General features: G+C 63.5%; 52 protein-coding genes, 4 rRNA genes and 1 other RNA gene (2 of these 57 running past the window's edge). 27 read left to right on the top strand and 30 right to left on the bottom strand.

What is annotated here, in order from left to right; all coding sequences use genetic code 11:
• The 9 genes from FOC84_RS08800 to FOC84_RS08760 all read right to left on the bottom strand — a co-directional run.
• Positions 1–297, bottom strand: partial view of a GntR family transcriptional regulator gene (locus FOC84_RS08800; RefSeq protein ID WP_173144080.1) — the beginning only. It extends 354 nt beyond the left edge of the window; 297 of the gene's 651 nt are visible here — the first part of the coding sequence; the start codon lies at positions 295–297; the stop codon falls past the left edge of the window.
• Complete coding sequence (locus tag FOC84_RS08795) at positions 297–1,262, bottom strand: branched-chain amino acid ABC transporter permease (RefSeq protein WP_173144079.1); 966 nt, start codon at positions 1,260–1,262, stop codon at positions 297–299. The genes FOC84_RS08800 and FOC84_RS08795 overlap by 1 nt, the downstream gene beginning before the upstream one ends.
• A gap of 1 nt (position 1,263) precedes the next feature.
• Positions 1,264–2,166, bottom strand: a complete 903-nt coding sequence (locus FOC84_RS08790; protein WP_173144078.1) for a branched-chain amino acid ABC transporter permease — start codon at positions 2,164–2,166, stop codon at positions 1,264–1,266.
• A 112-nt stretch (positions 2,167–2,278) separates the two neighbouring features.
• Positions 2,279–3,484 carry an ABC transporter substrate-binding protein gene (locus tag FOC84_RS08785; protein ID WP_173144077.1) on the bottom strand — a complete coding sequence of 402 codons (1,206 nt, stop codon included), beginning with the start codon at positions 3,482–3,484 and terminating at the stop codon, positions 2,279–2,281.
• Between the two features lie 57 nt (positions 3,485–3,541).
• Positions 3,542–4,261 (bottom strand): ABC transporter ATP-binding protein, encoded by a 720-nt coding sequence (locus FOC84_RS08780; protein WP_173144076.1) that lies wholly within the window; start codon positions 4,259–4,261, stop codon positions 3,542–3,544.
• The gene (locus tag FOC84_RS08775) at positions 4,254–5,009 is read right to left on the bottom strand and encodes an ABC transporter ATP-binding protein (protein ID WP_082401334.1); all 756 of its coding nucleotides are present in this window, start codon (positions 5,007–5,009) and stop codon (positions 4,254–4,256) included. Before FOC84_RS08775 ends, FOC84_RS08780 begins: the two co-directional genes overlap by 8 nt.
• A gap of 90 nt (positions 5,010–5,099) precedes the next feature.
• The gene (locus FOC84_RS08770; RefSeq protein WP_173144075.1) at positions 5,100–6,011 is read right to left on the bottom strand and encodes a dihydrodipicolinate synthase family protein; all 912 of its coding nucleotides are present in this window, start codon (positions 6,009–6,011) and stop codon (positions 5,100–5,102) included.
• 191 nt (positions 6,012–6,202) lie between these two features.
• Positions 6,203–7,090, bottom strand: coding sequence for an alpha/beta hydrolase (locus FOC84_RS08765; protein WP_173144074.1), 888 nt, complete (start codon positions 7,088–7,090; stop codon positions 6,203–6,205).
• Between the two features lie 38 nt (positions 7,091–7,128).
• On the bottom strand, positions 7,129–8,016 hold the full coding sequence (locus FOC84_RS08760; RefSeq protein WP_173144073.1) for a LysR family transcriptional regulator: 888 nt from the start codon (positions 8,014–8,016) through the stop codon (positions 7,129–7,131).
• 97 nt (positions 8,017–8,113) lie between these two features.
• Here FOC84_RS08760 and FOC84_RS08755 point away from each other — a divergent pair, with 97 nt between their 5' ends.
• Together FOC84_RS08755 and FOC84_RS08750 are read left to right on the top strand one after the other, a co-directional pair.
• A complete protein-coding gene (locus tag FOC84_RS08755; protein ID WP_173144072.1) occupies positions 8,114–8,518 on the top strand; it encodes a CidA/LrgA family protein in 405 nt (134 codons plus the stop codon).
• The gene (locus tag FOC84_RS08750; protein WP_173144071.1) at positions 8,508–9,200 is read left to right on the top strand and encodes an LrgB family protein; all 693 of its coding nucleotides are present in this window, start codon (positions 8,508–8,510) and stop codon (positions 9,198–9,200) included. The genes FOC84_RS08755 and FOC84_RS08750 overlap by 11 nt, the downstream gene beginning before the upstream one ends.
• An 8-nt stretch (positions 9,201–9,208) precedes the next feature.
• Here FOC84_RS08750 and FOC84_RS08745 read toward each other — a convergent pair whose 3' ends face one another.
• Together FOC84_RS08745 and FOC84_RS08740 are read right to left on the bottom strand one after the other, a co-directional pair.
• Positions 9,209–9,853 carry a LysE family translocator gene (locus FOC84_RS08745; RefSeq protein WP_173144070.1) on the bottom strand — a complete coding sequence of 215 codons (645 nt, stop codon included), beginning with the start codon at positions 9,851–9,853 and terminating at the stop codon, positions 9,209–9,211.
• Entirely contained in the window at positions 9,850–10,764 is a 915-nt protein-coding gene (locus FOC84_RS08740; protein WP_173144069.1) for a DMT family transporter, read from the bottom strand. The genes FOC84_RS08745 and FOC84_RS08740 overlap by 4 nt, the downstream gene beginning before the upstream one ends.
• A gap of 148 nt (positions 10,765–10,912) precedes the next feature.
• Between FOC84_RS08740 and FOC84_RS08735 the strand changes: the two genes are divergently transcribed.
• From FOC84_RS08735 to fusA, 4 genes are all read left to right on the top strand, one after another.
• Entirely contained in the window at positions 10,913–12,370 is a 1,458-nt protein-coding gene (locus FOC84_RS08735; RefSeq protein ID WP_254241937.1) for a PLP-dependent aminotransferase family protein, read from the top strand.
• 41 nt (positions 12,371–12,411) lie between these two features.
• The gene (locus FOC84_RS08730) at positions 12,412–12,756 is read left to right on the top strand and encodes a TIGR01244 family sulfur transferase (RefSeq protein ID WP_173144068.1); all 345 of its coding nucleotides are present in this window, start codon (positions 12,412–12,414) and stop codon (positions 12,754–12,756) included.
• A gap of 99 nt (positions 12,757–12,855) precedes the next feature.
• Positions 12,856–13,320, top strand: a complete 465-nt coding sequence (locus tag FOC84_RS08725; RefSeq protein WP_013391481.1) for a universal stress protein — start codon at positions 12,856–12,858, stop codon at positions 13,318–13,320.
• A 270-nt stretch (positions 13,321–13,590) separates the two neighbouring features.
• Entirely contained in the window at positions 13,591–15,702 is a 2,112-nt protein-coding gene (fusA, locus tag FOC84_RS08720) for an elongation factor G (protein ID WP_173144067.1), read from the top strand.
• 7 nt (positions 15,703–15,709) lie between these two features.
• Here the strand turns inward: fusA and FOC84_RS08715 are convergent, their stop codons facing one another.
• Positions 15,710–16,609 (bottom strand): DMT family transporter, encoded by a 900-nt coding sequence (locus tag FOC84_RS08715; protein ID WP_173144066.1) that lies wholly within the window; start codon positions 16,607–16,609, stop codon positions 15,710–15,712.
• Between the two features lie 301 nt (positions 16,610–16,910).
• Between FOC84_RS08715 and FOC84_RS08710 the strand changes: the two genes are divergently transcribed.
• Complete coding sequence (locus FOC84_RS08710) at positions 16,911–17,381, top strand: Lrp/AsnC family transcriptional regulator (protein WP_088138347.1); 471 nt, start codon at positions 16,911–16,913, stop codon at positions 17,379–17,381.
• A gap of 28 nt (positions 17,382–17,409) precedes the next feature.
• Here the strand turns inward: FOC84_RS08710 and FOC84_RS08705 are convergent, their stop codons facing one another.
• On the bottom strand, positions 17,410–18,219 hold the full coding sequence (locus tag FOC84_RS08705) for an alpha/beta fold hydrolase (RefSeq protein ID WP_173144065.1): 810 nt from the start codon (positions 18,217–18,219) through the stop codon (positions 17,410–17,412).
• A 129-nt stretch (positions 18,220–18,348) separates the two neighbouring features.
• Here FOC84_RS08705 and FOC84_RS08700 point away from each other — a divergent pair, with 129 nt between their 5' ends.
• Positions 18,349–18,846: a YbaK/EbsC family protein gene (locus FOC84_RS08700; protein ID WP_173144064.1), complete on the top strand. Its 498-nt coding sequence runs from the start codon at positions 18,349–18,351 to the stop codon at positions 18,844–18,846.
• Between the two features lie 67 nt (positions 18,847–18,913).
• Here FOC84_RS08700 and FOC84_RS08695 read toward each other — a convergent pair whose 3' ends face one another.
• The 10 genes from FOC84_RS08695 to FOC84_RS08650 all read right to left on the bottom strand — a co-directional run bounded on the left by FOC84_RS08695 (position 18,914) and on the right by FOC84_RS08650 (position 27,915).
• Positions 18,914–19,723, bottom strand: coding sequence for an ABC transporter ATP-binding protein (locus FOC84_RS08695; RefSeq protein ID WP_173144063.1), 810 nt, complete (start codon positions 19,721–19,723; stop codon positions 18,914–18,916).
• Positions 19,720–20,763: a FecCD family ABC transporter permease gene (locus tag FOC84_RS08690; RefSeq protein WP_173144062.1), complete on the bottom strand. Its 1,044-nt coding sequence runs from the start codon at positions 20,761–20,763 to the stop codon at positions 19,720–19,722. The genes FOC84_RS08695 and FOC84_RS08690 overlap by 4 nt, the downstream gene beginning before the upstream one ends.
• A complete protein-coding gene (gene ybgF / locus FOC84_RS08685) occupies positions 20,763–21,452 on the bottom strand; it encodes a tol-pal system protein YbgF (protein WP_173144061.1) in 690 nt (229 codons plus the stop codon). Before ybgF ends, FOC84_RS08690 begins: the two co-directional genes overlap by 1 nt.
• 86 nt (positions 21,453–21,538) lie before the next feature.
• Positions 21,539–22,039, bottom strand: coding sequence for a peptidoglycan-associated lipoprotein Pal (pal, locus tag FOC84_RS08680; RefSeq protein WP_013391490.1), 501 nt, complete (start codon positions 22,037–22,039; stop codon positions 21,539–21,541).
• Positions 22,040–22,070: 31 nt separating this feature from the next.
• Positions 22,071–23,393, bottom strand: coding sequence for a Tol-Pal system beta propeller repeat protein TolB (tolB, locus tag FOC84_RS08675; protein ID WP_173150022.1), 1,323 nt, complete (start codon positions 23,391–23,393; stop codon positions 22,071–22,073).
• Between the two features lie 16 nt (positions 23,394–23,409).
• Positions 23,410–24,531 carry a cell envelope integrity protein TolA gene (tolA, locus tag FOC84_RS08670; RefSeq protein ID WP_173144060.1) on the bottom strand — a complete coding sequence of 374 codons (1,122 nt, stop codon included), beginning with the start codon at positions 24,529–24,531 and terminating at the stop codon, positions 23,410–23,412.
• 39 nt (positions 24,532–24,570) lie between these two features.
• Complete coding sequence (gene tolR, locus FOC84_RS08665) at positions 24,571–25,029, bottom strand: protein TolR (protein WP_059373013.1); 459 nt, start codon at positions 25,027–25,029, stop codon at positions 24,571–24,573.
• Complete coding sequence (tolQ, locus tag FOC84_RS08660; RefSeq protein WP_054458511.1) at positions 25,029–25,709, bottom strand: protein TolQ; 681 nt, start codon at positions 25,707–25,709, stop codon at positions 25,029–25,031. Before tolQ ends, tolR begins: the two co-directional genes overlap by 1 nt.
• Before the next feature lie 2 nt (positions 25,710–25,711).
• Positions 25,712–26,134: a tol-pal system-associated acyl-CoA thioesterase gene (ybgC, locus tag FOC84_RS08655; protein ID WP_173144059.1), complete on the bottom strand. Its 423-nt coding sequence runs from the start codon at positions 26,132–26,134 to the stop codon at positions 25,712–25,714.
• Between the two features lie 53 nt (positions 26,135–26,187).
• Positions 26,188–27,915: a proline--tRNA ligase gene (locus tag FOC84_RS08650; RefSeq protein WP_173144058.1), complete on the bottom strand. Its 1,728-nt coding sequence runs from the start codon at positions 27,913–27,915 to the stop codon at positions 26,188–26,190.
• A gap of 65 nt (positions 27,916–27,980) precedes the next feature.
• On the opposite strand from FOC84_RS08650, the gene FOC84_RS08645 reads away from it, so the two are divergent.
• The 6 genes from FOC84_RS08645 to FOC84_RS08620 all read left to right on the top strand — a co-directional run bounded on the left by FOC84_RS08645 (position 27,981) and on the right by FOC84_RS08620 (position 33,999).
• Positions 27,981–28,553, top strand: a complete 573-nt coding sequence (locus FOC84_RS08645; RefSeq protein ID WP_013391497.1) for an RNA pyrophosphohydrolase — start codon at positions 27,981–27,983, stop codon at positions 28,551–28,553.
• Complete coding sequence (locus tag FOC84_RS08640) at positions 28,534–29,220, top strand: response regulator (protein WP_008157866.1); 687 nt, start codon at positions 28,534–28,536, stop codon at positions 29,218–29,220. The genes FOC84_RS08645 and FOC84_RS08640 overlap by 20 nt, the downstream gene beginning before the upstream one ends.
• A 30-nt stretch (positions 29,221–29,250) precedes the next feature.
• Positions 29,251–30,753: a sensor histidine kinase gene (locus tag FOC84_RS08635; RefSeq protein WP_173150020.1), complete on the top strand. Its 1,503-nt coding sequence runs from the start codon at positions 29,251–29,253 to the stop codon at positions 30,751–30,753.
• A 243-nt stretch (positions 30,754–30,996) separates the two neighbouring features.
• Positions 30,997–31,425, top strand: coding sequence for a tripartite tricarboxylate transporter TctB family protein (locus FOC84_RS08630; protein ID WP_173150018.1), 429 nt, complete (start codon positions 30,997–30,999; stop codon positions 31,423–31,425).
• A gap of 6 nt (positions 31,426–31,431) precedes the next feature.
• Positions 31,432–32,961 carry a tripartite tricarboxylate transporter permease gene (locus tag FOC84_RS08625; protein ID WP_173144057.1) on the top strand — a complete coding sequence of 510 codons (1,530 nt, stop codon included), beginning with the start codon at positions 31,432–31,434 and terminating at the stop codon, positions 32,959–32,961.
• 108 nt (positions 32,962–33,069) lie between these two features.
• Complete coding sequence (locus FOC84_RS08620) at positions 33,070–33,999, top strand: 2-hydroxyacid dehydrogenase (protein ID WP_173144056.1); 930 nt, start codon at positions 33,070–33,072, stop codon at positions 33,997–33,999.
• On the opposite strand, the gene FOC84_RS08615 is transcribed toward FOC84_RS08620, so the two are convergent.
• The gene (locus FOC84_RS08615) at positions 33,993–34,928 is read right to left on the bottom strand and encodes a LysR family transcriptional regulator (RefSeq protein WP_088138358.1); all 936 of its coding nucleotides are present in this window, start codon (positions 34,926–34,928) and stop codon (positions 33,993–33,995) included. The genes FOC84_RS08620 and FOC84_RS08615 overlap by 7 nt on opposite strands.
• Positions 34,929–35,080: 152 nt before the next feature.
• On the opposite strand from FOC84_RS08615, the gene FOC84_RS08610 reads away from it, so the two are divergent.
• Positions 35,081–35,710 (top strand): FMN-dependent NADH-azoreductase, encoded by a 630-nt coding sequence (locus tag FOC84_RS08610; protein WP_173144055.1) that lies wholly within the window; start codon positions 35,081–35,083, stop codon positions 35,708–35,710.
• A 64-nt stretch (positions 35,711–35,774) separates the two neighbouring features.
• Here the strand turns inward: FOC84_RS08610 and FOC84_RS08605 are convergent, their stop codons facing one another.
• The 4 genes from FOC84_RS08605 to FOC84_RS08590 form a co-directional block, all read right to left on the bottom strand.
• Complete coding sequence (locus tag FOC84_RS08605) at positions 35,775–36,680, bottom strand: NAD(P)-dependent oxidoreductase (RefSeq protein WP_173144054.1); 906 nt, start codon at positions 36,678–36,680, stop codon at positions 35,775–35,777.
• 76 nt (positions 36,681–36,756) lie between these two features.
• A complete protein-coding gene (locus tag FOC84_RS08600) occupies positions 36,757–38,361 on the bottom strand; it encodes a gamma-glutamyltransferase family protein (protein WP_173144053.1) in 1,605 nt (534 codons plus the stop codon).
• A gap of 187 nt (positions 38,362–38,548) precedes the next feature.
• The gene (locus FOC84_RS08595; RefSeq protein ID WP_173144052.1) at positions 38,549–40,054 is read right to left on the bottom strand and encodes a tripartite tricarboxylate transporter permease; all 1,506 of its coding nucleotides are present in this window, start codon (positions 40,052–40,054) and stop codon (positions 38,549–38,551) included.
• 13 nt (positions 40,055–40,067) lie between these two features.
• A complete protein-coding gene (locus tag FOC84_RS08590; RefSeq protein WP_173144051.1) occupies positions 40,068–40,532 on the bottom strand; it encodes a tripartite tricarboxylate transporter TctB family protein in 465 nt (154 codons plus the stop codon).
• A gap of 424 nt (positions 40,533–40,956) precedes the next feature.
• Between FOC84_RS08590 and FOC84_RS08585 the strand changes: the two genes are divergently transcribed.
• From FOC84_RS08585 to FOC84_RS08570, 4 genes are all read left to right on the top strand, one after another.
• Complete coding sequence (locus FOC84_RS08585; protein WP_173144050.1) at positions 40,957–41,403, top strand: hypothetical protein; 447 nt, start codon at positions 40,957–40,959, stop codon at positions 41,401–41,403.
• Positions 41,403–41,714 carry a cell division protein ZapA gene (locus tag FOC84_RS08580; protein WP_173144049.1) on the top strand — a complete coding sequence of 104 codons (312 nt, stop codon included), beginning with the start codon at positions 41,403–41,405 and terminating at the stop codon, positions 41,712–41,714. Before FOC84_RS08585 ends, FOC84_RS08580 begins: the two co-directional genes overlap by 1 nt.
• Positions 41,715–41,746: 32 nt before the next feature.
• Positions 41,747–41,931, top strand: a non-coding RNA gene (gene ssrS, locus FOC84_RS08575) — 6S RNA.
• An 81-nt stretch (positions 41,932–42,012) separates the two neighbouring features.
• Positions 42,013–42,771 (top strand): SIMPL domain-containing protein, encoded by a 759-nt coding sequence (locus FOC84_RS08570; protein ID WP_173144048.1) that lies wholly within the window; start codon positions 42,013–42,015, stop codon positions 42,769–42,771.
• Here FOC84_RS08570 and lgt read toward each other — a convergent pair.
• Complete coding sequence (gene lgt / locus FOC84_RS08565; protein WP_173144047.1) at positions 42,746–43,534, bottom strand: prolipoprotein diacylglyceryl transferase; 789 nt, start codon at positions 43,532–43,534, stop codon at positions 42,746–42,748. The genes FOC84_RS08570 and lgt overlap by 26 nt on opposite strands.
• 125 nt (positions 43,535–43,659) lie before the next feature.
• Here lgt and ilvD point away from each other — a divergent pair, with 125 nt between their 5' ends.
• The 3 genes from ilvD (at position 43,660) to msrA (ending at position 46,298) form a co-directional block, all read left to right on the top strand.
• Complete coding sequence (ilvD, locus tag FOC84_RS08560; RefSeq protein ID WP_173144046.1) at positions 43,660–45,345, top strand: dihydroxy-acid dehydratase; 1,686 nt, start codon at positions 43,660–43,662, stop codon at positions 45,343–45,345.
• Positions 45,329–45,664, top strand: a complete 336-nt coding sequence (locus FOC84_RS08555; RefSeq protein ID WP_054458538.1) for a c-type cytochrome — start codon at positions 45,329–45,331, stop codon at positions 45,662–45,664. The genes ilvD and FOC84_RS08555 overlap by 17 nt, the downstream gene beginning before the upstream one ends.
• A gap of 79 nt (positions 45,665–45,743) precedes the next feature.
• Entirely contained in the window at positions 45,744–46,298 is a 555-nt protein-coding gene (msrA, locus tag FOC84_RS08550) for a peptide-methionine (S)-S-oxide reductase MsrA (RefSeq protein ID WP_173144045.1), read from the top strand.
• A gap of 83 nt (positions 46,299–46,381) precedes the next feature.
• On the opposite strand, the gene hppD is transcribed toward msrA, so the two are convergent.
• Positions 46,382–47,494, bottom strand: a complete 1,113-nt coding sequence (hppD, locus tag FOC84_RS08545) for a 4-hydroxyphenylpyruvate dioxygenase (RefSeq protein ID WP_059373040.1) — start codon at positions 47,492–47,494, stop codon at positions 46,382–46,384.
• A 155-nt stretch (positions 47,495–47,649) separates the two neighbouring features.
• Between hppD and FOC84_RS08540 the strand changes: the two genes are divergently transcribed.
• The 5 genes from FOC84_RS08540 to FOC84_RS08520 form a co-directional block, all read left to right on the top strand.
• Complete coding sequence (locus FOC84_RS08540; RefSeq protein WP_054458545.1) at positions 47,650–48,126, top strand: Lrp/AsnC family transcriptional regulator; 477 nt, start codon at positions 47,650–47,652, stop codon at positions 48,124–48,126.
• Positions 48,127–49,094: 968 nt separating this feature from the next.
• Positions 49,095–50,625: ribosomal RNA gene (locus FOC84_RS08535) — 16S ribosomal RNA — on the top strand.
• Positions 50,626–50,968: 343 nt separating this feature from the next.
• Positions 50,969–53,852, top strand: a 23S ribosomal RNA gene (locus tag FOC84_RS08530).
• Positions 53,853–54,050: 198 nt separating this feature from the next.
• Positions 54,051–54,163, top strand: a 5S ribosomal RNA gene (gene rrf, locus FOC84_RS08525).
• A 697-nt stretch (positions 54,164–54,860) separates the two neighbouring features.
• A 16S ribosomal RNA gene (locus FOC84_RS08520) occupies positions 54,861–55,772 on the top strand; it runs 619 nt beyond the window's last position.
• The 16S, 23S and 5S rRNA genes sit together here, the layout of an rRNA operon.

Below are 55,772 nucleotides of genomic sequence, written 5' to 3'. Positions count from 1 at the left end.
CGCGGCGCTGGCGGCGATCAGCTGCTCCAGCGCCCGGCGGGTCTGGATCAAGTCCATGTGGTCCGCCAGCTGGATCATGGACACGCGCAGGCCGCGCCGCGGCTCCTGGCGTATCAGCCCGGCGGCCACCATGCGCAGCAGCGCCTCGCGCAGCGGCGTGCGCCCCAGGCCGGTCTTTTCCACCAGATCCGCTTCCACGACCGCGCTGCCCGGCTGCAATTGCAGCGTGGCGATCATGCTTTCGATCTGGTCGTAGGCGACGTCGGCGGCGCGCCGTTTGAATTCTGCTGCTGCCATCAACTATTGTTTTCCTTCGTTTTGCGCCACTGCGCGTAGGCCAGCCATTCGCCGACGAATCCGCGCCGGAAGAACGACACGCACAACACGAAAATCAGTCCGATGACGATGGTGACGATGTCGCCCAGGGTGGCAAGATAATTCTGCAAGCTGACGACCAGCGTCGCGCCCACCACGGGCCCCCATACCGTGCCGATGCCGCCCAGGAGCGTCATCAGCAGCACTTCCGTCGAGGTGGCGAGCGAAACGTCGTTCAATGCAACCAGCTGGAGCACCAGCGCCTTCAGCGAACCCGCCAGGCCGGCGACCGAGGCCGACAGCACGAAGGCCAGCAGCTTGCACCGGTCTGTATCGTAACCTAGCGATATGGCCCGCGGCGCGTTGTCCCGGATGGTCTTGAGCACCTGCCCGAAGGGCGAATGGATCACCCGGTAGACGAACAGAAAGCCCAGCACAAAGACCGCCAGCGCGAAGTAATACATATTGCTGTCCACGCTCAGGTCCACCAGGCCCAGGAACTTGCCGCGCGGGATGCCCTGCATGCCGTCCTCGCCGCGGGTCCAGCCCACCTGCACCGCCATGAAGTACGCCACCTGCGACAGCGCCAGCGTGATCATCGCGAAATAGATGCCGGTGCGCCGGATCGCCAGCCAGCCGATGGCCCAGCCGATGGCCGCGGCCATGGCCACGCCGCAGGCCATGGCAACCTCGGGCGGCAGGCCGCGCGCGCCGAACAGGATCATCATTTCACCGGCTGCGTAGCCGGCCCAGCCGAAGAACGCCGCATGGCCGAAGGACACCAGTCCGGTAAAGCCGGTCAGCAGGTTGAAGGCCAGCGCGAACAGCGCAAAGCACAGCACCTTCATCACAAACACGGGATAGACGATCTGCGGGAAGAACGGCACCAGCAGGGCCGGCACCAGCAGCAGCGCCAGGATGCGGATCGAGGAGGGTATGCGCTGCACCTTATTTCTCCTTGCCGAACAGGCCGGCGGGGCGAGTCAGCAGAACGATCGCCATGACGATGAAGACGACTACCGTCGAGGCTTCGGGATAGAACACTTTGGTCAGGCCTTCCAGCAGGCCCAGGGCCAGCCCCGTGACGATGGCGCCCATGATGGAGCCCAGCCCGCCGATCACGACCACGGCGAACACGATGTTCAACAGGTTGGCGCCCATCAGTGGGTTGATCTGCATGACGGGCGCGGCCAGCACGCCGGCCACGCCGGCCAGCGCCACGCCGAAGCCATAGGTCAGGGTGATCATCACCGGCACATTGACGCCGAAGGCCTGCAGCAGCTTGGGGTTTTCCGTGCCGGCGCGCAGCATGGCGCCCAGGCGGGTCCGCTCGAACAGATACCAGGTCGCCAGGCACAGCGTCAGGGACGCCACCACCACGAAGGCGCGGTAGGCCGGCAGGAACATGAAGCCCAGGTCGAAACCGCCCTGCAGGACTTCGGGCGGCTCGTAACCCACGCCCGAGATGCCGTAGAAGTAGCGAAAGCCGCCTTCCATCATCAGCGCGATGCCGAAGGTCAGCAGCAGGCCGTACAGGTGGTCCAGGTGATACAGGCGCTTGAGCAGCGTCTTCTCGATCACGACGCCCACCAGTCCCACCAGCAGCGGCGCCAGGATCAGCGCGGCCCAGAAGTTGATCTGCACGCCCGGCCCCAGCAGCTGCGGCAGCTGCGTGAAGCCGATCCAGGCCAGGAACGCCGCCATCATGAACTGGGCGCCGTGCGTGAAATTGACGATGTTGAGCAGGCCGAAGATGATGGCCAGGCCCATGCTCAGGATGGCGTAGAAGCAGCCGTTGATCAGCCCCACCAGTAGTTGGGCGAGCAAGGCGGATAGCGAGATATCGAACATGGTAGGTGTCGGGCGGACAGGTGTCGCGTCGATTTCCGGGAAGCGCGCGGCGGCGGTGCGCCGCGGCCAGGGCAGCCGGCGCCGCACGCAAGGCGTGCGGCGCGTGGCGGCTTTACGTCTTGTTCAACGCGCACGCGGCCTGGGGCTTGGGAAAGACCTCCTCGCCCTTGAGTACCGACTTGACGTTGTAGTAGTCCCAGGGCGCCTTGGATTCGGCGGGCGACTTCACCTGCAACAGCAGCATGTCGTGCACCAGCGCGCCGTCGGCGCGCAGCTTGCCGTTGCGGATCACGGCGTCGTTGATGGTCATTTCGCGCAGCTTGGCCATCACGGCGGGCGCGTCGTCGGTGCCGGCGGCTTCGATCGCCTTCAGGTAGGACAGCGTGGCCGAGTACACGCCCGCCTGCGAGGCGGTCGGCATCTTCTTGGCCTTCTCAAAGAACTTCTTGGCCCAGGCGCGCGAGGCGTCGTCATAGTCCCAGTAGAAGGCTTCGGTCAGGTACATGCCCTGCGCCTTGGCCAGGCCCATGCTGTGCACGTCCGAGATGTAGGTGAGCAGCGGCGCCACGATCTGCTTCTTGTTGATGCCGAATTCGTTGGCCTGCTTGACCGCGTTGACCGTGTCGTTGCCGGCATTGGCCAGCGCGATCACGTCGGCTTTCGATGCTTGCGCCTTCAACAGGAACGAGGAAAAGTCGTTGCCGGGGAAGGGGTGGCGCGACACGCCCACCACGCTGCCGCCGTTTTCCTGAATGACCTCGGTGCCGTCCTTTTCCAGCGAGTGGCCAAAGGTATAGTCGGCGGTGATGAAGTACCAGGTCTTCTTGCCTTCCTTGACCAGCGCGCGCGCGGTGCCGGCGGCCAGCGCATAGGTGTTGGTGGTCCACTGGGCGTTCAGCGGCGAGCATTTCTCGCCCAGGATGGCCGTGGACAGGCCGGCCGACGGCATGGTCACGCGGTTCTTCTGCTTGGCGATTTCCATCACCGCCAGCGCGGTGGAGGCGGTCGGGAAGTCGGTGATCATGTCGACCTTGCCCTGGTCGAACCATTCACGCGCCAGGTTGGCGGCGACGTCGGGCTTGTTCTGGTGGTCGGCGGAAACCACTTCCACCGGCTTGCCCAGCACCTTGTTGCCCATTTCCTCGGCGGCCATGCGCGCCGCGATCACGGAGCCGTTGCCGGCCAGGTCGGAATAGACGCCGGACAGATCGGTCAGGACGCCGATCTTGACCACGTCGTCGCTGACCTTGGTCTGGGCCTGGGCGGCGCCGATCATGCCGACGGCGAACAGCGCTGCTGCGATTCGATTCAATTTCATCTGACTACGCTCCGTGTAGGAAGGGGACTGCGGTCGGAAGGAATGTGGTTGGAAAACTCAAATGCCGAGCAGGGCGTTCAGCTTGTTCTGCGATTGCCGGACCTCGGCGCGGTCTATCACCGCCACCACCTGGCCGTGCTCGATGACGTAATGGCGGTCGGCCAGGTGCTGGGCGAAGCGGAAGTTCTGCTCGACCAGCACGGTGGTGTAGCCGCGCTCTTTCAATTGCCGGATCACGCGGCCCAGGGACTGCACGATGACAGGGGCCAGGCCTTCGGTGATTTCGTCGAGCAACAACAGGCGGGCGCCAGTGCGCAGGATGCGCGCCATCGCCAGCATCTGCTGTTCGCCGCCCGACAGACGCGTGCCGGGGCTGTGCGCGCGTTCTTTCAGGTTGGGGAACATGTTGTAGATCTCTTCCACCGACATGCCGTCCGGCCCCACCGAGGGCAGCAGCATGAGGTTTTCCTCGGCGCTCAAGGACGCATAGATGCCGCGTTCCTCGGGGCAATAGCCGATGCCGCGCCGTGCGATCTTGTGAGGCGGCAGGCCCACGGTCTCCTGGCCCTGGATCTTGATGGAGCCGCTGCGTCGGCCGACCAGGCCCAGGATGGACTTCAGCGTCGAGCTGCGGCCCGCGCCGTTCCTGCCCAGCAATGTCACGCATTCGCCCGGCTTCACGTCCAGGTCTATGCCGTGCAGGATGTGCGATTCGCCGTACCAGGCGTGCAGGTTGCGGATCTCCAGCATGCTAGAGCCCGGGGCGGCTTCATTCATCTTCGGCTCCCATGTAGGCTTCGCGCACCGCGGGGTTTTCCGACACGGTTGCGTAGGGGCCTTCGGCCAGGATCTCGCCCCGTTGCAGCACGGTGATGGTGTCGGAAATGTCCGCCACCACTTTCATGTTGTGTTCGACCATCAGGATGGTGCGGCCGGCGGATACCTGCTTGATCAGGTGCTTGACCCGATCGACGTCTTCGTGGCCCATGCCCTGCGTGGGTTCGTCCAGCAACAGCAGTTCGGGTTCCAGCGCCAGCGTGGTCGCGATCTCCAGCGTGCGCTTGCGGCCATAGGGCAGGTCGCCCGCGGCGACATCCAGGTGCGTGCGCAGGCCGACCTGGTCCAGCAGTTCCTCGACGCGGTGGTGCAGGCTTTCCAGTGTGCGTTCCGAACGCCAGAAGCAATAGTCCACGCCCAGCTTGCGCTGCAAGGCGACGCGCACGTTCTCGCGCACGGACAGCTGCGGGAACACGGCGGAGATCTGGAACGAGCGCACGATGCCGCGGCGCGCGGTCTGCGCGGGGCGTTCCTGCGTGATGTCCACGCCGTCGTACAGAATCTCGCCGCGCGTCGGAATGTGGAACTTGGTCAGCAGATTGAAGAAGGTGGTCTTGCCCGCGCCGTTGGGGCCGATGAGCGCGTGGATGGCGCCGCGGCGCACGCTCATGTCGACGTTGTTGACCGCCACGAAGCCGCGGAATTCCTTGCTCAGGCCCCGGGTCTGAAGAATGATGTCGCTTTGCATGATGTCCGTTAGGCTTGCGGGAGGACAGGCCCTGGCGCGTCGCGGCCCCGCCACGCGCCAGGAGGTTCGTGCTGCTTCCGGAGCCCGGCCTTACTTCGACTGGTACTGCGCGGGGCGCTTGGCCAGCGAGGCCTGGATGATGGCGGCGCAGCGTTCGCGCTCGGCGCCCACCAGCGGCAGGCGCGGACGGCGCACGTGCTCATTGCCCACGCCAACCAGGGTCTCGGCCAGCTTGATGTTCTGCACCAGCTTGGTCGACACATCCAGGTGCAGGAGCGGCGTGAACCATTGGTACAGCGCCAGCGCTTCCTGCCACTTGCCGGCCTTCATCAGGTCATACAGGGCCACGGTTTCGCGCGGGAAGGCGGTGACCAGCCCGGCCAGCAGGCCGTCCGCGCCCAGCGCCAGCGCTTCGAACGACAGGTCGTCCACGCCGATGAACAGTTGATAGCGCGTGCCCAGCGCGTTGCGCAGGTCGGTCAGGCGGCGCACGTCGTCGCTGCTTTCCTTGATGGCGACCAGCCACTTGCAGTCGGCCAGTTCGGCCATGTGCTCGGTCTTGAGATCCACGCGGTAGGCGACGGGGTTGTTGTAGATCATGCAGGGTTTCTGCGCCGCCTCGGCCATGGTGCGGATGCTCTGCATGGCTTCGCGCGCGTCCGCCACGTAGATCAGCGAGGGCATCAGCATGAACCCGTCCACGCCCAGTTCCACCGCGGCCTTGATGAAGCGCAGCGCTTCGCGGGTGCTGGTTTCGGACACGTTGGCCAGGACCGGAATGCGTCCCGCGCTGACTTCCACGGCGCAACGCGTCACTTCCAGCTTTTCTTCCAGGGTCAGGGTGCTGGCTTCGCCCAGCGAGCCGCAGGTGACCAGGCCGTGTACGCCGTTGTCGATCAGGAAGCCGAAGTGCTTGCGCATCGCCTCGAAGTCGAGGGTCTCGTCGGCATGGAACTTACTCGTTACGGCAGGGAAGACGCCCTGCCAATGCACGTTACTCAACTGGCTTCTCCTCAAGATGCCGTCGCTTCAATGGCGGAGCGGCGAGCAGGAGCAAAGTCTAATATCTGATAAATATATTTAGAAGATATTTTGATTTGGGAGTTTCCCGGATCGGGATTTCCCGATGAGCAGACAGGAGGAGGGACGGTCGGCGAGCGCGGGCTCGGAGACCGTTGGGCGGACTCTGGTTGTCAGCCGGCCTTGCGCGGATAGGCGCGGCTCGCGTCCTGCATGAAGGCCTTCACCGCGGTCTCGTACTGCGCGCCGCTGCGAAAGGCGCCGGAGTGCGAGGCGCCTTCGATCTTGACCAGGCGCTTGAGTTCGGGCGCGACGTTGCTGGCGGCGGCGTAGAGCTCGTCGCTCATGGTGTGCGGCACCACGCGGTCGGCGGTGCCGTGCATGAAGAGCATGGGCGTGCGCATGCGCGCCAGTTTTTCCACCGAGGCGAATGGCTGTGTGACGAGCAGGCTGGCGCCCGGCACCTTGCCCCAGCGCAGCGTGGCCAGCATCGCGCCGATGCTGGTGAAACTGGACTCCACGATCAGGCCGGCGAACTGCGGCTGTTCCGGGCGCGCGGCCAGGTCGATCGCGATCGCGCCGCCCAGGCTGTGGCCGTAGATGAAGCGGCGCGACGGATCGGGCTGGATGCGGGCCAGTTCCGCAAGCCCGGCCATCGCGTCTTCCAGCGCGCTGTCCTCGGACGGCAGGCGCGGGGTCGAGGCGCCGAAGCCGCGGTAGTCGATGGCCAGCACGGAATAGCCCATGCGCGTCCAGCCGTCGATGCGGAAGGCGCTGCCATTCAGGTTCCAGCGCGCGCCATGCAGGTACAGCACGGTGGGCGCGCCGGCTTTGGGGCTTTGCCAGTACCAGGCGCGCACCTTGTCGCCGCCGGCCAGTGTCAGGTCGTAGACCTGGGTCCCGGCGGCCGGTTCGCGCCACCAGGTCTGCGGTTCGGATTGGGGAGAGAAGATGGTCTGCCGCTGCCAGGAATCGAGCTGGGTGCAGCCGACGACGCTGGCGCCGGCCAAGAGGGCAACGGCGAACAGGCGGCGGGGGGATAGGCGGGCGAGGGCTGGCATGGAATATCTGACCCGGGCGGAGCGGCTGGGTTCCGGCATCAGCATACTTCGGGATGGACTTCCCGGGTCAAGGCCAGCCAGGCCTGGGCGGCGTGCGACAGGTAGCCGCCGCGGCGCCAGACCAGCACCATTTCCCAGTCCGTGCCGGCATCGAGCAATGGCACGCGCGCCACGCCAGCGTGCAGCTCTTCGCGGGCCTTCAGGCGCGGCAGGAAGGCCACGCCCAGGCCGGCGGCCACCAGCGCCACGATGAAATCGATCTGGCCGCTGCGCGCCGCAATGGCAGGGGCAAAGCCGGCCCGCTGGCAGGCGTCCTGGATGATGCGGTTCAGGGCAAAGCCCGTCTCGAACAGGATGAAGGGCGAGTCCCGCAGGTCGCTCAGCCCAACCGTTGCGGCGCCCGCCTTGGGGTGGTCGGCGGGCATCAGCGCCACCAGCGGCTCGCGCGCCACCGGCTGCCAGTCGAAGATGTCGGGCACCGGTCTGAGCGAGCCCGCCAGCTCGATCTCGCCGGCCATCACCATTTCTTCCAGGCGGCGGCTGCCGTGTTCCACCAGGCTGATCTCCACCTGCGGATAGCGGCTGCGAAAGCGCGCGAACATCGGCGCGAACAAGGTGCTGCTGCCCAGCGGCGGCAGGCCCAGCCGCAGCACGCCGCGCTTGAGCCCTTTCAGTTCGTCGAGTTCGGCGTACAGATCGTCGCGCTGCGCCAGCATGGCCACGGCGCGGCGGTAGACGATCTCGCCGGCGGCGGTCAGCCGCGGCGGCTGGGCGTGGCGGTCCAGCAAGGGCATGCCCAGCTCGTCTTCCAGCTGGCGCACCGCCTTGCTCACGGTGGGCTGGGTGGCGTAGACGGCCTTGGCCGCCTGGGAGAAACCGCCCTGGCGGACCACTTCGACCAAGGCGCGCAGTGGGCGCAGTTCCATGGTTATGCCTATTTGGAATGGGTTGAATTCAAGGAATTCATTTTATCTATGGGGCGCGCGGGCGTAAAACATCTACTTGCCGCAGGAACCTCGTCCCATGTCTCGCCCACGCCTCGCCATTCTTCTACGCAGCAAGCTGCGCCGCAGCCGCGTGCTGCAAATCTGCCTGCTGGTCCTGTTCTCCCTGCTGGGCCAGGCGCTGGCCCAATGGCTGGGCCTGCCCGTGCCGGGCGGCGTCGTTGGCATGGCGCTGGTGCTGCTACTGCTGGCCACGCGCCGCCTGCGCGTGCGCAACGTGCATCGCGGCGCCAGTTGGCTGCTGGGCGAGATGCTGTTGTTCTTTGTCCCCGCCGTCATGTCGCTGCTGGATCACCGCGAATTCCTCGGTGTGCTGGGCTTGAAACTGCTGGCCGTCATCCTCCTGGGCACGGCCCTGGTGATGATGGGCACGGCCCTGACCATCGATCTTTGCTACCGCTGGATGAATCGCCATGCCGGCTGATTTCAACCTGTGGTTCTGGCCCGCGGCGACCGTGCTGGCCTATGTCTGCGCGCGGCTGTTCTACCGGCGCTACGCCTACTGGTGCACCTCGACCCTGGTGGTGGCGCCCGCGCTGCTGCTGGCGTTGGCGCTTGCGCTGCACACGGGTTACCGCGACTACATGGCGGGTTCGCACTGGCTGATGGCGATGCTGGGGCCGGTCATCGTGGCCTTCGCGCTGCCCTTGTACGAACAGCGCGCGCTGATCCGCCGTTACTGGCCGGTGCTGGTGGCGGGCGTGGCGGTAGGCAGCCTGATCGCGGGCGCCAGCGCCTGGATGCTGGGCAGCCTGCTGGGCCTGTCGCCGGATCTGCGCCTGAGCCTGCTGCCGCGCTCGGTGGCCACGCCGTTCGCGGTGGCCGTGTCGTCGCACGTGGGCGGCGTGCCGGACCTGACGGCGGTGTTCGTGATCGTCACGGGCGTGTTCGGCGCGGCCATCGGCCAGCTGATGCGGCGCTGGCTGCCGCTGCGCTCGGCGCTGGCGCGCGGCGCGCTGTTCGGCATGGGGGCGCACGGCGCCGGAACGGCCAAGGCCCGCGAACTGGCAGCCGATGAGGGCGCCGTCGCGGGCCTGGTGATGGTGATGGCGGGCTTGTTCAACGTGCTGGTCACACCCGCCGTGGTCGTCGGATTGCTGGCCTGACGGCCGCGTCAGTGCAGCATTTCCAGCGCCACTGGATACAGCGACGCCACCAGCAGTAGCGCCATGCCCACATTGAAGGCGCGGATCGCCCAGGGCTTGTGCAGCACGCGGCGCAGCGCGGTGCCGAAGGTCACCCAGATGCCGATGCTGGGCAGGTTGACGATGCCGCAGACGATGGTGGCGATGACCAGGTTGGCGAAGAAGCCGTTCTGTGGCGTGTAGGTCGCGATCACGCCCACCGCCATGACCCAGGCCTTGGGGTTGACCCACTGGAAGGCGGCGGCCTGCAGAAAGGTAAAGGGCTTGCCGCGCGCTTCGCCGTCGTCGATTTCGCCCGAATTCGCGATCTTCCAGGCCAGATACAGCAGATAGGCCGCGCCAGCGTACTTCAGCACGGTGTATAGCTGCGGAACCTGCTGGAATACCGAACCCAGTCCGACGCCCACCAGGAAGATCATGAAGGTGAAGCCCAGGTTCACGCCCAGCAGATGCGGCACGCTGCGGCGGAAGCCGAAGTTCAGGCCGGACGAGGCCAGCATCACATTGTTCGGGCCGGGCGTAATCGAACTGACCAGCGCGAACATGGCCAGCGGGCCCAGCAAGGACAGCGACATCAGCGGCACGTCGGCCAAGTTGGAAGGAAGCAGATTCATTTTTGGGTCCTGACGATGGCGCGGCGTCCGCCGGCGATAACGGCGATCACGGCAGCGGCGAAGAGGTAGGTCGCCGGCTCCACGGATTCGCCAAACAGCATTGCGGCCGCCACCACCGTCAGGAACGGTTGCAGCAACTGCACCTGGCCGACCCGGGCGATGCCGCCCACGGCCAGGCCGCGATACCAGGCAAAAAAGCCCAGGAACATCGATCCGAGCGCCAGATAGGCGCAGGCGTAGATCACCGAGGCGGTGGGCCAACTGGCCTGCTGCGCCGCCATCCAGCCGACGGGCGCCGCCACCACGGGCGCGCTGATCACCAGGGCCCAGCAGATGGTGCGCCCGCCACCCAGCGTGCGCGAGGCGCGTGCGCCTTCGGCATAGCCCATGCCGCCCAGCACCACCGCCAGCAGCAGCCAGAGATAGCCGGGCTGCAGCGCGCCGTTGCCCTGGCCCAGGGCATAGGCCGTGACCAGGGCGGCGCCCAGCACGGCCCAGGTCCAGAACGCGGGAGAAGGGCGTTCGCCGCTGCGCAGCGCGGCAAAGGCCGCGGTCGACAGCGGCAGCAGCCCATTGAACACCGCGCCTTGCGCGGCGGGCACGGTCTGCATGGCGAGCGACGAGGCCAGCGGCCAGCCCACCACGATGCCCAGCGCGGCCAGGATCACGCCGGGCCACTCCTCGCGGTTCGGCCTGCGGGCGCGCGTCAGCCAGAGCACGGCGATGGCCGGTACGGCCGCCAGCAGCGCGCGGCCCAATCCCACCAGTAGCGGCGCCAGTTCGCCGACCGCCAGGCGGGTCATGGGCAGCGTCAGGGAAAAGACCAGCACCCCCAGAAAACCATAGCCGTAGCCCTCCCAGAGCGTAGCGGGCGTGCTCTGGGCGGTCGGATAGAAAGCGGGACGGGTCATCACGGCACCAAGGTTCGGGAACGCCGCGGGCATCGCGCCCGCCCGCTATTGCGGGTTTTCGGCATTGCTGTCACTCTACGCATAGTCATCGGTACAGTACCGGTACACTTTTGCATATCACTTTACTTACTGGCCTGGTGAAATCCCCATGACAGTTGCAGCCGCCGCTTCTTCCTCCATGCCCTGGCAACCCGTGCGCCAGGCCGACGCCACCCTGGTGGCGCAACTGGCCGATGGGCTGGCGCGCCGCATTGATGAACAGGGCCTGCGGCCCGGCACCCGCCTGCCGTCGATTCGCAAGATGGCGGAACAGTCGGGCGTCAGCCGTTTCACCGTGGTCGAGGCCTATGACCGGCTGGTGGCGCGCGGCCTGGTGCAGTCGCGCCGCGGCGCGGGGTTCTTCGTGCGGGCGCGCAGCGGCCAATTGGCCGCGGTTGCCAGCGCGGCGCCCGCGTCCCTGGCGCCACCCGCCCGGATCGACGTCGCCTGGCTGCTGCGCAGCATGTTCCGCGATACCAATCCTTCGGGCATGCCGGGCGGGGCGGGGCTGCTGCCGGCGGACTGGCTGGATCCCGAAATGGTGGCCGGTGCGGTGCGCGCCGTAGGGCGCTCGGTGCGCGGCCATCTGGTCAGCTATGGGCATCCCCAGGGGTTCGCGCCGCTGCGCCAGCAGATCGCCGCCTTTCTACAGAACGAGGGCGTACCGGCGCATCCGGAACACAACCTGCTCATGACCAACGGCGTCACGCACGGGCTGGACCTGATCGCGCGGCACCTGGTCAAGCCGGGCGACACCGTCCTGGTCGAAGACCCGGCCTGGTTCGTCATTTTCGGCCGGCTGGCCGCCTTCGGCGCGCGCCTGATCGGCGTGCCGCGCGGCCCGGACGGCCCCGACACGGCGCTGCTGGAGCAACTGGCGGCCCAGCACAAACCCAAGCTCTTCATCATCAACGGTTCGGTGCACAATCCCACCGGCCACACCCTGTCGGCCGGCGCCGCCTACGACATCCTGCGCATCGCCGAACGCCATGATTTCCTGGTGGTCGAGGACGACACCTACGGCGAACTGCATCCGGGCGGCGCCATGAAACTGGCCGCGCTGGACCGCCTGAAGCGGGTGATCCTGGTGGGCGGCTATTCCAAGATGCTGGCGGCCAGCCTGCGGGTGGGCTATCTGGCCGCGAATCCCGAGATCCTGCAGAAACTCGCCGACCTGAAAATGCTGGCCGGCCTGACCTCGCCCGAACTGGGCGAGCGGGTCATCCACCGCGTGCTGATGGAAGGGCAGTACCGCCGCCACATCGAGCGCGTGCGCTTGCGGGTGGACGATGCCCGCCAGCGCTGCCTGAAAGGCCTGTTGAAACTGGGATTGACCGTGCACCACGAGCCGCACGCCGGCATGTTCGTGTGGGCCGATTACGGCCGCGATACCGAGGCGCTGGCGCGGGTGGCGGCCGACCACGGCATGCTGTTGGCGCCGGGCACGCTGTTTTCGCCGTCCCAGGCGCCTTCGACCATGCTGCGCTTTTCGGTCACCATCGTCGATCACCGCGGCGTCTGGACCGATCTGGAAAAAATCTTCGCGCAAAACGCTGCCAGCAATTAATAATAGAGAGCTATCCCGTTGAAGCCATTGAAGGAAACGCCATGTCCGCACCCATCAAGCCCCTGACCCAGAATTTCGCCGTCGCGCCCCAGCTCGGCCCGGACGACATGGCGGACGTCGCCGCCGCCGGCTACAAGAGCGTCATCATCAACCGTCCCGATTTCGAGGGCGGCCCGGACCAGCCCACCGCCGCGGACGTGTCCAAGGCCGCGCTGGCCGCCGGCCTGCAAATCGAGTACCAGCCCGTGGTCGGCAGCGCCATGACCGCCGCCGACGTGGTGCGCTTCGCCGAACTGCTGCGCACCCTGCCGGGCCCGGTCCTGGCCTACTGCCGCACCGGCACGCGTTGCACCAACCTGTACGCCGCCGCCCAGCAGCTGGGCTGAGCGCGCGCTTGACGCGCGTCAAGGCGCGCCGGGTTCGTTGATGTGAACCTGGCGCGTTTCCGGTAGCATGGGGGTACCTCACAAACAGGAGCAGGCAAGATGTTCAAGAAGATCCTGATTCCCACCGACGGTTCTCCGCTCTCGGCCCAAGCCGCCAATGCCGGTATTTGCTTCGCGCGCTCCGTGGGCGCTGAAGTCGTCGCGCTCTACGTGACCCAGCCTTTCGCGGCCACGATCGGCTTCGACGGCATGGCCGCCGCTTACGCCATTACCGACGAAGACTACGAAAAGGCCTCGGCCGAGCAGGCCGACAAATACCTCAAGCAGATCACCGACCGCGCCGACACCGCCGGCGTGAAGTCCGAGTCGCGCGCCGTGTCGAACTTCAACGTGGCCGACGGCATCGTGCAAGCCGCCGCCGACGCCGGCTGCGACCTGATCTTCATCGGCAGCCACGGCCGCAGCGGCCTGTCGCGCCTGCTGCTGGGCAGCGTCACCGCCAAGGTCCTGTCGCTGGCCAGCACCGCCGTGCTGGTGTACCGCGTCAAGGAAGAAAAGAAGTAGCCTGCACTGATATGCCGCCGCGGGCAGCCCCAAAGGCTCGCCCCGGGCTGGTGCATGGCAAACGAGCCCCTCCCGTCGGAGGGGCTTTTTTTATCCTTGGCCCGTGCAGGGACTAGGCTTGTTTCTTGCCGCGCGGCGCGTAATATTTGTGAATCAGTGCGGGCGCGATTTCGCCATTCTCAAGCACCCTACGCGGCATGGCGCCCGCCGCGGCAAGGCCCGGTCGGGCTTGCCGTCTTCGCCCGGTAGTTCACTGCAAGGGAAGAGGCCATGACTCGCAAGACGCGTATCGAGCTATACCGCAATATCGGCATCAGCGCCCATATCGACGCGGGCAAAACGACGACCACCGAGCGCATCCTCTTCTATACCGGCATCACCCACAAGATCGGCGAGGTGCACGATGGCGCCGCCGTGATGGACTGGATGGAGCAGGAGCAGGAGCGCGGCATCACCATCACGTCGGCCGCCACCACCGCCTTCTGGAAGGGCATGGCGGGCAATTATCCCGAACACCGCATCAACATCATCGACACGCCGGGCCACGTCGACTTCACCATCGAGGTCGAGCGTTCCATGCGCGTGCTGGATGGCGCGGTCATGGTCTACGACGCCGTGGGCGGTGTGCAGCCGCAGTCCGAAACCGTCTGGCGCCAGGCCAACAAGTACAAGGTGCCGCGCCTGGCCTTCGTCAACAAGATGGACCGCGTTGGCGCGGACTTCCTGCGCGTGCAGCGCCAGATCGCCGAACGCCTGAAGGGCGACGCCGTGCCCATCCAGCTGCCGGTGGGCGCCGAGGACCATTTCGAAGGCGTGATCGACCTGGTCAAGATGAAGGCCATCATCTGGGACGAGGCCAGCCAGGGCGTGCGCTTCGAGTACCGCGACATTCCCGCCGCGATGCAGGCCCAGGCCCAGGAATGGCATGACAAGATGGTGGAGAAGGCCGCCGAAGCCAACGAGACCCTGCTGGAAAAATACCTGTCCGGCGAACCGCTGACCGAGGACGAAATCAAGCAGGGCCTGCGCATGCGCACGGTCGCCAACGAAATCGTGCCCATGCTCTGTGGCAGCGCATTCAAGAACAAGGGCGTGCAGGCCATGCTGGACGCGGTCATCGACTATATGCCCTCGCCGGTGGACGTGCCCGCGATCAAGGGCCACGACCAGCGCGACCGCGATATCGAACGCCATCCCACCGATAACGAACCGTTCTCGGCCTTGGCCTTCAAAATCATGACGGATCCGTTTGTCGGCCAACTGGTGTTCTTCCGCGTCTATTCCGGCGTGGTGAAGTCGGGCGACTCCGTCTTCAACCCCATCAAGGAAAAGAAGGAAAGGCTGGGCCGCATCCTGCAGATGCACGCCAACGAACGGCGCGAGATCACCGAGGTTTACGCGGGCGACATCGCGGCGGCGGTGGGCATCAAGGACGTCACCACCGGCGACACGCTGACCGATCCGGCCCACATCATCATCCTGGAACGCATGGTGTTTCCGGAGCCCGTCATTTCCCAGGCCGTGGAGCCCAAGACCAAGGCCGACCAGGAAAAAATGGGCATCGCGCTGGGTCGCCTGGCGCAGGAGGATCCGTCCTTCCGCGTGCGCACGGACGAGGAATCCGGGCAGACCATCATTTCCGGCATGGGCGAGCTGCACCTGGAAATCCTGGTCGACCGCATGAAGCGTGAGTTCGGCGTCGAAGCCACCGTGGGCAAGCCCCAGGTCGCGTATCGCGAGACTATCCGCAAGACCTGCAACGAGGTCGAAGGCAAGTTCGTCAAGCAATCGGGCGGGCGCGGCCAGTACGGCCATGTGGTGCTCAAGCTGGAGCCGCAGGAGCCCGGCAAGGGCTATGAATTCGTCGACGCCATCAAGGGTGGCGTGGTGCCGCGCGAATTCATTCCGGCCGTCGACAAGGGCATACGCGAAGCGCTGAACGCCGGCATACTGGCAGGCTATCCCGTGGTGGACGTGAAGGCGACGCTGTTCTTCGGCTCGTACCACGACGTGGACTCGAACGAGAACGCCTTCAAGATGGCGGGCTCGATGGCCTTCAAGGAAGGCATGCGGCGCGCGGATCCGGTGCTGCTGGAGCCCATGATGCACGTGGAGGTGGAAACGCCCGAGGACTTCACCGGCAACGTGATGGGCGATTTGTCCTCGCGGCGCGGCATGGTGCAGGGCATGGAGGACATGGCCGGGGGCAGCGGCAAGCTGGTAAAGGCCGAGGTGCCGCTGGCAGAGATGTTCGGCTATTCCACTTCGCTGCGTTCGCTGACGCAGGGGCGCGCGACCTACAGCATGGAATTCAAGCACTATGCCGAGGCGCCGCGCCAGGTGGCGCAGGAAGTGATGGCGGCCCAGGGCTCGGGCCGCTGAGCCCGTCTCAGGCGGGGGCGGCGGCCGTGGCCGCCGCCGCGCGCATGCGCGACGAGGCCAGCTTCACGCCCAGCAGGATCATCACGAAGCCGTAGGCATGGAACAGCTGCGGGGCCTCGCCCAGCAGCGGCCAGGCCAGCAGCGCGGCATAGACCGGCACCAGGAACATCGACAGTCCCGCCGTGGCCGGGCCGGCCTGGCTGATCAGGCGGCCGTATACGTAGTACGCGCCCAGGCTGGGCACTACCGCCAGGAACAGCAGCACCGCGGCCAGGCGCGGATCGCCCCAGGGCGGCGTGGCGCCGGCCGCGGCCTCGATGGCGGCAAACGGCGCCAGCGCCAGCACGCCACCCAGCATCAGGGTCGCCAGCCGGGCGCTGTCCGGCACTGCGGGCAGGCTCAAGCGCTTTTGCAGCACGGTGTAGAAGGCCCAGCCGGTGGCGGCCAGCAACACCCAGAGGTCGCCCTGGCCAAAATCCAGGCGGGCCAGCGTCTGCGCGTCGCCGCGCGCCAGCACCACCAGCACGCCGCCCAGCGCCAACACCAGGCCCGCGCCGCGCAGGGCGGACAGCGGCTTGCGCCAGATGATGGCTTCCAGCAGCGCCACCAGGATGGGGCTGCATGAAAAGATCAACGCGATATTGGTCGCGCTGGTGTTCTGGGCGCCGATGTATTGCGGCGCCACGGCCACGCCCATGCCCAGCACCGCCAGCGGCGCCAGCGAGGGCAGGGCGCGCCATAGCGTCCTGCGATGCGCGCGCAGGGCGGGCGCGGCCAGCGGCAGCAGGATCAACAGGGCGATCAGCCAGCGGCCGAAGGCCAGGAAAACAGGGGGGAGGGTGGCGTCATGGGCCCAGCGGGCCGCCACCATGTTGGAGGCGAAGAGCGCCGGAGCGGCGAAAAGCATGGCTGTGCCGGAAAGGCCCAGGCCGGTTCTTGCGGGTGCTGCTGCTGCGAGAGACATGGTTTCCTGCCGCGCGGATCGGCGCGCGGCGTGCTGCGTTGATACTGCCGGCGTCCGTGCCGGGTTGTGCCGCAGCGGGGACGCCGAAATCGGACGGCCGGGATAGGTGACCGTCTTGCTGGAAAGTCTACGGGCAGGAAAGCAAAATAGGTTTCCTGATTCACGCCATATGCGCGGAATCTGGAAAATATCTGTCTAGTAGAATTCGATTTTTCAGAGATATTCTCTTCGTTCTGCGCCAGCCATGTCCACGCCTCCAAAAATCGACGAAACCGACCGCAAGATCCTGCGCGCGTTGCGCGCGGACGGACGCCTCACCAACCTGAAGCTGGCCGAGCAGGTAGGCCTGTCGCCCACGCCATGCTGGAACCGGGTCAAGGCGCTGGAAGAGGCGGGCGTGATCGAGGGCTATGCGGCCCTTTTGAACCAGAAGGCGCTGGGCCTGCCGGACACCGTCATGATCGAGGTGACGCTGGAGCATCACGACGACGATACGCTGGCGCGCTTCGGCGAAGAGATCACGCGGTTGCCGGAAGTGGTCGAGGCCTTTCTCGTGACGGGCGAATACGACTATCTGATCAAGGTGGCGGTGGCGGGCACCGAAGGCTACGAGGAATTCCTGCGCAAGCGGCTGTACAAGCTGCGCGGCGTGCGGCACAGCCGTTCCACCTTCGTGTTGCGGCGTTTGAAGCACACGCCTTCGGTCGAGCCCTGAGGCGTGCCGCGGCCGGGCAGCGCCGGTGTCAGCCGTTGATGAATGCCTCGATGGCGCCGTTGAAGGCGCGCGGATTGCCCAGGTTCATGCCGTGCGACGATCCGGTGATGGTCACGCGTTGCGCTTGCGGCAGCCATTGCGACAGGGCGTCCAGCACGGCCGGATAGGGCGCGGGGCTGAGGGCGCCGCCGATCAGCAGGGTCGGCAGTTTCAGCGTGCCGATCTGCGCGGGCGTCAGCGCCTCGGGCTTTTCCTCGGCCTGCCCGAATAGCGTGCCGACGTTGTCGCGCACCATCTCCTTGAACCACGGCACCATGCGTTGCCAGGTGTCGGGGCCGGTCACGGTATCGACGAACAACGCCAGGCCGTCTTCGATCTCACCGTCGCGGATGAGCGCCAGCGCACGCTGGCGAAAGCCGCCGCGCAGGTCGTCGTCGCCAGGCAGCGGCAGGCCCGGATCGGCCAGAGTCAGGCTGCGCAGCGCGCTGGGCTGCTGCAGCGCCGCTTCCAGCGCCACGCGGCCGCCGCGGGAATGGCCCACCAGATGGGCCGGCTCGCCCGCCACGGTATCGATGAATTCCAGCACGTCGCTGGCATGCTGCTCGATCGAAAAGCCGTCGCCTTCGCCGTCCCAGGTCTCCGGCCAGTAGCGGCGCAGGCAGACCGCCAGCACGCGGAACGACTTGCCCAGCGGCGCCATCTGCGACTTCCAGTAGCGGCAGTCGGACAGAGAGCCATGCACCAGCACCAGGGGCGTGCCGCTGCCGTACTCGGTGTAGGACAGGGCGTAGCCGCCGACCAAGGCGGTTTGCAGGGGCAGGACGGGTTCGGAACGCATGGGTGTCGTATGGGAAAGCCAGGAGCGCATTCTAGCCCGCTGGCGCGGCGCTCCGGCGCTGATAAACTCGTTTTCCGATGCGCTGGCGCGCTGCCCGCGCCGATTTCCCATTTCAATGGAGCCGCCCTGATGTCCCCAGAGTCTCTTGCCGCCTTGCCCGAATCCGCCCAGCGCGTCGCGCGCCTGCTGCTGGAATTGGGGCATGACAAGCCCGTGGTCGTCCTGCCGCAAACCGGCAAGACCTCGGCGGAAGCGGCGGCGGGGCTAGGCTGCGAGGTCGCGCAGATCGCCAAGTCCATCATCTTCCGGCGCGCTTCGGATAACGCCCCGGTGCTGGTCATCGCCAGCGGCGCGAACCGCGTGGACGAGGCCAAGGTGGCCTCGCAGGTGGGCGGGCTGGCCAAGGCGGACGCGAAGTTCGTGCGCGACATGACCGGCTATGCGATCGGCGGCGTGTGCCCCATCGGCCATGCGGTCAAGCCGGTGATGCTGCTGGACGCGGATCTCTTCAACTACGACAGCCTGTGGGCTGCAGCCGGGCATCCGCATGCGGTGTTCAACCTGACCCCGCGGCAGCTGGCGGACATGACCGGCGCGCCGGTCGTGGACGTGGCGTTGCGCGCCTGAATCCCGGGGCAGGGTCGGCTTCGGCGTGCGGGGCGCGCCTGGTCCGTTAGCCAACGGCCTGCCGCAATCAGTGCGGATGCGCTTCCAGCCCGTCGATCAGCACCTGCCGCAAGCCGCGCGAGCAAGTCTCCACGCGGCCTTCTACCCCGTACACGGCGGCCAGCGAGGCCGGCGTGATCACGTCTCCCGGCAGGCCTGCGGCATGCAGCCGGCCATCATGGATCATGACCGCCCGGTCGGCATGCTGTAGCGCCACGTTCAGGTCGTGCAGCACGATGATGCTGATCAGGCCGTGTTCCCTGGTTTCCTGCCGCAGCAGCCGCATGACGTGGAACTGATAGTTCAGGTCCAGCGCCGACAGGGGCTCATCCAGTAGCAGCACGCGCGGATGCCGGATCAGCGCCTGCGCCAGTCCGACCAGCTGCTTCTGTCCGCCGGATAGCGAGTCCAGGTATTGCAACGCCAGGTGGGCAATGCCCAGCCGTTCCAGCAACCGGTCTATGGCCTGCATGTCCACCGGCGTGCCCAGACCGTCGCCGGCCTTGGCCGCCACCAGCACGGATTCGAATACGCGCAAGTGCACGGCCGCGGGCAGGCCCTGGGGCAGGTAGACCACGTGGCGGGCGCGTTCGCCGAAGCTCTGGCGGATCAAGTCCTGACCGTCCAGCTGGACGCCGCCGGCGCGCACGCGGACCAGGCCGGCCAAGGCTTTGAGGAGCGTGGACTTGCCGCTGCCGTTGGGGCCGAGCAGGGCGGTCAGCTGGCCGGCGGGCAGTTCGGGTATCGACAGCCCGTGCAGCACGTCCGTACGCCCGTAGCCGGCCGTCAGGCCGCGCACGGCAAGCGCGAGTGCGGGTGCGGGGTGGGACTCGATCATGGCATCTGCCGGCGCAGCACGACCGACGCAAAGAAGGGGATGCCGACCAGCGCGGTCACGATGCCCACCGGCACGATCACGCCCGGCATGAGGTTCTTCGAGGCGATCGACGCCAGCGACAGGATTACCGCGCCAACCAGCGCGCTGCCCGGCAGGAAGAATCGATGGTCCTCGCCAAACAGCCGCCGCGCAATGTGCGGCGCGACCAGGCCGATAAAGCCTATGGTGCCGACAAAGGCCACCGCCAGCGCCGACAGCAGACTGACCCGGGCCAGCGCCGCGACGCGCACGCGGCGCACATCCACGCCGAAGCTCGCGGCGCGGTCCTCGCCCAGCCGCAGCGCGGTCAGTTTCCAGGATTGGCGCATGGCCAGCGGCAGCGCCACGGCAAAGGCCGCCGCCAGCACGCCGACCGTGGTCCAGCTGGAGCGCGACAGGCTGCCCATGGTCCAGAACACCAGGTTCTGCAGCGCCTCGGCGCTGGCCATGAACTGCACCAGCGACACCAGCGCATTGAAGGTGAACAGCATGGCGATGCCGAACAGCACCACGCCCGAGGTATTCATGCCGCCCCAGCGCGTCACGGCGTCCAGCATCAGCGCCGCCAGCAGCGCGAACAGGAAGGCGTTGCCCGCCACCAGCCAGCCGGCGGGGACGCCGGGCACGCCTAGCTGCAGCACGATGGCCAGCGAGGCGCCAAAGGCCGCGGCGGACGACACCCCCAGCGTGAACGGGCTGGCCAAGGGGTTGTTCAGGATGGTCTGCATTTCCGCGCCCGCCATCCCCAGCGCCATGCCGACCAGCGCGGCCATCAGCGCGGAGGGCAGGCGGATGTCCCACACGATCACGCGGGTGGTCGGATCGGCCGAGGCAGGATGGGTGAGCGTGCGCCACAGCTCGCCCCAGGGTAGGCCCGAGGGACCCACCGTGAAGTCGGCCAGCAGCGCAATGAAAAGCGCCGCCAGCAGCAGGGCGATAAGCCCTGCCCGGCGGCGCAGGATGTGCCGGTAAGCGGCAACCGCGCTTGCGGCAGGCGGCATTACTGCAGCAGCTGCAGGCGGCTCTTGGCCGTGCTGGCTGCCGGCGTGGTCGGGTAGTCGCGGACGATGCGCTGCAGCGTGGTCTTGGCGCCGGCGCGGTTGTTCATTTCGATCTGGCTGCCGGCGATGACCAGCAAGGCATCCGGCGCGCGCGCGTTGTCCGGGGCCTTCTGCACCATGGCGTTCAGCTGCTCGATGGCGCCCTTGAAATCCTTCAGCGCGTAGCGGCTGCTGCCCAGGTAGAACTGGGCGCTGGGCGCGAGCTGGCTGGCGGGATACAGGGCAGTGAACGCAGCCAGCGATTCGGACGCTTCCTTGTATTGGCCCTTGCGGAACAGATCGATCGCGCCGTCATAGGCGGCCTGTTCCTGGGGATCGCCGGCGGAGGCTCCCGGAGGATTGGCGCTGCCCGCCGCGCCGCCCGGCTTGGCCGAGGGCTGCTGGCGCGACACCAGTTCGAGCTGGTCGCGCAGTTGGGCCACTTCCTGCTGCAAGGCCTGGATCTGGTCGGCCAACTGCAGCTTGGCGCGCTGGCTTTGTTCGTTCTGCTGCTGCACCTGTTGGCGCAAATCCAGGATGGCCCGGCGGGCTTCATCGTCGGAAAAAGCGTGGGCGGGCGCCGCAAGGGTCGCAAGCACCAAGCCGGTGGCCGCAATCAGAGGACGCAGGGACAGAACGTTATCGCGCATGAAAATTCCCGGGTATAAAAGCAAACGTCGGGACGGCCGGTTGACCGTCCCGACGCGTGGTAGGGCTCTAGACTATACGAAAAAGCTTAGCGGCGATAAACGATATCGGCGCGGCGGTTTTCCGCAAAGTCGGCTTCCGACGTGCCCGTCGACTTCGGCTTTTCTTTACCGAAGCTGATGGTTTCGATCTGGTTGTCGCTGACGCCCAGCAGGGTCATCATGCGGCGCACAGCGTCGGCACGGCGCTGGCCCAGGGCCAGGTTGTATTCAGCGCCGCCGCGTTCGTCGGTGTTGCCTTCGATCTTGATGGTCTGCTGCTGATGCGAGGCCAGGTACTTGGCGTGGGTTTCGACCAAGCTGCGGTACTGGTCCGACACCGTGTAGCTGTCGAAGTCAAAGTACACCGAGCGCTGTTGCGCCAGGATGCTTTGGGGGTTGAAGGGATCAAGGATCTGGCCAGAGGCCGAGGATCCTTGGCCAGCGCCTCCACCCTGACCCGCTTTATCGTCGAGAGGGACGGAGCTGCAAGCTGCCAGGGCGGCAGCCAGAGCGGCGATGGTTAGGCTTTTGGCAATGCGCGACTTCATGATAGTTCCTTTGCAAAGAGAGTCACACGTGTTATCGGGTAAATGGGCCCCAAGTCGGTTCACGTATTTCCCCATTCAGTACCGAAAGCGTCTGCCGTACGCGGCCATCGCTCGAGACACCAGCAAGCACGCTACGGCCATTTTGGATGGCGGCGTAAAGGACTTGCATTCCATTCGGCGCAAAACTCGGGGACTGATCGTCACGACCATCAGTCAACAAGGTCTCGGAGCCTGAGGACAGGTTCAACGATGCGATTCGAAACGCGCCGTCGCGTCTTGCAACGTACAGTAGCGTCGATCCATCGGGGGAAATTCGGGGTGATATGTTGTAACCACCATTAAACGTGAGGCGGCGTGCTTCGCCACCACTCGAGCCGGTCTGGTAGATCTGCGGCCCGCCGCTGCGGTCACTCGTAAAGATAATGGAAGCACCGTCTGGCGTAAAGCTCGGTTCGGTGTCAATCCCGGGAGAACGCGTAACTCGGGTCGGATTCGAGCCGTCGGTCGCGCCAACGATGTAAATTTGCGACAAACCGTCACGGGTCAGAGCCACCGCCAGCTTGCTGCCATCGGGCGACCAACCGGGTGCGCTGTTGTTGCCCTTGAAGTTGGCGACAGGCGAACGGGCGCTGGTCGCCAGATTGTGCACGTAGACGACAGGTTTGCCGGATTCGAAGCTCACATAGGCGAGCTTGGAGCCATCGGGCGACCAGGACGGCGAAATGATGGGCTCGCGCGAACGCAAGGCGACCTGCGGGTTCTGCCCGTCGGCGTCCGCCACCTGCAGTTCGTAGGTGGCGCCCTTCTTCAGCACGTACGCGATACGGGTCGAGAAGACGCCCTTAACGCCGGTGATCTTCTCGTAAATGCGGTCGGCGATCTGGTGCGCCACGCGGCGCAGTTCCTGCTCCGTGCCCGAGAACGCCACACCGTCCAGCTGGCCCTTCTTGACCGTGTCGGCCAGGCGGTAGCGGACGTCGTAGCGGCCGTCGGCGCCGCGCGTGATGCTGCCGTAGGCGATGAAGTCGGCGCCCTTGCCGCGCCAGTCGTCATGGGCGATGGGAGAGTCCACGTTCAGGCCGGAACCGGCGGCGTTGATCAGGCGGAACTGGCCCGTGCGGGTCAGGTCGGCGCGGATGACTTCGGCCAGGGCGCGGCCATGGGTGTCGTCGACGGCGAAATCGGCGATGGCCACGGGGTATTGGGTGGCGCCGGTACCGGAAATATCGACGCGCAGCTGCGCATGGGCGGGCTTGATGGCCATCAGGCAGGCCAGGGTCAGCATCAGCAGCCCGAGTCCATACGATCGCCAGAGAGCGAGGGGGGGTACTCGTCGGCTATAAGCGGGAGTCATATTCATCAATCTCCTGTCAATCATACATTCTGTACACAACGTCAATAATGGGTTCGTAGCGGCCCGTCGAGGGCTTCGGGAAGGGGTTGCAACGGCGGATGCCCGTCTCGACCGCGCGGTCGAAGCCGACATTGCCCGAAGAACTGGTCAAGGTGACGCCATTGACCTTCCCGTCGGAACCTAACTGTACCCGGTATTGTGCCGTGGGATTTTCCGATCCGTTGCGGGCCGGGGGCGGATAAGCCACCCCGGGTTGCACGCAGGCGCGGACCTTGGCGCCATAGCCGCTGTCGCGTCCGCCGCCCGCCTGGTTGCGGTCGGCCGTGCCGCCGGGAATGCCGGCGGCGCCCAGGGCGTCGTTGCGGAAGGCATCCTTCAGCGCCTTGTCGGCGGCGGCCTTCTTGGCGGCTTCTTCCTTGGCCTTCTTCTCGGCCGCGGCTTTTTTCTCGGCGGCCGCCTTCTCGGCGGCCGCCTTTTCAGCCTTTTCCTCCGCAGCCTTGTCGGCAGCGGCCTTTTCGGCAGCAGCCTTTTCCGCCGCGGCCTTCTTGGCGGCGTCGTCCTTGGCCTTCTTCTCGGCGGCAGCCTTGTCGGCGGCGGCTTTCTCGGCGGCCTTTTCGGCGGCAGCCTTTTCAGCGGCCTGGCGTTCCTGCTCCAGGCGCTTCTTTTCCTTCAGCTCGGCCTGCTTGCGCTCTTCGTCGAGGCGCGCCTTTTCCTTGGCGGCTTCGGCGGCCTGGCGCGCCTTTTCCTCTTGCTCGCGCTTCTTCTTGGCTTCCTGCAGCGCGATCTCGGGGTCGACTTCCTCGGTCTTGGGCTGGGCTTGGGGCTCGGGCTCGGGCTTGGGGGGCGGCGGCGGGGGAGGCTCGGGCGCCTTTTCAGGCTCCGGCTTCGGTTCCGGCTTGGGCTGCGGCTTAGGGGGTTCGGGTTGCGGCGTGGGCGGCGGGGAGTCGGGCGAGTTGCCGTCTGCCCAGAGTTGCACCTGCACGGGGCCGGGGCTCTCGGAGCGCCAGTTCACGCCAAAGATCAAGACGATCAGCAGCAGCACGTGCACGGCCACGGCCAGGATCATCGCCTTCCGGTTGTCGTGGTTGGGCGGGGTGGCCGGGGGGCCGCTGCGGTGTCGGATTATGGGTGGCGTCATGAGCGTTGCATGCCGGCGGCGCCGGCGGAAGGCGTCGCGTTAGCGTTTTTTCGCGGGTGCGGGCTGGGAAGCGCCGGCGGACTGGTCCACCAGCAGGCCCAGGCGGGTGATGCCGCTGGTGCGAAGTTCATCCATGACCTTCACGACCGTTTCGTAGGGCACCTTGCCGTCGGCGGCGATGACCACCGGGGTTTCCGCGGTAATGCGCGAACGCACCTGCGCCACCAGCTCGGGGCGCGCGATGTCCTGCATGGTGGCGCCGGGTTCGCGCATGCGCAGGGCGATCTTGCCGTCTTCCGAAATCTGGACTTCCAGCGGCTTGACCGGCACGTCCGAGGCCGCGCCGACCGAGGGCAGCTGGATCAGGCCGGGCGTGATGAGGGGAGCGGTCACCATGAAGATGACCAGCAGCACCAGCATCACGTCGATGTACGGCACCACGTTGATGTCGGCCTTCATGCGGCGGCCGGACCTGCCGCGTGAGCTTACCGAGGGCATTAGCGCACCTGCCGTTGCAGAATGTTCAGGAATTCATCGACGAAGCTGTCGAAACGGATCGAGATGCGATCGATGTCGTTCGTGAAGCGGTTGTAGGCGACCACGGCCGGAATTGCCGCGAACAGGCCGATGGCGGTGGCGATCAGCGCTTCCGCGATACCGGGAGCCACCGAGGCCAGCGTGGCCTGCTGCATGTTCGACAGGCCGATGAAGGCGTGCATGATCCCCCAGACCGTACCCAGCAGGCCGATGTAAGGGGACACGGAACCGGCCGAGGCCAGGAAGTTCAGGTGCGATTCCAGCGAATCCATCTCGCGCTGATAGGCGGCGCGCATGGCGCGGCGGGGGCCGTCCAGCAGGGCGGTGGCATCGCCGGAGGCGTTGCCGCGTCGGGCCTTCAGGAATTCGGTCATGCCGGCATCGAAGATGCGGGCCAGCGCGCCTTGCTCATCGCGGCGCGAGGCCACGGCCTGCTGCAGCATGGACAGGTCGCCGCCCGACCAGAAATCGTCTTCGAAGCGGCGGGTCTGGGCATGGGCCCGCTTGATCGCCAGCCGTTTGGCGAAGATGTAGGTCCAGGACATGATCGAAATGCCCAACAGCATCAGCATGATCAGCTGGACCGGCACGCTGGCGTGCGAAATCAGCGAAAGCAACGACATGTCGTTGGTGACTTGCATGGTTATTCCTGAATGAATTCCAGTTTGGCGCGAACGTCAGCCGGCAACTCCGCCGGCCGCATGTGAATGGCATCGACGCAGCAGACTTGGATGTTGCCTTCGGCAAGCAGTTCCCCGTCGCGTTCCGCGCGTTGCGCGAAGTGTATCGAAGCGCGGCCCAGTCGTGTGACTCGGCTGCGTATGGTAAGCAAATCGTCCAGCCTGGCCGGCTTGCGGTAAGACATGTCCAGGGAGCGGACAACGAATAGACGTTGCTCGCTGAGCGCCAGATTGGACTGGTTGACCCCCAGGTCGCGCAGCCACTCGGTGCGTGCGCGCTCCAGGAATTTCAAGTAGTTGGCGTAGAAAACCACTCCGCCTGCATCCGTGTCTTCGTAGTAGACACGGACCTGCAGGACGGATTCGGCGGACTTCGGATCGGTCACGATGGATAGGAAAGGGCAGTCGGGACGCGAAAAGTCCGTAGTTACTATAAGGTTTACAGCGTGTCGAGTTTCGTCAGCACGGCTTCAAGCGCGGACTCTACCGGAATCTTGGCCGCTTCGGTTTCCCGACGGGCCTGCAATTCCACCACACCATCGTTCAAGCCACGTTCTCCAACTGTTACACGCAAGGGCGCGCCGATCAGCTCCCATTCAGCAAACATCACGCCCGGACGGGCATCGCGGTCATCCAGGATGACGTCCACGCCGCGCGCCAGCAGGGATTCGTAGAGCTTCAGCGCGGTGTCACGCACAGTTTCACTTTTGCCCCAGCCGACCGGGCAGATTACCACCTCGAAGGGGGCGATCGCACGCGGCCAGATGATGCCGCGGGCGTCGTGGTTCTGCTCGATGGCCGCGCCCACGATGCGGGTCACGCCGATGCCGTAGCAGCCCATTTCCAGGACGGCGGGCTTGCCGGTCTCGTCCAGGAAGGTGGCCTTGAGGGCTTCGGAGTACTTCTTGCCCAGGTAGAAGACATGGCCCACTTCGATGCCGCGCTGGATCGACAGGGTGCCCTTGCCGTCCGGCGAGGGGTCGCCAGCGACCACGTTGCGCAGGTCCGCCACCAGTTCGGGCTCGGGCAGGTCGCGGCCCCAGTTCACGCCCTGGATGTGGAAGTCTTCCTTGTTCGCGCCGCAGACGAAATCGGCCATGTTGGCCACGGTGCGGTCGGCGATGACGTGCACGGGTCGGACGGTCTTGACCGGGCCCAGATAGCCGGGCTTGCAGCCGAAGGCTTCGACGATCTCGGTCTCCGTGGCGAAACGGAAGCCCGCCAGGCCGGGCAGCTTGCCAGCCTTGATTTCGTTGAGTTCGTGGTCGCCGCGCAGCAGCAGCAGCCAGATGTCGGCGCCTTTCTCGCCGTCGGTGGCCAGCACGATGGACTTGATCGTGCGTTCCAGCGGCAGGCCCAGCAGGCGGGCCACGTCCTCGCACTTGGCCGCGCCCGGCGTGGGCACTTCGGCCATGGCCTGGGCGGGTTCGGCGCGGGTGGCGTACAGGGCCACGGCCTCGGCCAGCTCGATGTTGGCGGCGTAGTCGGATTCGGCGTTGTAGACGAGCAGGTCTTCGCCGGTGTCGGCGATCACCTGGAATTCATGGCTGCGAGTGCCGCCGATCGAGCCCGTGTCAGCGGCCACGGCGCGGAATCCCAGGCCCAGGCGGCCGAAAATGCGCATGTAGGCGTTGAACATGGTGTCGTAGCTGGCCTGCGCGCCGGCTTCGTCGCGGTCGAAGGAATAGGCGTCCTTCATGGTGAATTCGCGTCCGCGCATCAGGCCGAAGCGCGGACGGCGCTCGTCCCGGAACTTGGTCTGGATGTGATAGAAGTTCACCGGCAGCTGACGATAGCTGTGGATTTCGTTGCGCGCGATGTCCGTGATGACTTCCTCGGACGTGGGCTGCAGCACGAAATCGCGCTGGTGCCGGTCCTTGATGCGCAGCAGCTCGGCGCCGTATTGCTCCCAGCGGCCGGACTCCTGCCAGAGCTCGGCCGGCTGGACCACCGGCATCAGCAGCTCGATCGCGCCCGCGGCGTTCATCTCGTCGCGCACGATGGCTTCGACCTTGCGGATGACTTTCAGCCCCAGGGGCATGTAGGTGTAGATGCCGCCCGCGAGCTTGCGGATCATCCCGGCCCGGGTCATCAGCTGGTGGCTGGCGACTTCGGCTTCGGAAGGGGCTTCTTTGAGGGTGTTGATGTGGTAGTTGGATGCGCGCATGTTTAAAGGTGGCAGCAGATACGTATAATCGACCGTAATTGTATTGAATTCGGTGGGGGTGGCCCATGCTTGACCGCGAAGGCTACCGCCCCAATGTCGGCATCATTCTCGTCAACGGTAGAAACGAGGTCTTTTGGGGCAAGCGTATCAGGGAACATGCCTGGCAGTTCCCCCAGGGCGGCATCAAATATGGCGAAAGCCCGGTGCAGGCCATGTATCGCGAACTCCATGAAGAGGTGGGCTTGAAGCCCGAGCATGTCCGTATTTTGGGGCGTACACGCGATTGGTTACGTTATAACGTGCCCGATCACTTCGTCCGGCGTGAGTGGCGCGGCCACTATAAAGGACAAAAGCAGATTTGGTTCTTGTTGCGCCTGGTAGGACGTGACAGCGATGTGTGCTTGCGCGCGACGCAGCATCCGGAATTCGATGCCTGGCGCTGGAGCCAGTATTGGGTGCCCCTGGACGCCGTGATCGAGTTCAAGCGCGATGTCTACACCCAGGCGCTGAACGAGCTGTCGGCTATCCTCTTCCGGCGCCATCACGAAACCCGCTACTTGCGCCAGCGGGTGCACGGGCAACGGGCGGCAGATAACCTGCCCGAAGGAACGGACGGTCATGCGCATATTGTTGGTTGAAGACGAACGGGACATGGCGTCCTGGTTGATGCGCGCGCTCGCCCAAAGCGGGTTCGTGCCGGACCACGCCGCCGACGCGCGCACCGCCGAAGCCTTCATGGCGGGCACGGAATACGACGCCATCGTCATGGACCTGCGCCTGCCCGACAAGCATGGGCTGGTGGTGCTGCGCGAAATGCGCAACCGCGACGACCGCACGCCCGTGCTGCTGCTGACTGCCCAGGGCGCCCTGCAGGACCGCGTGCGCGGCCTGAACCTGGGCGCGGACGATTTCCTCACCAAACCTTTCGCGCTCGAGGAACTCGAAGCGCGCCTGACGGCGCTGGTGCGCCGCAGCCGCGGCCGCCAGCATCCACGCCTGCAATGCGGTTCGCTGTCCTACGACAGCGAAAGCCGCGCCTTCACCCTGGACGGCTCGCTGCTGTTCCTGACCCCGCGCGAACATGCCGCCCTGGCGGCCTTGCTGACCCGCAGCGGCTATCCGGTGGATAAGTCCCAGCTGTTCGGCAAGGTTTTCACCCACGACAGCGAAGCCAATCCGGACGCCATCGAGGTCGTGCTGCACCGGCTGCGCAAGAAGCTGGCCGGTAGCGACGTGCGCATCGTCACCGTGCGCGGGCTGGGCTACATGCTGGAAAGCGTCGCCAGCGAGTCCGCGGAATCCTGAGTGAGGCTGCGGCTATCCGAGCTGCCGCGCGTGGGTATCCGCGCGCTGCTGATCATTCTGCTGCTGCCGGGCGTGATCGTGCTGCTGGTCGTGGACAGCGTGAACGACTACCGCACGCTGGCCGAGATCACCAACGAAGCCTACGACAGCGCCCTGGTGGAGCCGGCCCGGGTGCTGGAAAGCAGCCTGGAGTTCACCCCTGACGGCAATCTGCAGGTCGCCACGCCGCTGTACGCACAGGTGATGCTGGAGTCCCGTGCGGGTCTGCGCAAGTATTTCCGCATCGAAGAGATCGACCCGCCCCTGCCGGACGGCGCGGCCGTGCCCACCGAGCCGGGCAAGACCCTGCTGGGCATGCCGGAAATGCCGCGTCCGCCCACCTGGCCGCGTTCCAACAGTCAGCCGATTTTCTACGACAGCGTCTATCGCAACGATCCCGTGAGGGTCGTTGCCGTCGTGCGGGATCTGTACTACCAAGGGCAGCACCGCCAGGTGCTGGTGGTCGTGGCGGAAAGCACCGGCAAGCGCATCGAGGCCGAGAACAACGCGCGGCGCCAGGAAATCCTGCGCGACACGCGCATGCTGGCGCTGGTCGCGCTGCTGGTGTGGTGGGGCGTGTCGTGGGCGCTGAAGCCCCTGCGCCGCCTGCGCAACGATATCCGCGCGCGCCGCCCTGATGACCTGACGCCGCTGGACGCCTCGCGCGTGCCCAGCGAAGTGGCGCCGCTGGTCGACGCGGTCAATCACCATATCGCCCGCTACCGTCGCGTCCTGGACGAGCAGTCGCAGTTCCTGGCCGATGCCTCCCATCAGCTGCGCACGCCGCTGGCCATCATGCTGACGCAGGCGCAGTACGCCCTGCGCGAACGCGATCCTGCCCGCGCGCAGGAGGGCTTGCGCGGCATCGTCGACCAGTTGGGCCGCACGCGCCGCCTGACCGAGCAGCTGCTGGCGCTGGCGCACGCCAACCAGGCCGATCAGCAGCCGCGGCAGCTGCTGGACATGAACAGCGTATCGCGCGAGGTGGTGCTGCAATACCTGCCGTTGGCGCATGAAAAGCAGCAGGACCTGGGCTGGGTACAGGCGGGCTCTGAAGAGGGCGTGGAAATTCCGGCGCCGGTGTCGGGCAATGAGGCCGAACTGCACGAAGCGCTGTCGAACCTGGTGCACAACGCCATCCACTACGCGCCTGCTGGCGCGCGCATCACCGTGTCGGTCTGTTGCAACGACAACCGCGCCGAGGTCGCCGTTTCCGACAACGGGCCAGGGCTGGATCCGATACTGCGCCAGCGCGCCTTCGCGCGTTTCGAGCGGGTCGGCACGGACAAGCCGGTCGCCTCGTCGGGCTCGGGCCTGGGCCTGGCGATCGCGCGCGCCTACGCGCGCCGCAATGACGGCGACATCGAATTGCGCGACGGCGAGCCGAATGCGCAGGGCGGCGTCGGCCTGGCCTCGGTGCTGTGGCTGCCGCTTGCGTCGACGGTGTCGCAGTATCCGCGTCCGCTCGATGTCGAGCTCAAGGGCGATCAGTAACTTCTCTGCATTTCCGCTTTCATCCGCGGCTTCCGTTCAGGGATAACCCCCGAATTCAGGAACGCGACAGCGCACAGAAAGCGGATTAGCAGCTTCCTTCCGTAATCTGCGTGCGGGCCTGTCGTCAGGACCCGGGCGGCGCTCGTTTCGAGCCGCACATCCCGGGCAGGCGCTGGCCGCACCACGAAGGAGGATGAAGTGCAAAAGACAATCAATAGAAAGGACTATTACGGCGGAGCGCTGATGGTCCTCATTGGGCTGGGGGCGATTTACGGCGGGACCGACTATCACATCGGCACCCTGAGCCACATGGGCCCCGGCTTTTTCCCCGCGGCGCTCGGCGGCCTGCTGGCGCTGACCGGCGTGCTGATCGCCGTTTCGGCGCGTTCGGGCGAGTCGACCGCCCCGGCGCCCGGCGACGGCCATGCCCACGGCCTGCCCGATTTCCGCGGCGGCGCCTGCATTCTGCTGGGCATCCTGGCTTTCCTGCTGCTAGGTCACTACGGCGGCTTGCTGCCCGCCACGTTCGCCATCGTATTCATCTCGGCGCTGGGCGACCGCAAGAACACGATCAAGCAGGCCATCCTGCTTTCGGTCGCCATGACCGCCATCGCGGTTGTTGTCTTCTGGTGGGCGCTGCAGCTGCAGCTTCCGCTGTTTCGCTGGGGTTGATGCGCCATGATTTCCCAATCCTTGATGGACCTCTGGTACGGCTTCGGCGTTGCCTTCCAGTGGCATAACCTGATGTGGTCGTTCTTCGGCGTGCTGGTGGGCAACCTCATCGGCGTGCTGCCCGGCATGGGCGCGCTGTCGGCCATTTCCATATTGCTGCCGCTCACCTATGTGATGCATCCGGTGCCCGCCATCCTGATGCTGGCCGGCATCTTCTACGGTTCGCAGTATGGCGGCGCCATCGGCGCGATCCTGCTGAATCTGCCTTCGCATCCGCCGCATGCGGTCACCTGCCTGGACGGCTATCCGCTGACCAAGCAGGGCAAGGGCGGAACCGCGCTGGGCATCACGATGATCTGTTCGTTCTTCGCTGCATCGGTGGGGATCATCGTCATGATCTTCGCCTCGCCGCTGCTGGTCGAAGTGGCGTTCAAGTTCGGTCCCACCGAGATCTTTTCGATCATGCTGTTGGGCTTGCTGGCCGGCGCCACGATGTCGCGCGGCTCGCCGCTGAAGGGCGTGGCGATGACCTTGTTCGGCCTGATGTGCGGCGTGGTGGGCACGGACGTGAACACCGGCACCATCCGCTTCTCGTTCGGGCTGCTGGACCTGTCCGACGGCCTGGAGCTGGTGGCGATCTCTATGGGCTTGTTCGGGGTGGCTGACTTCCTCATGAGCGTCAACCGCATGACCATCATCGGCAGCGGCGCCAAGCTGCGCCTGCGCGACATGCGGCCCAGCAAGCAGGAACTCAAGACTGCCTTCTGGCCCATGGTGCGCGGCACGGCGGTAGGCACGCTGTTCGGCGCCATGCCCGGCACCGGCCCCACCATCACCACCTTCGTGGCCTATGCGCTGGAGCGCAAGATATCCAAGACGCCCGAGAAATTCGGCACTGGCATGATCGCCGGCGTGGCGTCGCCGGAAGCGTCCTCGCACTCCAAGACGCAGGTCGACTTCATCCCCACGATGAGCCTGGGCATCCCCGGCGACGCGGTGATGGCGCTGATCCTGGGCGCGTTGCTGATCCAGGGCATCCAGCCCGGCCCGCAGCTGATCACCGAGCATCCGGACATCTTCTGGGGCCTGATCGCCAGCTTCTGGGTGGGCAACGTGCTGCTGATGGTGCTGAACGTGCCGCTGATCGGCGTGTGGGTGAAACTGCTGCAGGTGCCGTACCGCTATCTGTTCCCGTCGGCGCTGTTCTTCATTGCGGTGGGGGTGTTCAGCACGCAGAACAGTCTCTTCCAGATCTGGGAAGTGCTGGCGTTCGGCGTGATCGGCGCGATCCTGATGACGCTGGAGTTTTCCGTTGCGCCCATCCTGCTTGGCTTCGTGCTCGGGCCGATGGTCGAAGAGAACTTCCGCCGTGCGCTGCTGCTGTCGCGCGGCGATCTGGCGGTGTTCGTGGAGCGGCCGATCAGCGCCTGGTTCATCGGCGCAAGCGCGTTGCTGATCTTCCTGCAGGTGTGGACGTTCCTGCGCCGCAACAAGAACAAGGACAAGGGCAAGCCCGAAGTGCCGCAGGCGGCCTGAGCGCTTTTCCGTTTGCCTGTACACGGCCCGGCTACCTGCCGGGCCGTTTGATTTGTACGGCGGCATCCCTCATGCTTGAGGCTTCCCGAGTCCGCACCCCTAGCCATCATGCACATACTCTTTGCCTGTCCCCACCATGATCCCGCCGCCTGGGTTCCGCTGCTGGAAGCCGCCATGCCCGGATGCCGCATTTCGGTGTGGAATCCGGACGGCCCGCCTTCGGGCGCGCAGGCGGCTCTGGTCTGGCGTCCGCCGGCCGCACTCTTCGAACACGAGACCGGCCTGACCACGCTGTTCAATCTGGGCGCCGGCGTCGACGCCTTGCTGAAGATGCCCGAGATTCCGCCGCAGGTGCGCATCGTCCGCCTGGAGGATGCGGGCATGTCGGTGCAGATGGCGGAATACGCCTTGTACGCGCTGTTGCGCGTCTCGCGCGATTTCGAAGCCTTCGACCATGCGCAGGCGCGGCAGCACTGGGACACCCGCGAAGGCTCGCGGCAGGCGGACTGGCCAGTGGGCGTACTGGGACTGGGGCAGGTGGGGGCGCGCGTGGCGCAGACCCTGGCCGAATTCGGCTATCCGGTGGCGGGCTGGTCGCGCACGCCGCGCGAGATTCCCGGCGTCGAGACCTTTGCGGGAGCGGCCGCCTTGCCCGCATTCCTGGCCCGCACGCGCTTCCTCGTGAACGTGCTGCCGCTCACGCCGGACACTGTCGGCATCCTCAATCGCGAAACGCTGTCGCAACTGCTGCCGCATGCGCATTTGGTCAACGTGGGCCGCGGCGAACACCTGGTCGAGGACGACCTGGTGCAGATGCTCGAAGAAGGCGAGATCGACGGCGCCACGCTGGACGTCTTCCACACCGAGCCCTTGCCCAAGGACCATGCGTTCTGGCGCGATGCGCGCGTGCACGTCACGCCGCACATCGCGGCTCGCACCTTGCGCGACGAAAGCATCCGGCAGATCGCAGGCAAGGTCGCGCAGCTGCAGCGCGGCGAAGCCATCACCGGCGTGGTGGACCGTTCGCGCGGCTACTGAGCCGGCGGCAACGGGGCTTTTTCCAGCCGCTGGTACATCGCGGGCAGGCGCTCCGACAGGAAATCGAGCAGGGCGCGCACGGCGGGCATCATGCCCCGCCGCGACGGATAGATGCAATGCACGATGCCCTCGGGCGACTGCCATTGCGGCAGGACCTGCACCAGCTGGCCGCGCCGCAGCTGTTCATGCGTGGCGATCGAAGGCAGCAGGGCGATGCCGCGGCCGCGCACCGCGGCCTCGGTCAGCACGATGAAGTCGTTGCAGGACAGCTGCGGCTTCAGTTCCACGTGCACCTCTTCGCCCTTGTCGTTGCGCAATGGCCAGCGCACTTCGTTTTGCGGATCGCTGAAGCTCAGCGTGGTGTGCGTGGCAAGATCCTGCGGCGTGTCGGGCGTGCCGTGGCGCTGCAGGTAGCTGGGGCTGGCGACCAGCGTGCCGCGGGCCGTGCCAAAGTGGCGCACGACCAGTTCGGCGTCGGTATCCAGCTTGGTGCGCACCCGCAACGCCAGATCCACCCCTTCCCGGATCAGGTCCACGCGGCGGTTGGTCACCAGCAATTGCACCGATACGGCGGGCCAGGCGTCCAGGAATTCCGGCAGCAGGGGCGACAGTACGTCCTGCGCGATGGACACGGGGCAGCTCACGATCACGGGGCCCGTGGGCTCCGCTTGCAACTGCCGCATGGCGTCGTCCGCGGCGCGGGCCGAGGCGGCCATTTCGCGGCAATAGTGCAGATAGCGCTCGCCAGCCGAGGTCAGGCGCAGGCGGCGGGTCGTGCGTTGCAGCAGGCGCACGCCCAGACTTTCCTCCAGGTGCGAGATCCGGCGCGACAAGCGTGACTTCGGAATGTCCAACGCGCGGGCCGCGGCGCTGAAGCCTCCCTGCTCGACCACCTGGGAGAAGTAATAGAGGTCGTTGAGATCTTGCATTATTGTTCTATTCCTGGAACGAATAGTTCATCATAACCGTATTTATGTGAACAATTAACCGGTCTACAGTGACGCCATGCACTCGGGATCTGATCAAAGCCTACGGATCCTGACCGCCCGCAACGAGCGGGCCCTCACTGGAGAAATTTGCAATGAAGACCCTGGTTATCCTTTCCTCTATTCTCGGCGATCGTTCCAACAGCAAGCAATTGGCCGATCACCTGATCAACCGCGTCAAGGCGTCTAATCCGGCCGCGGCCATCAAGGTCCGTGACCTCGGCGCCCAGCCCATCCCTTACTTCGACGGCAACACCGCCGGCGCCCTGTTCACCCCGGCTGATGCCCGCAGCCTGGACCAGCAACGCCTGGTTGAGATGAGCGACGCCCTGGTCGCCGAATTGATGGAGGCCGATCGCATCGTCTTCGCCGTTCCGGTCTACAACTTCAACATGCCCGCGCAGTTCAAGAGCTACCTCGACCATCTCGCCCGCGCCGGCATCACCTTCCGGTATACCGCCGAAGGCGTGCCGGAAGGCCTGGTCAAGGGCAAGCAGGTGTTTGTGCTGACCGCTCGCGGCGGCAAGGCCGAAGGCACTCCCTCGGACACGCTGACGCCTTACCTGCGCCAGATGCTCGCCTTCCTGGGCATGAACGACGTCACCTTCATCGCCGCCGAAGGCATGGCCATGGGCGAAGTGGCCGCGCTCGAAGGCATGGCGCAGGCCAAGCAGCGCATCGATGCCTTGCTGCCCGCCGCGCAGCAGGACAGCCTGGCCGCGTAAGCGCAGGCGTCCAACGCAAAAGGCGAGCCTTGCGGCTCGCCTTTTTTTGCCGAGAGAGCAGGGCTCAGCCGCGCAGGCGCTTGATCAGGCTCGAGGTATCCCAGCGGTTGCCGCCCATCTTCTGGACGTCGCCATAGAACTGGTCCACCAGCGCCGTCAGGGGCAGGCGCGCGCCATTGTGGCGGGCTTCGGCCAGCACCAGGCCCAGATCCTTGCGCATCCAGTCCACGGCGAAGCCGAAGTCGAACTTGTCGTCGACCATGGTGCCGCCGCGGTTCTCCATCTGCCAGCTCTGCGCCGCGCCCTTGCTGATCACGTCCAGCACCACCTTCATGTCCAGGTCGGCCGCCTGGCCGAAAGCGATGGCTTCGGACAGGCCTTGCACCACGCCTGCGATGCAGATCTGGTTGACCATCTTGGCCAGTTGGCCCGCTCCGGGCGGTCCCACCAGCGTGACGGCGCGGCCGAAGCATTGCGCCACGGGCTTGATCGCGTCGAACACGGCCTGTTCGCCGCCGCACATGATGGTCAGCGCGCCATTGACCGCGCCCGCCTGCCCGCCCGACACCGGGGCATCGATGAAATTCAGGCCCAGGTCCTTGGCCTGCGCATAGAGTTCGCGCGCCACGTCGGCGGACGCGGTGGTGTGGTCGACGAAGACCGCGCCGGGCGTCATGCCGGCGAAAGCGCCGTCCGGTCCCAGCACCACGCTGCGCAGATCATCATCGTTGCCGACGCAGGCGAACACGATCTGAGCGCCGGCCACGGCTTCACGCGGCGTGGCCGCGCTCTTGCCGCCGAACTCGGCCACCCAGGCCTGGGCCTTGGCGGGCGATCGGTTGTAAACCGTGACCTCATGTCCCGCGCGCGCCAGGTGGCCGGCCATGGGCAGGCCCATCACGCCCAGACCGAGGAAAGTGACTTTCTGGGGTACGACAGCGTCGTAGCTCTTGGTACCGATCGTTGCCATGCAGGGGACTCCGCTCTATGTGATTAGGGCCATCAGGGGCGCTGGCGCCTGTAAACAGGCCCTAACCTTAACGCAATCAAAAGCCCGCGGCGAGTCCATCGCGCCGGCTGTCGCTGGCGCTGACATAGCCGTCCACGGCCGGGTCGCCCAGGCGCCAGATGAACTGTCCCGATCCGAAGTCCATGTAGGGATCCGCCATGCTTTCGAGCACGTGGCCGCGGGCGCGCAGCCCTTGGGCCACGGCCGGGGCCAGTCCGGCCTCCGTGTCCAGCGAGAGCCCATGGTTCCATTTCCAGCGAGGCGCGTCGCAGGCAGCCTGCGGTTGCTGCCCGTAGTCCAGCATCCGCACCAGCGTCTGCACCTGCCCCTGGGGCTGCATATTGCCTCCCATGACCCCGAAACTCATGACGGGAGCGCCATTGCGCATCAGGAAGCCGGGGATGATGGTGTGGAAAGGGCGTTTGCCGCCCGCCACCGCATTGGGGTGGCCGGGGTCGGTGCTGAAGCAATGGCCGCGGTTCTGCAGGCTGACGCCGGTGCCCGGCACCACCACCCCGGAGCCGAAGCCCATGTAGTTCGACTGGATGAAGCTGACCATCATGCCGCACTTGTCCGCGGCCGTCAGGTAGACGGTGCCTCCGCGCGGCGCATGGCCGCTGCCATGCGCCTGCGCCGCATGGCGGTCGATCAGGCGTGCGCGTTGCGCCAGATAGTCCGCAGCCAGCATCTGTTCGGGCGTGACGCGCATGTGCTGGGCGTCGGCCACGTGCGCGTAGACATCGGCGAAGGCCAGCTTCATCGCCTCGATCAGCAGGTGCTGCGTTTCGGGATGGTCCACGGGGCGCGCCGCCACGTCGAAGTGCTGCAGGATGCCCAGGGCGATCAGGGCGGCGATGCCCTGGCCGTTGGGCGGAATCTGATGCAGGGTGTGGCCGCGGTACGCTTGGCTGATGGGCGTGACCCACTGCGGCGCGTAATCGCGCAGATCCGCCAGCGTCAGCGCGGCGTCGTGGGCCTGGGCATGCGCCACCAGCTTGTGCGCGGTTTCGCCTTCGTAGAAGTCCCTGCCGCCGCTGGCGGCAATGCGCTTGAGCGTGGCGGCCGCGCCTTGCAGCACGAAGTGCTCGCCGACCTGCGGGGCGCGTCCACGCGGCAGGAAATGCTCGGCAAAGCCTGGCTGCGGCTGCAGGACGTCGGCCTGCGCCGCCCACTTTTCCTGCACGATGGGCGACACGGCAAAGCCGCGCTCGGCGTATTCGATGGCGGGCGCCAGCACGTCGGCGTAGGCCAGGCGGCCCAGCTTTTCATGCAGCGCGGTCCAGCCGGCCACGCAACCCGGTACCGTCACGCTGTCCCAGCCGCGGGCCGGGATGGCGCCCTGATGCTTGCGCCGGAAGTAATCCATGTTCCAGGCTGCCGGCGCCGTGCCCGAGGCATTCAGGCCATGCAGCTTGGACCCGTCCCAGACAATGGCGAAACAATCCGATCCCAGCCCGTTGCTGACGGGCTCCGTCAGCGCCAGCGTGGCGGCTGCGGCGATCGCCGCGTCGACGGCGTTGCCGCCTTGCGCCAGGATGCGCAAGCCCGCCTGTGCGGCCAATGGTTGCGAGGTGGCGACCACGTTGCGTGCGAACACCGGGCGCCGGGTGCTGGGATAGGGGTTGTTCCAGTTGAAATTCATCTCGAATCATCGCGTGGGGAAAACCCTAGATTAACGTACTGGAACGACGTTTGAACATAAGCCGTATCGAGTTGTAGTGCTTGGTAGCGTTTGTCGGACTGGATACCGGACGCGCAAAGAAAAACCCCCGGGCGGAACCCGGGGGTTTTCAGGGCGAGACGGCGGCCGCAAGGCAGCCGGCTGCGCTTTACTCTTCTTCGACGAAGGTCTCTTCGCGTTTCTTGCGGATCGCGGGCAGAGCCACCAGGATCACCAGGAAGGCGGCGAAAGCCAGCAGCGAGGCCGACAGCGGACGCGTCACGAAGGTCGTGAAGTCGCCGCGCGACAGCAGCAGGGCGCGACGGAAGTTCTCTTCCATCATGGGACCCAGCACCAGGCCCAGCAGCAGCGGCGCGCCTTCGCACTTCAGCTTGGACCACACGTAGCCGATGACGCCGAAGATGGCGGTGGTGAAGATGTCGAACGTGTTGTAGTTCAACGAATACACACCGATGGTGCAGAACACCAGGATCGCCGGGAACAGGATGCGGTAGGGCACCTTCAGCAGTTTGACCCACAGGCCGATCAGCGGCAGGTTCAGCACCACCAGCATCAGGTTGCCGATCCACATCGAGGCGATCAGGCCCCAGAACAGCTCCGGGTGGCTCGTCATGACTTGCGGGCCGGGCTGGATGTTGTGGATGGTCATGGCGCCGACCATCAGCGCCATCACGGCGTTGCCCGGGATGCCCAGCGTCAGCAGCGGGATGAACGAAGTCTGCGCGGCGGCGTTGTTCGCCGATTCCGGGCCAGCCAGGCCGGCCGGGTGGCCCTTGCCGAAGCGTTCCGGATTCTTCGAGATCTTCTTTTCCAGCGTGTAGGACGCGAACGACGACAGCACGGCGCCACCGCCCGGCAGGATGCCCAGAGCCGAACCCAGGGCCGTACCGCGCAACACGGCGGGGGCGGCTTCCTTGAATTCCTGCTTGTTGGGATACAGCGAGCCGATCTTGTCGGTGATGTCGACGCGGTTTTCCTTCTGCTCGAGGTTGGTCATGATTTCGGCAAAGCCGAACACGCCCATGGCCACGATGGCGAAGTCGATGCCGTCTTGCAGTTCGGGAATGCCGAAGTCGAAGCGGGCGACGCCCGAGTTCACGTCGGTGCCCACCATGCCCAGCAGCAGGCCCAGCAGAATCATCGCGATTGCCTTGGGCAGCGAACCCGAAGCCAGCACCACGGCGCCGACCAGGCCCAGACACATCAGCGAGAAGTACTCGGCGGGGCCGAACTTGAACGCGACTTCAGCCAGCGGAGGAGCGAAGGCGGCCAGCAGCAGCGTGGCCACGCAGCCTGCGAAGAACGAACCCAGAGCGGCGATGGCCAGTGCGGCGCCAGCGCGGCCATTGCGGGCCATCTGGTGGCCGTCCAGCACGGTCACCACCGCGGACGTTTCCCCTGGCAAGGCCACGAGAATTGCCGTCGTGGAGCCGCCGTACTGGGCGCCGTAGTAGATGCCTGCCAGCATGATCAGGCCGGCCACCGGGGGCAGCACGTACGTGATCGGCAGCAACATTGCAATGGTCGGGACAGGGCCGATGCCCGGCAGCACGCCAATCAGCGTACCCAGGATGCAGCCCAGCAGTGCGTAGGCCAGGTTCTCGGGCGTGAACGCCACCGAGAAGCCCAACATGAGGTTGTCAAATAGTTCCATGACCGTAGGCTCCTTAGTTCATGCCCAGAAACGACGGCCACAGCGGGAAAATCAGCCCCAGCCCCTTGACGAATGCCAGATACGAGAACACCACCAGGAAGATGCCGTTGGCGACGGCGACCTTCAGGCTGAACTCATGGCTGGCCAGGCTGCTGACGACAACCAGGACGAATACCGAGATGTAGATGCCCAGCAGCTTCAGGATGAAGCCGTAGAGCACGACCGATCCGACCACCAGGAAAACGATGCGCCAGTCGAACTTGTCGATGTGGGTTTCGTGCGCCTTCTTGGACAGCGAGCCAAGCAGCACGATGGCGCCCAGCAATGCCAGAACTATGCCTAGCCAGAAAGGAAAATACCCTGGGCCCATTCGGGCGGCAGTACCCATTTGGTAGCTGCTGGCCTGCCAGGCGAATCCCAGTCCAAGGGCGATGAACATCACCCCCGACCAGAAGTCCTGTCGATTGCGTAGCTGCATGATTGGTTGGCTCCTGTTTACAGCATGTAGATAAAAAGGTCTGTGGCCAATCCCGCCGACAGGCGAGTGACAGGCACAAAAAAGGCACTTCGGGGTGCCATTTGTTCTTATGAAAGGTAAGGCGGGGATTCTTGAAAGGGCGAATGGTAATGGACGCCCGCCACGCTGCAAACCCTGTAAGGTCCGCGAAAGGCTGGGGTTTTCCCTAGAATTCGGGAACTCCCGACCCCGAGTTGTAACGGGCTTGGAAGTTTGAGGGCTTTTTGAAAGCTAAGTGAAAGTTTATAGAAAGAAAGACGAAAGCAGGATCGGCCGGACGCGTGGCTTTCGAATGAGGGAGAGATAAATCCTACTGAATATTGCCGGGTTTCTCACCTTGCGTGAAGAGTCCCTGTTCAACCCAGGATGGTTTACGATAGCGCCCATGCTGCAAGATCTAGACCAACTCGCCGCCCGCATAGGGCAACTGGTGCAACGCACCCGCCATCTCCACGCGGAGCGCGACGCGTTGCGCAACCGCCTGAACGAAACCGAAGCTGAGCAGCGCGTGCTCAAGCAGCGCGCCGCCGAGCGCGAGGCCGAGATCGTCACGCTGCAGAGCAAGCTTCAGGACAACGACGGGGCGGTCACCGCCATGCTTGAGCAAGCCCAGCAGGCTGAAGCCTCGCTGCGCGAGCAACTGGCCCGCGAAACTTCCGAACGCCAGTCGCTCGAATCGCGTTTCTCCGCCAGGGAAACCGAACTGCAGGGCAATCTGCAGACCCGCGACACCGAATTACAGCGCTTGCGCGTGGCCGCCGCATCGGCCCGCGAGCGCATTGACGCCGTGCTGGCCCGCCTGCCGGGCGCACCGTCTGGAGAGCAACACTGATGGAACGCGTAGATGTCACCATACTGGGGCGCGACTATTCCCTGGCGTGTTCCGCCGAAGAGAAACCGACGCTGTTGGCCGCCGTGCGCCACGTGGACCAGTTGATGCTGCGCATCCAGGGCACAGGCAAGGTTTCCAGCAATGAACGCATCGCCGTGATGGCCGCTTTGCAGGTCGCGGGCGAGCTGCTCGCCATGAAAGCGCCCGACGGTCCCATGGGCGGTTTGGCGGTCGGCGACTTCAAGCGTAGAATCGAGGACATGAACGCAGTACTCGATGACGCCTTGTCGGGTCAGGAAAAACTGCTCTGACAGTTCATAAGCAGTATTCAAGTATTTTCAGTTTGTCCCTGCCGTGTCCGTGACTAGGCCATACATTCTCTGAACCTATGTCTTTTGGCATATTGGTTGCGGGAGTGCAGAGCTGGAGTGATCGTCTCCCGTAGACGAACCCGACGCTCTTCGGAACGCGACCACCTTGAACCTCAGGGTTCGAGATGCCGGCCTTGACGGCACAGGCGGGGCATCTATCCCAGCGGGCCTGCCATAAGAGCAGGTCCGCCCCGGGCGCCTCACATCTCCCCTTCGTCCTCCCTCCTAGGACCAGTCCATGTTCAAACACCCTGTTTTCTCGCTGACCAAACTCGGCGCGGCGTGCGCAACCGTGGCCGCTCTGAGCGCCGCGCCGCTTGTCCATGCGCAGACCCAGGCGCCCGCCGCCGCGACGGAAGCCTCGGCCAGCCGTGCGCCGGAACTGACGCTGCAGGCCAATGCGTCTTCCGAGGTCAAGCAGGACACGGTCCGCATTTCTCTGTCCGCCGAAGTCGAGGCGCCCGACCAGCCCGCCGCAGGCAAGAAGCTCAGCGCAGCCTTGGACGACGTGGTCAAGCGCGCGCGTGACGTCAAGGGCGTGGAAGTGCGCACCGGCGGCTACAACGTCTGGCCGAACACGTCCAGCAAGGGCAAGATCGGTTCCTGGCGCGGCCAGGGCGAAGTGATCCTGGAATCCAAGGACTTCGAAGCCGCGGCCGCACTGGCGTCCAAGCTGTCCGACAAGACCGCCATCTCCAACATCAGCTTCCTGCTGTCGCGCGAAGTGCGCGAGGCCGAAGAGCGCAAGCTGCTCAAGGAAGCCGCGCAAGCCTTCAAGGACCGCGCGCTGGCCGCAGCCAACGCCTTCGGTTTCTCGGGCTATCGCCTGTCCAAGCTGGAGTTGGGCGGCGCGGGCGGCCCGGTGCCGATGCCGCGCATGATGGGCGCCGCGGCCATGGCCAAGGACGCCTCGGGCGGCTACAGCCCGGACGTCCCGCTGGAAGCGGGCAACGTCACGGTCAGCATCGCGGTCAACGGGACGATCGTTTTGCAGTAAGGCTGAACATGATGGCGCCCAGGGCGACCATCGGCACGGACAGCCACTGTCCCATGCTCAAACCGCCCGCGAGCAGACCCAGGAAATTGTCCGGCTCGCGGGTGAATTCCACCAGGAAGCGGAACGTTCCGTAACCCATCAGGAAGAGCCCGCTCACCTGTCCCAGCGGGCGCGGCTTGCTCGAAAACCACCACAGCAGCGCAAACAGCACGATGCCTTCCAGGCCCAGCTCATAGAGCTGCGACGGGTGGCGCGCCAGGCCGTCGCCGCTGCCCGGAAACACCATGGCCCACGGCACATCGGTGGGCCGGCCCCAGAGTTCTCCGTTGATGAAGTTGCCCAGGCGGCCAAAGCCCAGGCCCAGCGGAATCAGCGGTGCAATGAAATCGCTGACCGCGAAGAACGGCAGCTTCTTCTTGCGCGCGAACAGCAGCATCACCAGGATCACGCCGATCAGGCCGCCATGGAACGACATGCCGCCCTGCCACAGATACAGCACTTCCAGCGGGTGGGACAGGTAATAAGAGGGCTTGTAGAACAGCACATAGCCCAGCCGTCCGCCCAGCACCACGCCCAGCACGCTATAGAAGATCAGGTCTTCCAGGTCCTTCACGTTCAGCGAGGTGGTGTGGCCGCTGGTGATGCGCCGGCGTCCCAGCAGGTACACCAGGGCAAAGCCCACCAGGTACATCAGTCCGTACCAGTGGATGGCTAGCGGCCCGATCTGCAGGGCGACGGGGTCAAATTGGGGATATTGCAGCATGTTCTGCCCGACACAATAAAGTTGAATGATAATAACCGGCGAACATTGAAGATTCGCGCGCAAGCGAGCCAGTTCCCCGGGGCGGTCGCCATGTCCGAGCCCCGGCGGCCGACAGGAGACAGACCATGCCGCATAACGATCGTTCCCGCCACATCACCCACGGCGTCGCGCGCGCACCCAACCGCGCCATGTACTACGCGCTGGGCTACCAGGAAAGCGACTTCGAAAATCCCATGATCGGCGTGGCCAACGGCCATTCGACGATCACGCCGTGCAATAGCGGCCTGCAGCGCCTGGCCGATGCCGCCATCGACGCCATCCGCGCATCGCGCGCCAACCCCCAGGTGTTCGGCACGCCCACCATTTCCGATGGCATGTCCATGGGCACCGAGGGCATGAAGTATTCGCTGGTCTCCCGCGAAGTCATCGCGGACTGTATCGAAACCGCCGCGCAAGGGCAGTGGATGGACGGCGTGGTGGTGATCGGCGGCTGCGACAAGAACATGCCCGGCGGCATGATCGCGCTGGCGCGCACCAACGTGCCCGGCATCTATGTCTATGGCGGCACCATCAAGCCCGGCCATTACAAAGGTAATGACCTCACCATCGTCTCCGTCTTCGAGGCCGTGGGCGAATACACCATGGGGCGCATGGCCGAAGAAGACTTCAAGCAGATAGAGAAATGCGCGATTCCGGGTTCGGGATCCTGTGGCGGCATGTACACGGCCAACACCATGAGCTCCGCGTTCGAAGCCATGGGCATGAGCCTGCCGTATTCCAGCACCATGGCCAACGAGGACGAGGAAAAAGTCGTGTCCGCCGCGGAGTCTGCGCGGGTATTGGTCGAAGCGGTCAGGAAGGGCCTGCGCCCGCGCGACATCATCACGCGCGAGTCCATCGAAAACGCGGTGTCCGTCATCATGGCCACGGGCGGCTCCACCAATGCCGTACTGCATTTCCTGGCAATCGCGCATGCCGCGGAAGTGCCCTGGACCATCGACGACTTCGAGCGCATCCGCAAGCGGGTGCCCGTGCTGTGCGACCTGAAGCCCTCGGGCAAGTACGTGGCGACGGACCTGCATCGCGCCGGCGGTATTCCGCAGATCATGAAGCTGCTGCTCAACGCCGGCCTGTTGCACGGCGACTGCATCACCATCACCGGCAAGACCATCGCCGAGACCCTGGCCGCCGTGCCTGATGCGCCCAGGGCGGACCAGGACGTCATCATGCCGCTGGACCGGGCGCTGTATCCGCAGGGCCATCTCGCCATCCTGAAAGGCAATCTCTCGCCCGAAGGTTGCGTCGCCAAGATCACCGGCCTGAAGAATCCCGTCATCACGGGTCCGGCGCGCGTCTTCGATTCCGAGGATGACGCCATGACGGCCATCATGGCGCGCGAGATCCGCGATGGCGATGTGGTGGTCATCCGCTACGAAGGTCCGAAGGGCGGCCCTGGCATGCGCGAGATGCTTGCGCCGACCTCCGCGCTGATCGGCCAGGGGCTGGGCGAAACGGTGGGTCTGATCACCGACGGCCGGTTTTCCGGCGGCACCTGGGGCATGGTCGTGGGCCACGTCGCGCCGGAGGCTTTCGTGGGCGGTCCCATCGCGCTGATCCGCGAGGGCGATTCGGTTACCATCGATGCCCACAAGCTGCTGTTGCAGCTCAATATCAGCGACGAAGAAATGGCGGCTCGTCGCCAGGCCTGGGTGCAGCCCCGGCCGCGTTATACACGCGGTGTGCTTGCCAAATTCGGCAAGCTCGCCAGCACCGCGAGCCGTGGGGCAGTTACCGATGCATTTGAAGAGTAGTCTGTTGTTGGCCGCCGCCTGCGTTCTGGGCGCGGGGGCGGCGCAAGCGCAAACCACCGGGTTGGATCTGGCCAAGAACAAGGCCTGTATGGCCTGCCACCAGGTCGAAGCCAAGCGTGTCGGTCCGCCGCTCAAGAGCGTGGCCGAACGCTATGCGGGGCAGGGCGACGCCATGGTCGATTACCTGGCAGGCAAGATCCGCGGCGGCGGCCGAGGCGCCTGGGGCGCCGTGCCCATGCCCGCGCAAACCCAGGTCAGCCCGGACGACGCCCGCGCGCTCGCCGAATGGATCTTGTCGCTGGCTCCGCCCAAGCAGTAGTCTTAATCTCTTGCGCCCCGCGCATGAAAGCCGGGTCGCCTGGCCGCATTCCGCGGCCACCTATCAGGAAGGAATCGTCATGGCAGAACAATCCTCCGCGGGCAACGAAGTCGCCGTACTCGGCGGCGGCTGCTTCTGGTGCGTCGAAGCGGTGTTCACCGAGCTGCGTGGCGTCAAGAGCGTGCTGCCCGGCTACAGCGGCGGGCATGTGGACAACCCCAGCTATGAGCAAGTCTGCGGGAAGGGCACGGGGCACATCGAAGTCGCCCGCATCGAGTTCGACCCCGCCGAACTGTCTTATAGCGATCTGTTGCGTGTATTCTTCGCGACCCACGATCCCACGACGCCGGGCCGCCAGGGCAACGACGTCGGCCCGCAGTACGAATCCGCCATCTTCTGGCAGAACGAAACGCAGCGTGTACAGGCGCAAGCCGTTATCGCCGAGGTCGAGGCGCAGAAGGTCTATGACGCGCCCATCGTGACGCAATTGCTCGCGCCCGCCAAGTTCTGGCAGGCCGAGGACTATCACAGCAACTACTTCGCCCTGCATCCTGAACAAGGCTATTGCCAGTTCGTGATCGCGCCCAAGGTCGCCAAGTTCCGCAAGCAGTTCCAGGAGCGGTTGCAAAAGTAGCGGGCAAAAAAAAACCTCACCACAGGGTGAGGTTTCAAAGCCAGCGCCGATGCCCGAGCACCAGGCGCTGGCGGGGGAAGTCTTTATTCGACGGTCTTCACCACGCCGCGGCGCATCTGGTCCAGTTCGATCGACTCGAACAGGGCCTTGAAATTCCCTTCGCCGAAGCCGTCGTTGCCCTTGCGCTGGATGATCTCGAAGAAGATCGGGCCGATCTGGTTTTCGGTGAAGATCTGCAGCAGCAGGCCGCCGCCGGGGGCGCCGTCCAGCAGGATGCGATTCTTCTGCAGGCGCGCCACGTCCTCGCCGTGGTTCGGCAGGCGGCGGTCCAGCAGTTCATAGTAGGTTTCCGGCGTATCCAGGAACACCACGCCATTCTGGCGCAGCGCCTCGATGGTCGCGTAAATGTCCTCCGTGGCCATGGCGATGTGCTGAATGCCTTCGCCACGGTACAGGTCCAGGTATTCCTGGATCTGGCCCTTCTCTTCCGTGCCTTCCTCGTTGATCGGAATGCGGATATTGCCGCAAGGCGAGGTCATGGCCTTGGACTTCACGCCTGTCACCTTGCCCTCGATGTCGAAGTAGCGCACTTCACGGAAGTTGAAGAGGCGTTCGTAGAACTCGGCCCACTCGGCCATGCGGCCCTTGTGCACGTTGTGGGTCAGGTGGTCCACCAGCGTCAGGCCGGCGCCACGGTGATTCAGGTCGGCCTGGGCGTTCTGCGGATCCACCGGCACGAAGTCCACGTCGTAGATGCTGATGTCGCCGATACCGCCATGGCCATCCTTGCCGCTCCAGCGGTCCACCAGATAGATCAGCGAATCGCCGATACCCTTGATCGCGGGGATGTTCAATTCCATCGGGCCGCTGTGGGAATCGAAGCCCCATGCGCCTAGCTCCAGCGCGCGCTTGTAGGCGGCATTGGCGTCCTGCACCCGAAAGCCGATCGCACAGATCGACGGGCCATGCAGGCGCGCGAAGCGCTGGGCAAAGGAATCCGGCTCGGCGTTGATCAGGAAGTTCACGCCGCCCTGGCGGTACAGGGTCACATCCTTGTGGCGGTGCTTGGCGATGGCTTTGAAGCCCAGCAGTTCGAACACCTTGCGCAGCGCGGCGGGGTCCGGCGCGGCATATTCAATGAACTCGAACCCGGCGGTGCCCATCGGGTTGTCCCAGGGTTGGAAAGCGCTGCTCATAAGTCTGCTCCCTTGCATCGTTTTAAGGACGACTTGTTCTTCAAGTCTAGACGGAGATTGTAGGAAGGAACGACGGGCAGACAATTGCAAACATGTCGCGAAAGCCAGGAGGTTGAGCAATAATATTGCCGTAGATAAAATATTTAGGGCTGAAAATGTCTGACATTGAGCTAGATAGGACAGATATACGGATTCTGGCCGAGCTGCAGCGCGATGGCCGCCTCAGCAACCAGGAGTTGGCCGACCGCGTGTCGCTATCGCCCAGCCCCTGCTTGCGGCGGGTCCGAAGGCTGGAAGAGAAGGGGTTCATCAAGAAGTACGTCGCGCTGATCGACGCCAAGAAGGTCGGCCTGGGTCTGCTGGCCTACGTGAACATCCGCCTGAACAAACACAGTGGATCCAGTCATGCCCCCATGAGCGACTTCGCCCGCGATGTGCAGCTCTGGCCGGAGGTGGTCGAGTGTTATGCCATGTCGGGAGACATGGATTACCTGCTGCGCATACAGGTCGCCGACCTGGCGCACTTCTCCCGGTTCGCCATGGACACGCTGATGCGCCACCCGGCAGTGGTAGACATGCGCTCATTCTTCGCGCTGCAGCAGATCAAGGAGACCACGGAGCTCAGGCTCTAGCGGGTGCTTTCCGCCTCTCTATATATAGGCATCGTTGTATTGACGTTGCCGCGGCAAATGCATGGAGCGCTTGGTGTGTCCCCAGAAAAATTCATCCATTTGAAAAAAGGGTGCCACCTCCGTAGCGCGGGCAAAATTTCGTGCTATAGTCTCGCTCCTTCGCGGTTCAGGCAGTTTTTGAGACGCGAAGCCAAGCAAGCACACAGGTCAGCATGGGTAACCAAGTCGATCTGCCGTCAGGCAAGCAGCGATGTCAGCTCAGCGGTTATTGCAAGGATTGCAGCAAATTAGGCAGAGGCCAGTTGCACAATCCGAAAATATCGTGCTATAGTCTTGGGCTTGGCTGGAGATGTTGATTTAGGGTTTACCCTGAAATTTCCAGCCGCCAATGACGGTAATCGATCTCTAGTTTCCAGGGCCAAGGCTGAAACGAAAGTTGAGCTGCGGGATTGCAAGATGGGGTGCAAGTTAGGCAAAAGCCAGTTGCACAATCTGCAAAAATCGTGTTATAGTCTTGGACTTGGCAGTTGCCGAAAACTTAGGGTTAACCCTGATATTTCGATAGCTGCTAAAGAGGGCGGGCCTGAAGAGGTCGCAGGCAAGAAAGCGAAACGAAGATTGTGACGCCGACTTGACAAGCGATAAAAACTTCTTCATAATCTCGTTTCTCTGCTGCAAACAACGCGGCGTCAGCGAAAGCGGCGTAGCGAAGCGAGCAGGCAGTAAGTAGTACAGAATTTAGCAGTACCGCTCTTTAACAATTAAACAACCGATAAGTGTGGGCGCTTGATGCGAGTGCATAGTGACTTCGGTCACAAGCACAATGAAATCAAGTGCTCACTAGAAGTGAAGTACCTTAGACGTCAAGTTTAAGAACATACCTCACTTCCTTTGAGTAGCGACGTATGACCTGGTTTGGATTGGTGTAAATCAACCTGGACCAAGAATACGAAACAAATACAGAGATTAAACTGAAGAGTTTGATCCTGGCTCAGATTGAACGCTAGCGGGATGCCTTACACATGCAAGTCGAACGGCAGCACGGACTTCGGTCTGGTGGCGAGTGGCGAACGGGTGAGTAATGTATCGGAACGTGCCTAGTAGCGGGGGATAACTACGCGAAAGCGTAGCTAATACCGCATACGCCCTACGGGGGAAAGCAGGGGATCGCAAGACCTTGCACTATTAGAGCGGCCGATATCGGATTAGCTAGTTGGTGGGGTAACGGCTCACCAAGGCGACGATCCGTAGCTGGTTTGAGAGGACGACCAGCCACACTGGGACTGAGACACGGCCCAGACTCCTACGGGAGGCAGCAGTGGGGAATTTTGGACAATGGGGGAAACCCTGATCCAGCCATCCCGCGTGTGCGATGAAGGCCTTCGGGTTGTAAAGCACTTTTGGCAGGAAAGAAACGTCATGGGTTAATACCCTGTGAAACTGACGGTACCTGCAGAATAAGCACCGGCTAACTACGTGCCAGCAGCCGCGGTAATACGTAGGGTGCAAGCGTTAATCGGAATTACTGGGCGTAAAGCGTGCGCAGGCGGTTCGGAAAGAAAGATGTGAAATCCCAGAGCTCAACTTTGGAACTGCATTTTTAACTACCGGGCTAGAGTGTGTCAGAGGGAGGTGGAATTCCGCGTGTAGCAGTGAAATGCGTAGATATGCGGAGGAACACCGATGGCGAAGGCAGCCTCCTGGGATAACACTGACGCTCATGCACGAAAGCGTGGGGAGCAAACAGGATTAGATACCCTGGTAGTCCACGCCCTAAACGATGTCAACTAGCTGTTGGGGCCTTCGGGCCTTAGTAGCGCAGCTAACGCGTGAAGTTGACCGCCTGGGGAGTACGGTCGCAAGATTAAAACTCAAAGGAATTGACGGGGACCCGCACAAGCGGTGGATGATGTGGATTAATTCGATGCAACGCGAAAAACCTTACCTACCCTTGACATGTCTGGAATTCCGAAGAGATTTGGAAGTGCTCGCAAGAGAACCGGAACACAGGTGCTGCATGGCTGTCGTCAGCTCGTGTCGTGAGATGTTGGGTTAAGTCCCGCAACGAGCGCAACCCTTGTCATTAGTTGCTACGAAAGGGCACTCTAATGAGACTGCCGGTGACAAACCGGAGGAAGGTGGGGATGACGTCAAGTCCTCATGGCCCTTATGGGTAGGGCTTCACACGTCATACAATGGTCGGGACAGAGGGTCGCCAACCCGCGAGGGGGAGCCAATCCCAGAAACCCGATCGTAGTCCGGATCGCAGTCTGCAACTCGACTGCGTGAAGTCGGAATCGCTAGTAATCGCGGATCAGCATGTCGCGGTGAATACGTTCCCGGGTCTTGTACACACCGCCCGTCACACCATGGGAGTGGGTTTTACCAGAAGTAGTTAGCCTAACCGCAAGGGGGGCGATTACCACGGTAGGATTCATGACTGGGGTGAAGTCGTAACAAGGTAGCCGTATCGGAAGGTGCGGCTGGATCACCTCCTTTCAGAGCTTAAGTGCTCGTGTTAAGCGTCCACACTTATCGGTTGTTTGATGTAGCTGGCGTCAATATTCTTGATGCCGCGTAGAGGCTAACTCATAGCGCTGCTTGCAGTGTTATGAGTTGGGTTTTACTCAACAGCTATATTTGTTCTTTAACAATCTGGAAGAAGCACAACGAAATGTACTTATCAAGTACTCGGCGCAAGCCGATGAAGATAAGTACGGGTTGTGATTGCATTAATTTTGTTCCAAGTTCTCAAGACTGGGGTGAATAACCTCAGACTGCTTTGAAACTTATGAACGGCACAAACGCTAATACTCAGGTCCTATAGCCTACAGCGTTATAGGATCAAGCGACTAAGTGCATATGGTGGATGCCTTGGCGATCACAGGCGATGAAGGACGTAGTAGCCTGCGAAAAGCTACGGGGAGCTGGCAAACAAGCTTTGATCCGTAGATGTCCGAATGGGGAAACCCACTGCAGCAATGCAGTATCCCTGGCTGAATACATAGGCCAGTGGAAGCGAACCGGGTGAACTGAAACATCTCAGTAGCTCGAGGAAAAGAAATCAACCGAGATTCCGAAAGTAGTGGCGAGCGAAATCGGAAGAGCCTTTACGTTTTAGCACGCAAGATAGTCGAACGGAATGGAAAGTCCGGCCGTAGCAGGTGATAGCCCTGTAGGCGAAATCTTGTGTGTGGAACTAAGCGTAAGACAAGTAGGGCGGGACACGTGAAATCCTGTTTGAAGATGGGGGGACCATCCTCCAAGGCTAAATACTCGTGATCGACCGATAGTGAACCAGTACCGTGAGGGAAAGGCGAAAAGAACCCCGGAAGGGGAGTGAAATAGATCCTGAAACCGTATGCATACAAACAGTAGGAGCCTCCTTGTGGGGTGACTGCGTACCTTTTGTATAATGGGTCAGCGACTTACATTCAGTGGCAAGGTTAACCGAATAGGGAAGCCGTAGCGAAAGCGAGTCCGAATAGGGCGATTCAGTCGCTGGGTGTAGACCCGAAACCAGATGATCTATCCATGGCCAGGTTGAAGGCACGGTAACACGTGCTGGAGGACCGAACCCACTAATGTTGAAAAATTAGGGGATGAGCTGTGGATAGGGGTGAAAGGCTAAACAAATCTGGAAATAGCTGGTTCTCTCCGAAAACTATTTAGGTAGTGCCTCAAGTATTACTGCGGGGGTAGAGCACTGTTATAGCTAGGGGGTCATGGCGACTTACCAAACTATGGCAAACTCCGAATACCCGCAAGTACAGCTTGGGAGACAGAGCACCGGGTGCTAACGTCCGGACTCAAGAGGGAAACAACCCAGACCGCCAGCTAAGGTCCCGAATTATCGCTAAGTGGGAAACGAAGTGGGAAGGCATAGACAGTCAGGAGGTTGGCTTAGAAGCAGCCATCCTTTAAAGAAAGCGTAATAGCTCACTGATCGAGTCGTCCTGCGCGGAAGATGTAACGGGGCTAAGCGATAAACCGAAGCTGCGGGTGTGCACTTTTAGTGCACGCGGTAGGAGAGCGTTCTGTAAGCCTGCGAAGGTGGCTTGTAAAGGCTGCTGGAGGTATCAGAAGTGCGAATGCTGACATGAGTAGCGATAAAGGGGGTGAAAAGCCCCCTCGCCGTAAGTCCAAGGTTTCCTGCGCAACGTTCATCGGCGCAGGGTGAGTCGGCCCCTAAGGCGAGGCAGAGATGCGTAGCTGATGGGAAACTGGTTAATATTCCAGTACCGTCGTACAGTGCGATGGGGGGACGGATCGCGGAAGATCATCAGGGTGTTGGATGTCCCTGTTGCTGCATCGAAGATGGCGCTTAGGCAAATCCGGGCGCGTAAATCAAGGGTGTGGCACGAGTGAGCATTGCTCGCGAAGTGATTGGAAGTGGTTCCAAGAAAAGCCTCTAAGCTTCAGCTGTACGAGACCGTACCGCAAACCGACACAGGTGGACGGGATGAATATTCCAAGGCGCTTGAGAGAACTCAGGAGAAGGAACTCGGCAAATTGATACCGTAACTTCGGGAGAAGGTATACCCCGGTAGTGTGAAGCGCCTGCGCGCTTAGCATGATGGGGTCGCAGAGAATCGGTGGCTGCGACTGTTTATTAAAAACACAGCACTCTGCAAAGACGAAAGTCGACGTATAGGGTGTGACGCCTGCCCGGTGCCGGAAGGTTAAGTGATGGGGTGCAAGCTCTTGATCGAAGCCCCGGTAAACGGCGGCCGTAACTATAACGGTCCTAAGGTAGCGAAATTCCTTGTCGGGTAAGTTCCGACCTGCACGAATGGCGTAACGATGGCCACACTGTCTCCTCCTGAGACTCAGCGAAGTTGAAGTGTTTGTGATGATGCAATCTACCCGCGGCTAGACGGAAAGACCCCATGAACCTTTACTGTAGCTTTGCATTGATCTGTGAACCGGCCTGTGTAGGATAGGTGGGAGGCTTTGAAGCGTGGTCGCTAGATCACGTGGAGCCATCCTTGAAATACCACCCTGGTTTGTTTGCGGTTCTAACCTTGGTCCGTTATCCGGATCGGGGACAGTGCATGGTGGGCAGTTTGACTGGGGCGGTCTCCTCCCAAAGTGTAACGGAGGAGTTCGAAGGTACGCTAGGTACGGTCGGAAATCGTGCTGATAGTGCAATGGCATAAGCGTGCTTGACTGTGAGACTGACAAGTCGAACAGGTGCGAAAGCAGGACATAGTGATCCGGTGGTTCTGAATGGAAGGGCCATCGCTCAACGGATAAAAGGTACTCTGGGGATAACAGGCTGATACCGCCCAAGAGTTCATATCGACGGCGGTGTTTGGCACCTCGATGTCGGCTCATCTCATCCTGGGGCTGTAGCCGGTCCCAAGGGTATGGCTGTTCGCCATTTAAAGAGGTACGTGAGCTGGGTTTAAAACGTCGTGAGACAGTTTGGTCCCTATCTGCCGTGGGCGTTGGATACTTGACGGAGCCTGCTCCTAGTACGAGAGGACCGGAGTGGACGTACCTCTGGTGTACCGGTTGTCATGCCAATGGCATTGCCGGGTAGCTAAGTACGGAAGAGATAACCGCTGAAGGCATCTAAGCGGGAAACTCGTCTGAAGATTAGGTATCCCGGGGACTTGATCCCCCTAAAGAGTCGTTCAAGACCAGGACGTTGATAGGTCGGGTGTGGAAGCGCAGTAATGCGTTAAGCTAACCGATACTAATTGCTCGTGAGGCTTGATCCTATAACACTGATGGTTATGACCTGGTGATGTAGCGTTCCAAGTGTCGTTCAATACAAAATCTGGCTGCACCGTCGGCAGCCAGCCAACACCAATTACACCCCCCCGTGCGTGATCATCGAGTCTGACTCTGATCACCACGCGTTGTGTTTCTTCCAAGATTGGAGCCGTTGCCTAACCGCAGCCGCTCAACCAGTTACGCTTGACGACCATAGCGAGTTGGTCCCACTCCTTCCCATCCCGAACAGGACAGTGAAACGACTTTGCGCCGATGATAGTGGACGGACGTCTGTGAAAGTAGGTCATCGTCAAGCTTTTATTCCGCAAACCCCCGCAGGTTACCCTGCGGGGGTTTGTCTTTATATATAAGTGAGAGCCCTTGGTTCTCGGCCGTAGTGAAGTTGGAGAGATCCAGCAGAACAGCGGTTTTGCAGTAGAAGATGTAGATTAGGCAAAAGCCAGCTGCATGAACTGCAAAAAAGATGTTATAGTTTGCGGCTTGGCTGCTACCGAAAGATCAGGGTTTACCCCGACATTTCGATAGCTGCTAAGAGAAGCGAAAAAGCCGGGGCTCAGTCCTGGTGGGCCTGAAGGGGTCTAGGCGGTAAGTTGCCAGATTGTGGCGCTGATGGCGGGTTGAAAAACTCAAACAAAAGCGACAACGATTTGACAAACGCTAAAAACTCCTTCATAATCTCGTTTCTCTGCTGCTGACACAGCGAATCTTGCGAAAGCAAAGATGAGCGAAGTTGGCGGCACGATGCAGTAAGTAGTACAGAATTTAGCAGTACCGCTCTTTAACAATTAAACAACCGATAAGTGTGGGCGCTTGATGCGAGTGCATAGTGACTTCGGTCACAAGCACAATGAAATCAAGTGCTCACTAGAAGTGAAGTACCTTAGACGTCAAGTTTAAGAACATACCTCACTTCCTTTGAGTAGCGACGTATGACCTGGTTTGGATTGGTGTAAATCAACCTGGACCAAGAATACGAAACAAATACAGAGATTAAACTGAAGAGTTTGATCCTGGCTCAGATTGAACGCTAGCGGGATGCCTTACACATGCAAGTCGAACGGCAGCACGGACTTCGGTCTGGTGGCGAGTGGCGAACGGGTGAGTAATGTATCGGAACGTGCCTAGTAGCGGGGGATAACTACGCGAAAGCGTAGCTAATACCGCATACGCCCTACGGGGGAAAGCAGGGGATCGCAAGACCTTGCACTATTAGAGCGGCCGATATCGGATTAGCTAGTTGGTGGGGTAACGGCTCACCAAGGCGACGATCCGTAGCTGGTTTGAGAGGACGACCAGCCACACTGGGACTGAGACACGGCCCAGACTCCTACGGGAGGCAGCAGTGGGGAATTTTGGACAATGGGGGAAACCCTGATCCAGCCATCCCGCGTGTGCGATGAAGGCCTTCGGGTTGTAAAGCACTTTTGGCAGGAAAGAAACGTCATGGGTTAATACCCTGTGAAACTGACGGTACCTGCAGAATAAGCACCGGCTAACTACGTGCCAGCAGCCGCGGTAATACGTAGGGTGCAAGCGTTAATCGGAATTACTGGGCGTAAAGCGTGCGCAGGCGGTTCGGAAAGAAAGATGTGAAATCCCAGAGCTCAACTTTGGAACTGCATTTTTAACTACCGGGCTAGAGTGTGTCAGAGGGAGGTGGAATTCCGCGTGTAGCAGTGAAATGCGTAGATATGCGGAGGAACACCGATGGCGAAGGCAGCCTCCTGGGATAACACTGACGCTCATGCACGAAAGCGTGGGGAGCAAACAGGATTAGATACCCTGGTAGTCCACGCCCTAAACGATGTCAACTAGCTGTTGGGGCCTTCGGGCCTTAGTAGCGCAGCTAACGCGTGAAGTTGACCGCCTGGGGAGTACGGTCGCAAGATTAAAACTCAAAGGAA

The organism is Achromobacter pestifer (genome assembly GCF_013267355.1).
In the GTDB taxonomy this organism is placed as follows: Bacteria; Pseudomonadota; Gammaproteobacteria; order Burkholderiales; family Burkholderiaceae_B; genus Achromobacter; species Achromobacter pestifer_A.
This window is presented reverse-complemented; position numbering and strand designations above follow the sequence as displayed.

What these genes read in the sequence shown, in the direction of transcription:
- tolA (WP_173144060.1), bottom strand. Translation starts at nt 24,531, where the DNA reads ATGACGCCACCCATAATCCGACACCGCAGCGGCCCCCCGGCCACCCCG.
- FOC84_RS08595 (WP_173144052.1), bottom strand. Translation starts at nt 40,054, where the DNA reads ATGGAACTATTTGACAACCTCATGTTGGGCTTCTCGGTGGCGTTCACG.
- FOC84_RS08650 (WP_173144058.1), bottom strand. Translation starts at nt 27,915, where the DNA reads ATGCGCGCATCCAACTACCACATCAACACCCTCAAAGAAGCCCCTTCC.
- FOC84_RS08585 (WP_173144050.1), top strand. Translation starts at nt 40,957, where the DNA reads ATGCTGCAAGATCTAGACCAACTCGCCGCCCGCATAGGGCAACTGGTG.
- FOC84_RS08765 (WP_173144074.1), bottom strand. Translation starts at nt 7,090, where the DNA reads ATGCCAGCCCTCGCCCGCCTATCCCCCCGCCGCCTGTTCGCCGTTGCC.
- FOC84_RS08615 (WP_088138358.1), bottom strand. Translation starts at nt 34,928, where the DNA reads ATGCAAGATCTCAACGACCTCTATTACTTCTCCCAGGTGGTCGAGCAG.
- ilvD (WP_173144046.1), top strand. Translation starts at nt 43,660, where the DNA reads ATGCCGCATAACGATCGTTCCCGCCACATCACCCACGGCGTCGCGCGC.
- FOC84_RS08775 (WP_082401334.1), bottom strand. Translation starts at nt 5,009, where the DNA reads ATGCAAAGCGACATCATTCTTCAGACCCGGGGCCTGAGCAAGGAATTC.
- tolB (WP_173150022.1), bottom strand. Translation starts at nt 23,393, where the DNA reads ATGACTCCCGCTTATAGCCGACGAGTACCCCCCCTCGCTCTCTGGCGA.
- FOC84_RS08630 (WP_173150018.1), top strand. Translation starts at nt 30,997, where the DNA reads ATGGTCCTCATTGGGCTGGGGGCGATTTACGGCGGGACCGACTATCAC.
- pal (WP_013391490.1), bottom strand. Translation starts at nt 22,039, where the DNA reads ATGAAGTCGCGCATTGCCAAAAGCCTAACCATCGCCGCTCTGGCTGCC.
- hppD (WP_059373040.1), bottom strand. Translation starts at nt 47,494, where the DNA reads ATGAGCAGCGCTTTCCAACCCTGGGACAACCCGATGGGCACCGCCGGG.
- FOC84_RS08625 (WP_173144057.1), top strand. Translation starts at nt 31,432, where the DNA reads ATGATTTCCCAATCCTTGATGGACCTCTGGTACGGCTTCGGCGTTGCC.
- FOC84_RS08580 (WP_173144049.1), top strand. Translation starts at nt 41,403, where the DNA reads ATGGAACGCGTAGATGTCACCATACTGGGGCGCGACTATTCCCTGGCG.
- FOC84_RS08715 (WP_173144066.1), bottom strand. Translation starts at nt 16,609, where the DNA reads ATGCTTTTCGCCGCTCCGGCGCTCTTCGCCTCCAACATGGTGGCGGCC.
- ybgF (WP_173144061.1), bottom strand. Translation starts at nt 21,452, where the DNA reads ATGCGCGATAACGTTCTGTCCCTGCGTCCTCTGATTGCGGCCACCGGC.
- FOC84_RS08590 (WP_173144051.1), bottom strand. Translation starts at nt 40,532, where the DNA reads ATGCAGCTACGCAATCGACAGGACTTCTGGTCGGGGGTGATGTTCATC.
- FOC84_RS08730 (WP_173144068.1), top strand. Translation starts at nt 12,412, where the DNA reads ATGTCCGCACCCATCAAGCCCCTGACCCAGAATTTCGCCGTCGCGCCC.
- FOC84_RS08610 (WP_173144055.1), top strand. Translation starts at nt 35,081, where the DNA reads ATGAAGACCCTGGTTATCCTTTCCTCTATTCTCGGCGATCGTTCCAAC.
- FOC84_RS08690 (WP_173144062.1), bottom strand. Translation starts at nt 20,763, where the DNA reads ATGCCGCCTGCCGCAAGCGCGGTTGCCGCTTACCGGCACATCCTGCGC.
- FOC84_RS08695 (WP_173144063.1), bottom strand. Translation starts at nt 19,723, where the DNA reads ATGATCGAGTCCCACCCCGCACCCGCACTCGCGCTTGCCGTGCGCGGC.
- FOC84_RS08605 (WP_173144054.1), bottom strand. Translation starts at nt 36,680, where the DNA reads ATGGCAACGATCGGTACCAAGAGCTACGACGCTGTCGTACCCCAGAAA.
- tolR (WP_059373013.1), bottom strand. Translation starts at nt 25,029, where the DNA reads ATGCCCTCGGTAAGCTCACGCGGCAGGTCCGGCCGCCGCATGAAGGCC.
- FOC84_RS08640 (WP_008157866.1), top strand. Translation starts at nt 28,534, where the DNA reads ATGCGCATATTGTTGGTTGAAGACGAACGGGACATGGCGTCCTGGTTG.
- FOC84_RS08740 (WP_173144069.1), bottom strand. Translation starts at nt 10,764, where the DNA reads ATGACCCGTCCCGCTTTCTATCCGACCGCCCAGAGCACGCCCGCTACG.
- FOC84_RS08725 (WP_013391481.1), top strand. Translation starts at nt 12,856, where the DNA reads ATGTTCAAGAAGATCCTGATTCCCACCGACGGTTCTCCGCTCTCGGCC.
- fusA (WP_173144067.1), top strand. Translation starts at nt 13,591, where the DNA reads ATGACTCGCAAGACGCGTATCGAGCTATACCGCAATATCGGCATCAGC.
- msrA (WP_173144045.1), top strand. Translation starts at nt 45,744, where the DNA reads ATGGCAGAACAATCCTCCGCGGGCAACGAAGTCGCCGTACTCGGCGGC.
- lgt (WP_173144047.1), bottom strand. Translation starts at nt 43,534, where the DNA reads ATGCTGCAATATCCCCAATTTGACCCCGTCGCCCTGCAGATCGGGCCG.
- FOC84_RS08755 (WP_173144072.1), top strand. Translation starts at nt 8,114, where the DNA reads ATGTCTCGCCCACGCCTCGCCATTCTTCTACGCAGCAAGCTGCGCCGC.
- FOC84_RS08555 (WP_054458538.1), top strand. Translation starts at nt 45,329, where the DNA reads ATGCATTTGAAGAGTAGTCTGTTGTTGGCCGCCGCCTGCGTTCTGGGC.
- FOC84_RS08570 (WP_173144048.1), top strand. Translation starts at nt 42,013, where the DNA reads ATGTTCAAACACCCTGTTTTCTCGCTGACCAAACTCGGCGCGGCGTGC.
- FOC84_RS08600 (WP_173144053.1), bottom strand. Translation starts at nt 38,361, where the DNA reads ATGAATTTCAACTGGAACAACCCCTATCCCAGCACCCGGCGCCCGGTG.
- FOC84_RS08750 (WP_173144071.1), top strand. Translation starts at nt 8,508, where the DNA reads ATGCCGGCTGATTTCAACCTGTGGTTCTGGCCCGCGGCGACCGTGCTG.
- FOC84_RS08745 (WP_173144070.1), bottom strand. Translation starts at nt 9,853, where the DNA reads ATGAATCTGCTTCCTTCCAACTTGGCCGACGTGCCGCTGATGTCGCTG.
- FOC84_RS08620 (WP_173144056.1), top strand. Translation starts at nt 33,070, where the DNA reads ATGCACATACTCTTTGCCTGTCCCCACCATGATCCCGCCGCCTGGGTT.
- FOC84_RS08705 (WP_173144065.1), bottom strand. Translation starts at nt 18,219, where the DNA reads ATGCGTTCCGAACCCGTCCTGCCCCTGCAAACCGCCTTGGTCGGCGGC.
- tolQ (WP_054458511.1), bottom strand. Translation starts at nt 25,709, where the DNA reads ATGCAAGTCACCAACGACATGTCGTTGCTTTCGCTGATTTCGCACGCC.
- FOC84_RS08540 (WP_054458545.1), top strand. Translation starts at nt 47,650, where the DNA reads ATGTCTGACATTGAGCTAGATAGGACAGATATACGGATTCTGGCCGAG.
- FOC84_RS08645 (WP_013391497.1), top strand. Translation starts at nt 27,981, where the DNA reads ATGCTTGACCGCGAAGGCTACCGCCCCAATGTCGGCATCATTCTCGTC.
- FOC84_RS08785 (WP_173144077.1), bottom strand. Translation starts at nt 3,484, where the DNA reads ATGAAATTGAATCGAATCGCAGCAGCGCTGTTCGCCGTCGGCATGATC.
- FOC84_RS08700 (WP_173144064.1), top strand. Translation starts at nt 18,349, where the DNA reads ATGTCCCCAGAGTCTCTTGCCGCCTTGCCCGAATCCGCCCAGCGCGTC.
- FOC84_RS08780 (WP_173144076.1), bottom strand. Translation starts at nt 4,261, where the DNA reads ATGAATGAAGCCGCCCCGGGCTCTAGCATGCTGGAGATCCGCAACCTG.
- FOC84_RS08710 (WP_088138347.1), top strand. Translation starts at nt 16,911, where the DNA reads ATGTCCACGCCTCCAAAAATCGACGAAACCGACCGCAAGATCCTGCGC.
- FOC84_RS08790 (WP_173144078.1), bottom strand. Translation starts at nt 2,166, where the DNA reads ATGTTCGATATCTCGCTATCCGCCTTGCTCGCCCAACTACTGGTGGGG.
- FOC84_RS08760 (WP_173144073.1), bottom strand. Translation starts at nt 8,016, where the DNA reads ATGGAACTGCGCCCACTGCGCGCCTTGGTCGAAGTGGTCCGCCAGGGC.
- FOC84_RS08735 (WP_254241937.1), top strand. Translation starts at nt 10,913, where the DNA reads ATGACAGTTGCAGCCGCCGCTTCTTCCTCCATGCCCTGGCAACCCGTG.